The sequence below is a fragment of the Brevundimonas sp. genome, from assembly GCF_030704825.1.
Taxonomy (GTDB): domain Bacteria; phylum Pseudomonadota; class Alphaproteobacteria; order Caulobacterales; family Caulobacteraceae; genus Brevundimonas.
The window spans coordinates 1-53747 of the sequence record NZ_JAUYNX010000013.1; the positions used below are offsets into that span (position 1 = coordinate 1).

Genomic DNA, 53747 nt, shown 5'->3' on the forward strand with positions numbered 1-53747 from the left:
GGCCAGGCGCCCGGCGCCCCGTCCGGCGACGCGCGCTCCGGCTCCCGCCGCGACTGCCCCGGCGCCGGCCGAGGCCGCCGGCGAACGTCCGTATCAGGCCCCCGCCGCCGAGACCCCCGCGCCGCCGCGCCAGTCCGTCCAGTAACGGACGCCGGCTACTCGATGTCCTCGTTGAGCAGGCCGACCTGGTGGAAGCCGTTGGCCTGCAGCGCGTTCATGACCGTCATGAAGCGGTCGTAGGTCACGTCCGGCTGGGCCCGGACGAAGACCCGCTCGTCCCGGCAGTTGGTCACGGCCTGTGCCGCGCAGACGTCGGCGGCAAGGGTCTCCATCGTCGTCGGCCGGTCGGCGATGAACAGGGCGCCCGATGTCTGGACGGTGACGTAGACCGGCTCCTTCGGCTCGACGACGTCGAGTGGCGGCGGCGGCAGGTCCAGTTTGATCGAAACGGTGGCCAGCGGCGCGGCGACCATGAAGATGATCAGCAGCACCAGCATGATGTCGACGAACGGCGTGACGTTGATGTCCGCATTCTGCTCGATGGTCCCGCCGCCCTGGCCCGAGGGGCCGGAAAGTCGTGCGCCCATGACTGGTCACTCCCGTGGTTGATCCGGGCAGTTCCAACCTTGGCCGCGACTTTTTGAAGGCGGAGTTTTCGTCGGGCCGCAATCGGGTCGGGAGGTCCCGAAGGGCCGACAACCGCGACCAAGGAAAAAGGGCCGCGTCCCTGCGGACGCGGCCCTCGATCATTCAGCGCGGCGAGACGTCTATTCGATGTCTTCGTTCAGCAGGCCGACCTTGAAGTAGCCGTTCTCCTGCAGGGTGTTCATGACTTCCATGAACTGGTCATATTTCACTTCCGGCTGGGCGCGCACGAAGATGCGCTCTTCGCGGCAGTTGGTCGGAACGGCCAGGGCCACGCAGACGTCGGCGGCCAGGGTTTCGATCGTGGTCTGGCGATCGGCCAGGAAGATCGAGCCGGTGTCCTGGATGGTGATGTACACCGGTTCCTTCGGAACTTCGTTCGGATCCGGCGGCGTCGCCGGCGGCAGGTCGAGGCGGATCGAAACGGTGGCCAGCGGCGCGGCGACCATGAAGATGATCAGCAGCACCAGCATGATGTCGACGAACGGCGTGACGTTGATGTCCGCGTTCTGCTCGATGGTCTTGCCGCCCTGGCCGCCGGGACCTGAAAGTTTGGAGCCCATGTGCTTCAGTCTCTCCATCCGGCGCGCCGCGACGGCGGCGAGCCAAGCTATGACGTTCGGTTCGTCTCTTGGCGTCCCGGAACCGGCTTGTAAAGCGGGTTCGGGCGGCTTGGGGTTCCATACCCTCTGGATTGTCTCAAATACGCCTGTCAGGCGAGCCGATCAGCCCTTGGCCAGCTTCAGAAAGCGATCCTTCAGCGCGGCGTCGGACTTGAAGGCGCCAGTGAACCGGGTGGTGATGGTCGAAACGTGGCGGTGATGCACGCCGCGGGTGGTCATGCACTGGTGTTCCGCGTCGATCAGGACGGCGACGCCGGCCGGCTGAAGATTCGATTCGATGGCTTCGGCGATCAACTGGGTCAGGGTTTCCTGGGTCTGCAGCCGCCGGGCGAAGATTTCGACTACCCGGGCCAGCTTTGAGATGCCCACCACCTTCTCCGCCGGGATGTAGGCGACATAGGCCTTGCCCAGGAAGGGAGCCATGTGGTGTTCGCAATGGCTCTCGACCTCGATGTCGCGCAGCAACACCATGTCGTCGTAGCCCTGAACGTCCTCGAAGGTGCGCGACAGCTCCTTTTCGACATCGGCGTCATAGCCGTCGAACCATTCGCCGTACGCGTCCACGACCCGTTTCGGCGTATCGATCAGACCCGGACGGTCGGGATCGTCGCCGGCCCAGGCCAGCAGGGTGCGGACAGCCTTCAGGGCTTCCTCCCGCGACGGGCGGCGCTTGGGCAGGTCGTTCTCGCCGACCAGAACAGGCTTGGCGGGGGTAAGGCTCATGGGGATTCTCGAACGCGCGGCTTTGTAAGTCGCGGGGGACTCTTTATCAGCTTGGCGGCGTATATGGGACCGCCGGTCCGTGCCGCAAGAAAACTCTCCCGCAAAGACTCCCCATGCCGCTGACGATCTACGACACCCTTCACCGCGAAAAGCGCGTGTTCGAGCCGCGCGACCCGGAGCGGGTGACCCTCTATGTCTGCGGCCCGACGGTCTATGATTTCGCCCATATCGGCAATGCCCGCCCGCCGGTGGTGTTCGACGTCCTGGTGCGACTGCTGCGCCGGACTTACGGCGCGGACAAGGTCATCTATGCCCGCAACGTCACCGACGTGGACGACAAGATCAACCAGAAGGCCGCCCGTGAGGGCACGCCCATAGGTGAGGTCACCGCCCGTTACGAGGCGGCCTATCTGGAGGACATGAGCCGGCTGAACGTGTCGCCGCCGGACATCGCGCCCCATGTCACCGACCATATGGACGCCATCGTCGCCCAGATCGGCGCGATCATGGACCAGGGCTGCGCCTATGCGGCCGAGGGCCATGTGCTGTTCGACGTCTCGTCCTACGAGACCTATGGCCGGCTGTCCGGCCGGAACCTGGACGACATGATCGCGGGCGCCCGGGTCGAGGTGGCGCCCTACAAGAAGAATCCGCACGACTTCGTGCTGTGGAAGCCTTCGAAAGAGGGCGAGCCGGCGTGGCCGTCGCCATGGGGCGAGGGGCGGCCGGGCTGGCATATCGAATGCTCGGCCATGATCGAGGAGACGCTGGGCCTGCCGATCGACATCCACGGCGGCGGCATCGATTTGGTCTTTCCGCACCACGAGAACGAGATCGCCCAGGGCGTCTGCGCCCACGGCCATGCGCATGAGCCGGACCCGCACGCGGAATACAGCCGCTACTGGATGCACAACGGCTTCCTGACCGTCGACGCGGAGAAGATGTCCAAGTCGATCGGCAACGTCCTGCTGCTGCATGATCTGGTCCGGAACATCCCGGGCGAGGTGGTCCGCTGGGCCCTGCTGAGCGCCCACTATCGCCAGCCGCTGGACTGGAACCAGTCGCTGCTGGACCAGAGCCGCAAGGCGCTGGATCGGCTGTATGGGGCGCTGCACCGGGCTGCCGGGGTCGAGGCCAATGGCGACGAGCCGCCCGAGGACTTCCTCAAGGCCATCGAGGACGACATCAACACGCCGGGCGCCATGGCGACCCTGTTCGCCCTGTCCAGCGAGATCGAGCGCGCCATGACGGCCGGCGATCACGGCGTCGTGGCCCGCGCCAAGGGTGAGCTGATCGCCGCCGCAGCCATCCTGGGGGTGCTTCAGGCCGAGCCGGCGACCTGGTTCGACGCCGGGGTCGACGACGCCTTCAAGGCCGAGGTCGAGACCCTGCTGGAACAGCGCGCCGCCGCCCGCGCCGGCAAGGACTGGCCCGAGGCCGACCGTATTCGGGACCGGCTCAACGCGTTGAATGTCGTGGTGATGGACGGCCCGGCCGGAGCGACCTGGCGGGTCAGGGGTTGAGGCGGATCAGGTAATCCTCTTGGCCGACACCGGGTCGCTGGCCGGGAAGGTCTCCTCGAGGCCCTCGTCCAGCAACGCTTCCTGGCGGTCTTCCACGTTACGCTCCTCTTCGCAGAGCTGATCCGGCTTGCCCTGTTCCCGCTCCGCCTTGCGGGCGTGGGGGATATCGTCGGCAGGGGCCTGCTGATGATCGGATTTGTGCGTCTGGGTGGTCATGGCCGCCCTCCTTATTTCGCTGGATGGTCTTCGTCGCCGTCGGGCCCGTATCCCAGGCCGGCGATGTCGTCATCGGAAAGACGTTTGGCCTCCCAGTGGGCGGCGCTGGCCTGGGCGCCGCGGACGTTTCGCATGAGACCGGTGTAAACCAGTTCGACCTCGTCGGGGCCGCGCTGGCCGCCGCTCTCGCCGTCGATCTCGGTCAGCCGCTGCCCGTCCACGCCCAGCAGGGCGTCGGCCTCGGCCTCGATGCCCGAAGCCCCGAGCTCATCGTCCAGATCGGCTTCCTCGTCCTCGTCGAATTCTTCCTCGTCGGCGTCGCCGTCGGCCTGGGTGACGTCCAGCACCGGATCGGCCTCGTCCGGCAGGATGTCGCCGTCGCCCTCATCGTCGATGTGGGTTTCGTCATAGACTTCCGACTGTTCCTGATCGTCCGAATAACCGTCGATCTCGGGCATGCCGTCACCTCCCTGTTCGGAAGGTCAACGCTGCGCCGCTATCCGGCGTTCCCCGTCTTCACCGCGTCGTCGAGCGCGGCGCGGATGCGACCGATGGCGTCCTCCCAGCCATCGAAGCTGTCGCGGGGGAAATAGCGCAGGTGCGGATAGAACGGATATTTGTCCGTCGCCAGGAAATGCCAGTCGTCCGGAGCGGTTACCATCCAGGCCGTTCCGCCGACCGCCGCGGCCAGGTTGGTCCCCGCGATGCCCGGGCCGATGACCAGGTCCAGCGCGACGGACAGGGCGGCCACATCCTCCAGGTCGTCCTTCAGATCGATGGGCGGAGTCCAGATCGACACCCCGGCCGTTTCGGCCGCGGCCAGATCCTCGGCGACGTCGCCGCACTGCAGATTGACCATCACCGCGCCCGGTGTCTCCAGGACCGGTCGCCAGCGTTCGAAGCCCGAGAAATAGCGGGCTCTTGATCCGGTCAGCACCAGGCTCTTCCAGTGCAGGCCCACCTTGAGGCCCGGGCCCAGCTTCTCCAGTTCGGCCTTCCAGTGCGCGATCCTGCCAGGATCGGCGGCCAGATAGCCGCGCCGGTCCGGGAAGCGGTCGATGGACGGGCGGAACAGGGCCAGCATCGAGGCCATCGGGATCCAGGCGTCGACCGCGCCCTCGCCGTCTTCCATCGCCTCCAGGAAGGGGACATAGCGAGTGATCCGCCCCTCCAGTTTGACGGCCCTGTGCCCGCCGACCACCGCCGTCGGGAAGGCGCGCTGGAACAGGGCGACCAATCGCGGCTCCACCGCGATGAACACCTTGCCCTCCGGCCCGACCGCCTCGATGGCGTCGCCGACGCAGGTTCCGAACAGCATCTCATCGGCGATGCCCTGTTCGCCGAGGATCAGCAGCCGTCGCCCCGCCATCTCCCCGACCGCGCCGTCCCAGCGCGGGGCGTCGACGGCCACCCGCATGGCTTCCGGCAGATGCGGATCCAGACGCACATCATAGGCTTCGAAGCCTTCGGGAATGCGCCCCAGGGCCATCAGCTGCAGGGCCCGGGCCATGGTCATCATGGCCCGCTCATAGGGGCTCTCGGCGCCGGGCAGGGCGGCGTCCAGATCCTCCAGCGCGCCGAGGGCGTCGCCCAGCGGCTGGCGGGCGTTGGCGCGGTTGTAACGGGCCTTGGCGAAGCCGGGATCGTGCCGCAACGCCTCCTCGAAGAAGGTCAGGGCGGTTGTCATGTCGCCCTGGTCGCTCAGCACCGTACCCAGCGTGTTCCACAGCACCGGCGATTCGGGCTCTACCCCCAGCAGGGCCCTCAGGGTTTCGACCGCGTCGCCGTAGCGTTTCTGGTCCCGCTGCACGCAGGCCAGGTTGTTGGTCGCCTCGACGTGGCCGGGATCGGCCGCCAGGTATTTCAGAAGCAGCTTCTCGGCGATGTCGAGATAGCCCATCTGCTGCGCCAGCCGACCCAGGTCGTGGGCCACGTCGGTTTCGTTGGGCAGCAGCTTCAGCGCCGCCTCATAGGCCAGCAGGGCCTGGCCCAGGTCGCCCGACTTCTCGCGGCATATGGCCAGCACATGCCAGGCCAGGCCGTTGGTTTCGTCGATCCGCAGCGCGTCCAGCGCCCGCCGGGCGCCCAGGGCGAAGTCGCCGGCGCGGATCGCCATCAGGGCGGCCTTCAGCTTCTCCAGCGCCTTGCGCTGGGCCTTCACCGCCAGTTTCGGGCTGGCCAACTGGCGTGACAGCTTCCGAAGGGCTTCGGGCGAGGCGGAATCGCCGACGACGCCCTGGGCCGCGGGGGCCATCGCATGGACGAGTTCGGGAGCCAGTTCGGCTGCGGACATGGAACGATCCTGAGGTGATCCGCGACGATTGCCGGCCGGGTCACAAGACATGGTTAACCACGTCTGTTTAACCTGCGTTCGTTCCCGGCTTCCTAACGTCGTCGCGAGCCCGCCAGGAGACACTCCCGCAAATGCCGCTCAAGCTGTCCCTGAAGCCCGGCGAGAAATTCGTGCTCAACGGAGCCGTGGTCCAGAATGGCGATCGCCGCGGCGTTCTGATCCTTCAGAACAAGGCGTCGGTGCTGCGCGAGAAGGACATCCTCCAGCCCGGGGACGTCAACACCCCGGCGAAGCGGATCTATTTCCCGGTCATGATGATGTACCTGGACGAGGCCGGCGCGCCCAAGGTCTACGACGAGTTCGCCCGGCGCCTGACCGAATTCATGGGAGCGTCGCGCAATCCGCAGGTCCTGGCCGATTGCGTCGACGCCTCGCGGCACGTGATGGCGCGCGAATACTACAAGGCGCTGATGGCCGCGCGAAAACTGGTTGATTACGAGGAAGGTCTGGCGAATGTCGCTGCAGGCGTACAAGACCGCGGCCACGCGGACTGAAAACCCGCGTGAGATGGAGTATCGGCTGTTCGGGCAGGTGACCCGGGCGCTGATGCACGCCTCGACGGTCGATCCGTCCGACGTCGCCACCCGCATCGACGCCCTCGACTGGAATCGGCGCCTGTGGTCGGCGCTGGCCACCGACTGCGCCAATCCCGACAATGGCATGGACAAGGCGCTGCGGGCCCAGATCATCTCGATCAGCCTGTTCGTCAGCCGTCACTCCTCGACGATCATGCGCGGCGAGGACGACTTCGAGGCTCTCATCGACATCAACAAGATGGTCATGCAGGGCCTGGCGGGACCGGGCCCCGGCGCGCAACAGGCGGCCTGATCGTCCGACGGTAGGCAAGCGGCGACCGGCCGCCCGGTCAGACCTGCCGGGTTCCGGGTTCGTACCGAACAACTACTTGAAACTATTCATCTTTGTTTGCAGCCGGGCGCGGCCCGAACCTTGCGGGGCCGTGCGCGAACCAGAACTGGTTCGACGGCCAGAAGGCCGTTCTTCACCCGACCAGAATGGAAGGACAGCCGATGGTTATGTCGGTCAATACGAATACGGGTGCGCAAATCGCACTCCAGAACCTGAACGCGACCAACGCCTCCCTGGCGATCACGCAGAACCGGATCAACACCGGCAAGTCTGTGTCGAGCGCCAAGGACAATGGAGCCATCTGGGCCATCGCCCAGGGGCAACGGGCCGATATCGGGGCTTTGAGCGCGGTGAAACAGTCGCTCGACCGGGGCATCGCCGCGGTGGATGTGGCGCTGGCGGCGGGCGAGACGGTCTCCGACCTCTTGCTGCAGATGAAGGAGAAGGCCCTGGCGGCGACCGATTCGTCGCTGAAGACTTCGGCGCGGGCCGCGCTGAACGAGGATTTCAAGTCCCTGCGTGACCAGATCGCGTCGGTCACCGGCAATGCCGAATTCAACGGGGTCAACCTGCTGAACACCGGCGCCACCGGTTTCGCCGCCCTGGCCAATGTCGCCGGAACCTCTTCTCTCACCGTGGGGGCCGAGGTGCTCGCGTTGGGCGGATCCAACGTCACCGTGGCCACGACGCAGTCGATCGACACGCTGACAAAGGCGATCGCGTCCCTCACGGTCGTGACCGCTTCCATCGATCTGGTTTCGGCTTCGCTCGCGCGGCTGGGCACCAAGTCGAAGGCGCTTTCGACCCACAACACCTTCGTCAGCAAGCTGACGGATGCGCTGGAGGCGGGAGTGGGCAACCTTGTCGACGCCGATCTGGCGAAGGAAAGCGCCAAGCTCCAGGCCCTGCAGACGAAGCAGCAACTGGGGGTTCAGGCTCTGGGAATCGCCAACCAGACTCCGCAGCTCGTGCTGTCGCTGTTCCAGTAGTTTCAGGTTCTCGCAGGCGCCGGAGGGGGAGACCTCTCCGGCGTCTCGTGCTTTCAGCCCAGACCGGTCGTCTGATAGATCGCCAGGAAAGCGCGGCTGACGATCTCCCACGCAACCCAGACGAAGACGCAGACTCCCGCCACGCCGCCCCAGCCGACCAGCACCACCACCCCGTCCCGCTGCATGAGGCCGAAGCCGAAGGTGGAGATGATCAGGGCCGGCACCAGATTTCCGCCCCAGATGGGCAGGATCAGGATGAACGCCAATACCACCGTGGCGACGCCGATCAGAACCTCCGACACCTCGCTGGTCATGATCGAGAGGCGCGGCCTGGAAAGCCGTTCCACCATTCTGAGCCGGGGCAGCACCTTCTCCACACCATGCCGGTAGGTCTCGCGTTCGATCCAGCGGCGCAGGGCCCATTTGGGCAGCCATAACTGGTCTTGGCGCACCATCAGCTGCAGGCCCATCAGCAACAGGGGAGCGCCCAGGATCGTCGTCGTTCCCGGAATGATGCCGATGGCGATGTTCAGCAGGCCGAAGAACAGCATCAGGGCGCCGAAGCCGCGCTCGCCGAACGCGTTGATCAGTTCACCCAGATAGAGCTTCGGGTCTTCCTTGGCGCCGATGTCCTCGATCACCTGCGAGAAGGACCGGCTGTCGCTCTGATAGTCATAGTCGGGCATCGGCGACGGGTCCGGGCATTGATGACTCGATCTAGGCGCGACCGCGTCCCCGCGCCACTTAACAAACGTCAATCCTCAACGCGGGCGCAGCCTCAGACCAGTCCTGCGATCCATCCCAGTCCCTGTTGGAGCCCGGCCACGATGAGCTTCCACGCGAGGAACAGGATGGCCACGGCGAACGCGGTGGTCAGCCAGCCCAGCAGGACCGCCAGGCCGTCCCGTTGGATCACGCCCAGCGAGAAGAAGGCGATCGCGACGGCGGGAATCAGATTGCCGCCGAAGATCGGCAGCACCAGTACAGCCGACAGGAACAGGCAGGCCAGGCCGATCAGGCCCTGGCCGAAGCCGCCGGTCAGGAAATACAGGCGTGGCCGCGACAACCGCTCGCTCCAGCGAACGGGCCTGGCCAACCGGCCGCTGAGCTTGCGAAAGGCGCTTCGGTTGATCGAGACCCGCTCGGCCCATCGCGGAATCCAGAGGGTGTCGCGGCCCCAGGCCAGCTCCATCGACAGCAGCAGCAGCGGCGCTCCGGTCAGGGTGGTTCCCCCTGGCGGCCAGGGGAGCAGGTTGATCAGGGCGAAAAAGAACATCACCGGCCCGAAGGCCCGGTCCCCGAACGCTTCGACGACCTCGCCCAGGCAGAGCTTTTCGGCGCGGCGCGCCGCCAGAATGGCCAGCACCTCCGAAAACGCGCGCGGCCGGCCGGTCGAGGTCTCGATCAGGGTCATGCGCGGACGCTATCGGTGCGACCGGGATGCGTCATCCTTGCTCACGCTACGGGCGCGATCAGTGTTTCACGTGCTCGGGCTTGCCCTTGCGTTTGGTGTGGGCGAATTCCTCGAGTTGCTTCTCGGTCATCGACAGCATCGACTTCGACGCGCCCTTCAGCTCGGACTTGGGCGTGTCGCCGCGCTTGGCCGACAGGGCGGCGCCAGCGGCCTTCTGCTGGGCGGCGGATTTGGCTGGCATGGCGTAGCTCCTTTTTCGCGAACAGGAAAACCGGCGCGGATCGGCCGGGTTCCCTTTCCCGCGCCAAACGGTGGTATGTTGGGACATCGGACCGGTCCGACGGACACTTGGAGCGATCGACATGCGGACCCACATCCTGTTTGCGGGCGCGGCGGCCCTGATGCTGGCGGCCTGCGGCTCGGGCGGCGAGGCGGTCAACGGCGACAAGGCGGATGAAGCGGCGGCGCCGTCGGTCGCGGGCCTGCCGGACGGTCCCACGCCCGGATTGTGGCGCGTGACCATGCAGGTCGACGGCTTGCCCGAGGGGATGGCCGCGCCGGTGGTCGAAACCTGCATGACCGATGAAAAATTCGAATCCCCGCAGGATCCGGCCAGCCAGATGCCGGGCATGACCTGCAGCAACCAGTCATTCCGCCGCGAGGGCGACGCCATGGTGGGCCATTCGATCTGCACCTCGGACGCGGGCGTCCGCACCCAAACGGACATGCGCGTCTCGGGCGACTTCTCGCGCCGCTACACCATGGTGATTACCAGCACGACGACGCCGACGCCCGCGCCGGAGCCGGGGACGCGAACCATGACCATGATGGCGGAGCGGCTGGGCGACTGCCCGGTGGCGTCAGCCGCCCAGTAGTTCGCGCCCGATCAGGAAGCGCCGGATCTCGTTTGTCCCGGCGCCGATGTCGTAGAGCTTGGCGTCGCGGACCAGACGTTCGACGGGCCATTCCTTGGTGTAGCCGGCGCCGCCGAGGGCCTGGACGGCCTCGAGGCTGACCTTCACCGCATTCTCGGACGCCAGCAGGATGGCGCCGGCGGCGTCGTAGCGAGTGGTCTTGCCCTGGTCGCAGGCGCGGGCGACAGCATAGACATAGGCACGGGCGCTGTTCAGGGCGACGTACATGTCGGCGACCTTGGCCTGCATGAGCTGGAACGAGCCGATGGGCTTGCCGAACTGTTTGCGCTCGCGAACATAGGGCAGGACGACGTCCAGCGCCGCCTGCATGATGCCCAGCGGACCAGCGGACAGGACGGTGCGCTCATAGTCCAGGCCGCTCATCAGCACGCCTGCGCCGCCGCCGACCGGGCCCATGACGTTCTCCTCCGGAACCTCGCAGTCCTCGAACACCAGTTCGGCGGTGTCCGACCCGCGCATGCCCATCTTGTCCAGCTTCTTCGAGACGCTGAAGCCCTTCATGCCCTTCTCGATCAGGAAGGCGGTGACGCCGCCGCTGCCCTCGCCGGTGCGGGCGTAGACCACCAGAGTCTCGGCGTGGGGGGCGTTGGTGATCCAGAATTTCGTGCCGTTCAGGACGTAGCGGTCGCCGTCCTTGCGGGCCTGGGTGCGCATCGACATGACATCGGAGCCCGAGCCGGCTTCCGACATGGCCAGAGAGCCGACGTGCTCGCCCGAGATCAGCTTCGGCAGATATTTGCGTTTCTGCTCGTCAGTCCCCCAGCGCCGGATCTGGTTGACGCACAGATTGGAGTGGGCCCCGTAGGCCAGGCCGATCGAGGCCGAGGCGCGCGACACCTCCTCCATGGCCACGACGTGTTCGAGATAGCCGAGGCCGAGGCCGCCGTACTCTTCCTCGACCGTGATGCCGTGAAGGCCCAATTCGCCCATCTCGGGCCACAGCTCGCGGCGGAATTTGTTGGTTTCGTCGATCTCGGCGGCGTGCGGCGCCAGCCGGTCGGCGGCCCAGCGGGCGGTGGTGTCGCGGATGGCGTCGGCGTTCTCGCCGAGGCCGAATTCCATCGATTGGGGGGCGTTGGGAATGCTCATGGCGGCGGCGTAGCACCGCCCGCCGTCGAGGCAAAGTCAGCTCGGCCTGCCCCAGCGGACATACAGGTTCCACGATGACACCCCGACGCAGATCACGCCGATCACGGCCAGGGCCCAGGCGATGACCGTTGTCTCGCCCATGGGGGATGGCTGTTCGACCGACAACCGGAAGGCCGCCGCCGAGGCCGTGCAGGCGGCCAGGCCGACGCCGCCCATAATCAGGAAGGCGCCGGTCTCGCTCCAGTCGAAGCGACGCGGTCTGGTTGGTTCGACCTCGTGCCGCAGCACCGAAAGGGTCGGCTCGTCCTCGAACAGGACCGTTTCCTCGGCGGGGGGCGTCGCCTCCCTCTGGTCGGATGTCCAGGCCGGACGGGCCGCCTCGACGAAGTCGGCCTCGGTTGCAGGCGTCAGCACCAGGGCCTGATCCATGGGCGGAAAGGGCGAGTCGGCCGGCGAGGCCGAGGTCAGCGGGACGACCGGAGCCGACGGTTCGTCCGGAACCGGCGTAGGATTAGTCTCTGGCTCCGGATCGGGCTCCGCGACCGCCTGCGGGGCGGGCGCTTCAGGGGCCGTGGCCTCGAAGCCGGGCAATGGACCAATGATCGCGGCCGCATAGGGCGAATAGCGGTTCAGGTTGACCGTCGTCACCGCGTCGACGGGCTTGAAGGCCGGAGGCGAGAAGGCGGGCTCCTCGGGCGCCCACGACGGTTCCGGAAGGACGGGGATGGCCGGGGCTTCGCCGAGGAGGGCGGCGACCGCAGCGGCCCGTGCATCGGCGGAAGTCTCCGCCGTCGGTTCGACGGGGGATTCGATCGGGGGTGGGGGCAGGGGGGCGGCCAGCAGTTCGGCCAGGGTGACAGAGGCCGCGGGGTCGGCCACGAACAGCGCCCGCTCGGCCGCCCGGCGACGCAGCCGGTCGTCGGGCGCTATGGCTTCGGGCCAGCCGATCAGGGCGTCCGCGGCCTCTCCGGCCAGACCCTCATTGAGTCTCTGCAGCACATCCGAGGCCAGGAAGCGTTCGACACCGACCGAAATGGCGAAACTGGCCAAGGCGTCGAACTGGTGCTGGTTCAGGTCGGCGGGCGCCCGTTCGTTCAGCGCCCGTACCACGGGCAACAGGTCGTACTGCAACAGCAGTTCGGCGTCGGGCTCGCCGACCGTCAGACCCTCCCGGGCCGAGGCCGTATGGCCATAGCCGATGACCCAGCGACCATCCTCGCCGCGCACGGCGCGCGGACGGAAGCCTTCGAAGCTCTTGATGAGCACGATCCCCTCGCGGGAGACCTTAAGACGTGGCGTGGTCGCTGCGGACACGGATTGACCCAAATCGAGACGGGCGCGCTCGCCCGACGAGAGAGCCAGCAAGGGCCGCGCCGGGTTTACAGCAACACGATGGTTGCGAGACCCAGGAAGATCAGGAAACCGAAAAAGTCCGTCGTCGCCGTCACGAACACCGCTGAGGACACGGCCGGGTCGAACTTCAGCTTCGACAGGGTCAGGGGCGTGAGCACCCCGACCGTGGCGGCCACCAGGAGATTCAGCACCATCGAGACCGCGATCACCGCCCCGATACGCCAGTGGCCCGACCAGAGGGCGGCCGCGCTGCCGATCAGGGGAGCCAGCACCAGGCCGTTGGCCAGCCCCACCGCCAGCTCGCGCCGGAAGGTGCGCGGGGCGTTGGAGCTGTTCAGTTCGCGCGTCGCCAGGGCGCGGACCGTCACGGTCAGGGCCTGGGTGCCGGCGTTGCCGCCGATGGCCGAGACGATGGGCATCAGCACGGCCAGGGCCACGATCTCCTTGATGGTCGCGCCAAAGAAGGCGATGACGCTGGCGCCCAGAACCGCCGTCGCCAGATTGATCGCCAGCCAGGGCACGCGGCCGCGCACGATCTCGGACACGGACGAGCCCCGATCCTCGTCGGAGACGCCGGCCAGGCGCAGGATGTCCTCGCGGTTCTCTTCCTGGATGATGTTGACGATGTCGTCGACGGTGATCTGGCCCACCAGCCGGCCCGCCGCGTCGATGACCGGGGCCGAGATCAGGTGGTATTTCTCGAAGATGTAGGCGACCTCCTCCTGGTCCTGGTCGACGGCGATCTCGTTGATCGGCTCCATGATGTCGGACAGGGCGGCGGTGCGGGGGGCGCGCAGCAGGCTGCTGACGGCGATGCCGCCCACGGGCCGGTTGGTCGGATCGACCACATAGATGTCGAAGAACAGCTCGGGCAGATCCTCGCCCTGCTTGCGGATGTGGTCGATGGTGTCGCCGACGTTCCAGAACTGGGGCGCGGCCATCACCTCGCGCTGCATCAGGCGGCCGGCGGAGTCCTCGGCGTGGCCCAGCGAGCTTTCGATCGCGGCCCGGTCGACCTCGGGCATGGCGGCCAGGACGCGTTCGCGCTGGTCGTCCTCGAGGTCCTCGACCACCGCGGCGGCGTCGTCGGAATCCAGTTCCTGCAGGGCCTCGGCCAGGGTCAGGTGCGGAACGCGCTCCAGCACCTCCTCGCGGATGCCGTCGTCCAGCTCGGGCAGGGTGTCGGCCAGCAGGTCCGGCGGAAGCCACAGGACCACGACGGCGCGGTGCTCGGCGGTCAGGAAGCCCATCAGGTCGGCGACGTCGGCCGGGTGCAGGTCTTCCAGCAGGGAGCGGAGCTTGAGGCCGTCGCCGGCGTCGGAGGCGTCGACGACCTTCTCGACGAAGGCGGCCGTCAGGACGTAGTCCTCGTCCAGGGCTTCGTGTTCGATGTCGGCGGGGGAGGCAGGCGGCAGGGGGGCGGTTGGTGCGGTAGTCACGCGAGGCCTCCCTGCCTGATATCAGCGATAAGTCGTTGATCTACCCTGTAAAAAAACGATGGTGCGGTCGAGAAGACTCGAACTTCCACTCCGGTTAGGGAACAGCGACCTCAACGCTGCGCGTCTACCAATTCCGCCACGACCGCTCGCATCGGAGGGGGGCTGATAGCGGAGAGATGGGCGGCTGCCAAGCCGTATCAAGCGGCTCCGGCCATGAAGTCGTACACATCGGCCGGCCGCGTGACGGTGATGGCGATGCGGTCGTCGCGGATCTCGATCTCGCCGCGGGCCACCGGATGGTTGTTGGCGAGGATCCAGACCTCGTCGTGCTCGGAGGCGTCGAGCGGGATCACCGCCCCGCGGCCCATGCGCAGCAGCTGGCTCATCGGCAGCACGGAGCGGCCCAGCACGACCGAGATCTCGACTTCGACGGCTTCGATCTGGCTCACGGGGGACTCGAATACTGACTGTGACTGGGCGGTCTGGACTTGCATGGCGCTCCCGGCCCCCACATTGGAGGCGTCATGCTTTCCCAAGCCTTAAGCGAAACCGTATCGAAACTCGTCCGCGCCGACGGCCGGCCGGTCGAATGGACGGTCGCGCCCGGCCATGTCCCCTACGAAGAGGCCGTCGCGGCCATGGAGGCGCGGGCGGCGGCCATCGCGGAGGGGCGGGCGGGCGAGCAGGTCTGGCTGCTGGAGCATCCGCCGCTCTACACCGCCGGGGTGTCGTCGAAGGACGGCGACCTGCTGGACGCCGGCCGCTTCCCGGTCCACCGCAGCGGGCGGGGCGGGCAATTCACCTATCACGGCCCCGGCCAGCGGGTGGCCTATGTGATGCTGGACCTGAACCAGCGCGGCAAGGACGTGCGCGCCTTCGTGCGCGGCCTGGAGCAGTGGATCGTCGGGGCGCTGGGCGAATTCGGCGTCCCCGCCGGGGTGCGCGAGGGCCGGGTCGGCGTCTGGGTGGAGCGGAAAGGCCCCGGATGGTCGCGCGAGGACAAGATCGCCGCCATCGGCGTCAAGGTCCGCAAATGGGTCAGCTTCCACGGGATCAGCCTGAACGTGGAGCCGGAGCTGGACCACTTCAGCGGCATCGTCCCCTGCGGCATCGCCGAACACGGCGTCACCAGCCTGGTCGACCTGGGCGTGCCGGCGACCATGGACGAGGCCGACGCGGCCCTGAAGACCCATTTCCGCCGGTTGTTCGGCCCCGTCGCCTGAAAACGGGGCCGCCTGAAACCGGCTTTTCCGGGCGCCACATAAAAAATTCCAGACGCAGCGATTTTCGGACGCAAGTCCCTGATTTTCCGCGCCCGGAACCCCCTTGCAGCGTCATTTGCGCGCCCTGGTTCCGGCCCGGGCGATACTGGCGGGCATGGAGACGAAGCACGATCAGAAGACCCTCGAGGGCCCGCCGGCGGACGACCGGCCGCTGCGCCAGAGTCCGGTGGACATGAGCTGGGACGGCTGGCGGGCGCTGCTGGAGCGCTATCTGGCGGGGGAGCCGATCAAGGCCCTGGCCGGGGAAGCCGGCGTCTCGGTCAGTTCGATCCACCGCAATGCGAGGAAATTCAACATGCGCAAGAGGGACCGGAAGCGGGCCGTCTATCTGGCCAAGGGGCCGCCGCCGTTGACGGTGACGACCCGGGACGGGCGGCTCCTGACCATGGTCTGCGCCGAGGTGGCCTTCACCTTCGACCCCGAGGACCCGGCGGGGACCGAGCGGTCGCTGCTGCGACAGTTCGGCGACGCGGTCGTGACCGGGGCGGCGCGAAACGGATCGTACCTGGGGCGGATGGTCTTCACGGTCCGGCGCATCCTGGGCGGGGGGCCGCTGTTCGGGGCGCAGGCCGGGGCGGGGGCGGCGGCCGCCAACGACAACGAACCGCTCGCCGCGCCGCTGGTCCTGCGCCCGGCCCAGACCCCGCCGGTCCGGCTGGCCGACGGCTCGGACTGGTCGACCTGGCTGTTCCTCGGCGGGCGCGGGGCGGGCAAGACCCTGGCCGGGGCCAGCTGGCTGGCCGACCAGGCGGAGCGGCTCGGCCCCGGCGGCCGGCTGGCCTTGGTGGGGCCGACCCTGCACGACGTGCGCGAGGTGATGATCGAGGGCCCGTCGGGCCTGCGGAGCCTGCCGCGCTGGACCCGCGCCACGCGGCCCGTCTACGAGCCGTCGCGGCGCCGGCTGGTCTTCGCCAACGGCTGCGTCGCCCACGCCTTCTCGGCCGAGGACCCGGACAGTCTGCGCGGGCCGCAGTTCAGCGCCGCCTGGGCCGACGAGTTCTGCGCCTGGCCGGCCGTGGGCGCGCGCGGGGCGGGGGAGACGCTCGCCTTGCTGAGGATGGGGTTGAGGTTGCCGGGGCCGGACGGCGCGGCGCCGCGGCTGGTGGTGACGACCACGCCGCGCCCGACGCGAGCCCTGATCAGCCTGCGCGACGAACCGTCGTGCGCGTTCAGTCACGCGGGAACGGCCGACAATGAAGCGCATCTGGCGCCGGGTTTTCTGAAGGAGCTGCGCGCCCTCTACGGCGGGACGCGGCGCGAGGCGCAGGAGATCGAGGGCCAGATCGTGGACATGGCCGGGGCGCTGTTCACGGCGGAGATGATGGCGGGGGCGCGCGTTCCTGATCCCACATCCGCCGTTCCTTCTCCCCTCGGGGGAGAAGGTGGCCCCGAGGGCCGGATGAGGGGGCTTCCGGCCTCGGGTTCGCCGGTCGCCGGGTTGCCTGCTGAAACGGCCCCCTCATCCGAGCGGCTGCGCCGCCCACCTTCTCCCCCAAGGGGAGAAGGGAACGGAACGTCCGGAGAAGGGACGTTTGAGAGAATCATCGTCGCCCTCGACCCCACCGCCACGGCGGCCGGCGACGCCTGCGGCATCGTCGTCGCCGGGTCGCGCCGCCGCCCCGACGGGGTGCGCGAGGCGGTGGTGCTGGCGGACCGGTCGGCGACCGGGCTCAGCCCCGACCAGTGGGCGCGGCGGGCGGTCGAGGCGGCGCGGGAGTTCAACGCCGGGGCCGTGGTGGCCGAGGTCAACCAGGGCGGCGACATGGTCCGCGCCGTGCTCAAGGCCGCCGGCTGCACCCTGCGCATCCGCGAGGTCCGGGCCAGCAGGGGCAAGCGCGTCCGCGCCGAACCCGTCGCCGCCCTCTATGAACAGGGCCGCGTCAGGCACGCCCCGGCGGACGGGGTCCCGCTGTCGGCGCTGGAGGAGGAGCTGATGGCCTTCGCCGGCGAGATGGAGGGGGCGGGGTCGCTGGACCGGGCCGACGCCCTGGTCTGGGCGGTCACCGATCTGCTGATCGACGCGCCGGAGGGGGAGCGGGGGCCGAGGGTGCGGTGGTTGTGACGGTGTTGAAGGACGAAACGTCCGGAATGAATATGGACTATAATACAAAATAATTGACATTTATATGGATTATGATCCATAATTGCTTGGATTAAATTGGACTGCAAGTCATGATGTCGCTCGTTTCCGCCCGTCGAAGTCTGGACGACCGCCTCGCCTCCCTGAAGGGCGACGTCGCCGCGCGCCCGCACAGGGGGTGGGTGCGCGCGGTGCGCGAGGCCCTGGGCATGACCGGGACGCAACTGGCCGAACGACTGAAGGTCGATCCTTCCACCATCTCGGCGCTGGAAAAGGGCGAGGTTCAGGACACGGTGACCCTGGCCACGCTTCGGCGGGCCGCCGGGGCGATGAACTGTCGTCTGGTCTACGCCCTCGTTCCCGAGACCTCGCTGGAACAGACGGTGCGCGATCGGGCCGCGACGGTCGTCGATGTTCGTCTCGGCCGGCTGGGCCACACCATGGCGCTGGAAAATCAGGCCCTGAGCGATCCCGAGCTCGCGGACGAGCGCGGGCGGATGATTGAGGCCCTGATCCGCGAGGAACCCCGGCGGCTTTGGCAGGCGCCGTGACCGATCCGCTGTTCGACGGCGACGACGAGGGCAATACGCCCCTCACGCCGGAGGAGCGCGAGGGGCTGATCCCCGGCTGGATCACCACCCGCGCCGATCTGAACCGGGCGGAGTTCGACAACATCGCCAGGGCCCAGACATGGGCGGCGGCGCGGCGGCGGGACATTCTGGCGTTCGACCCCCTGATCGCCCTGCACAAACAGATGTACGGGCAGGTATGGCGGTGGGCCGGCAAGTTCCGGGAGACGGGCAAGAACATCGGCGTCGATCCGTGGCGGATCGGCATGGACCTGCACGCCCTGCTGGAGGCGGTGCGGTTCGAGGTCGACCATGACGCCTGGCCGCCGGACGAACTGATGGCGCGCTTCCATCATCGGCTGGTGCGGATTCATCCGTTCCCGAACGGCAACGGGCGTCACGCGCGGATGGCGGCTGACATGCTGGCGACGCGGCTGGGCGTGGCGCCGCTGAGCTGGGGGCGGAACAGTCTGGTGGAGCCGGGGGAGACGCGGCGGCGCTATATCGCCGCGCTGAAGGCGGCGGACCGGCATGATGTGGGGCCGCTGCTGGCGTTTGTGCGGGGGTGAGGTGCTTGTTTGGCGCGTACGGACTTGTGAATGAGCGCTAGCCCTACGTGTTCTACCGTTGTTCTTGTCTACGACCCTAGGTGCTGCGTATCGTGGGGCGATGGCAAAAGGCGATGTGAAAGCGAACAACCCGGTCGACACTTTGCTCCGGGCCGGTGCTGCGTCGTCCGCGTACACAACCAAAGTGTTTCTTGATGCGAATGTTGTGCTCGAGGGAAAGCCTCTAGCCGATCTGCCGTGGTCGGACGTTGATGCTCGGGGTCCGATCCTTGCTCTCTTCACGCCAACAGCCCTGAAGGAGATCGATTCCAAGAAGCGCGATGGTCGCCTCGGCAAGATCGCGCGTGCCTTTAACCGTCTAATCGGAACAGCGATTGGCGGCGTACCCGTTGTCGTCCGAGAAACAGGTCCACGGGTCGAAGTCACGTTGGCGATTTGTGACCGCATCCGTTGGTCAAGCTATGACGATCTCGACCCTGACGATGGAGACTCGCGCATCGTTGCGGAAATTCTCCATGCGCGCGGGATAGATGCCCATGAAAAGGTGCTCGTAAGCCAAGATATCAAACCCTTGGCTTTCGCGGCGCGCCACGGTGTGCGGACTCACCATATGTCCGAAGATTGGTTGAGGCCCGTTGAGCCGACTCCACAAGACAAAAAGATCCAACAGCTCAAGCACAGGGTGCAAGAACTGGAGGGGACAGAGCCTGTACTGGAAGTTCAAATCCGACTTGGCGGCTCAAGCCCTATTCCGACCTATCGCGTCAACGGTCTCACTCCCTACGAACGAGAGCTGATTGAAAATCGGATACTGACCCTCAATCCCCAGCCTTACCAACACCAAGGGATGTTCGGCGTCGGAGCCTACGAATATGACCGGAGCCTTGATGACCGGTATGCGGCTTACCGGGATCAGAAAGTGCCCGTTTTCGTCGGCGCCTACGAACGCAAGATCGAATTGCTCTTCAACCAAGTCCCATTCAGCGTTGAGGTTTCTAACGTAGGCCGCGTTCGCGCAGATCGATTCATCATCGAGATTGAGAGCTCAGAAGGCTGGCTTCACAGCAAGTTTGTGTTTGTCCCGTCGGGTGGTCCCACCGCTCCACGAGCTCGTTCCAGCATATTCGCGTTGCACCGGAATATGGTTCGAGACTTCGTCCCTTTGCGAGTTGGTCGCCATGAGGTCGAATTTGTGGAGGGGCCGGACCGCACTCGGCGGATCGTCGCCAACTGCGAGGATTTTCGGCACGGCCAAACTTGGGTGTTCGATGGTGTTCTCGGCCTCGACGCCCATCGCGATGAACCTGCGATCATCACGGTGCGGGCAACAGCCGCCAACCTTCATGGCGCATTAGAAGCCTCCACGACGGTTGAGAAGCAGATTCAGACCGTTCATGTCTCGCATCTTGTTGATCTTGAGGAACTGCTGCCGAATCTGGCGATCCCGATGCAAGGAGTGATCGAGGATGCAGTTAAGCGAGAGGATTATGATGACCTTGAGATTGATGAAGCAGACGACGACTAGCCAATGACCTCCTTCCACCATATCCTCGCCAACAACCTGATCGCCAACATCACCAACTACACCGTCTGGTTCGCCCTGACCTTCTGGGTGTTCCTTGAGACGCGGTCGGTGTTCGCCACCGGGATGATCGCGGGCCTCTATCTGGTGCTGACCGCGGGGCTGGCGATCTGGTTCGGGAGCCTGGTGGACCATCACCGCAAGAAGCGGGTCATGCTGGGGTCCAGCCTGGCGTCGCTGGCGCTGTACGCCGTCGCCTTCGCCGTGCATCAGGGGGCGCCCAAGGGAGCGCTGGCCGAGGTCGCGGGGCCGTGGCTGTGGGCGCTCGTGGGCGTGGCCATGCTGGGGGTCATCGCCGGCAATATCCGCTCGATCGCCCTGCCGACGCTGGTCACGGCCCTGGTCCCCGAGGACCGGCGCGACAAGGCCAACGGCCTGGTCGGCATGGTCAGCGGGATCGGCTTTCTGACCACCTCGGTGATCAGCGGCCTGCTGGTCGCCTGGGCCGGGATGGAGGGGGCGCTGGTCTTCGCCCTGGGCCTGACCGTGCCGGTGTTCCTGCATCTGCGGTTCCTGAGGGTGGACGAGCCCGATCCGGCGGCGCTGCGCAAGGCGGCGGGGCAGACCGGGCGCGGGCGGGTCGATCTGAGGGGGACGATGACGGTGGTCGGGGCCGTGCCGGGCCTGTTCGCCCTGATCCTGTTCGGCGCCTTCAACAACTTCCTCGGCGGGGTCTTCATGGCGCTGATGGACGCCTATGGGTTGTCGCTGATGCCGGTGCAGGCCTGGGGCTTCATGTGGGCCGGGGTGTCGACGGCGTTCATTCTCAGCGGGGTGATCATCGCGAGGACGGGGCTGGGGCGGAATCCGTTGCGGACCCTGATGATCGTCAATCTGATCTGCTGGGCGACGGCGGCGGTGTTCACCGTGCAGTCGTCGATCGTGCTGCTGGGCGTGGGCTGTTTCATCTGGATGCTGATGGGGCCCTATGCCGAGGCGGCCGAGCACACCACGCTGCAAAAGGTGGTGCCGTTCGAGCGGCAGGGGCGGGTGTTCGGCTTCGCCCAGTCGGTGGAGCAGGCGGCCTCGCCGCTGACGGCCTTCATGATCGCGCCGCTGGCGCAGTTCGTGTTCATTCCGTTCATGACGGACGGCTGGGGGGCGGAGGCGATCGGCGGCTGGTACGGGACGGGGCCCGAGCGGGGCATCGCCCTGGTGTTTACCGTGGCGGGGGCGGTCGGGCTGATCGCGACGGGGCTGGCGTGGAACTCGCGGTCGTACCGGCGGCTGTCGGCGGCGTATGCGAAGGCGCCGGCGGCGGCGGAGGGGCCGGCGCTCAGCTGAACACCTCGGCCGTGTCGCCGCCGACGCCCTTGGGCGAGGGGCCGAAACGGTTGGAGCCGGGCGTGCCGTCGAGGAAGCCGAGCACGACGAGCTGGTAGAGGGAGGCGATGATGAGGATCAGGCCCCAGGCCATCATGGGGGCGCCCGCGAGCCAGTCCCCGGCGTCGATGGCGCGGCCGGCCGCCTCATAGGCGTCGCTGGGGACCAGATAGCCGGTCGTGGCGGCGAGGTGGATGGCGACCAGCTCCCAACCGCGCCGGTCGCGATCGTGGGCCCGCTTCAGGATCAGGGCGAGGGCGGGCCAGAGGAAGACGAAGGCGAAGGCGAGCGCGGTCCACTGCGGTCCCGCGTCCTGCGCCCCGCCAAAGAACCAGGCGCCGTAGCGACCGGCTTGCAGATCGGCGTCAGCGCCAAACAACAGGGTGTCGGCGATGCGGGTCGTCAGGATCTGGGCCAGGAACAGGGCGATGGACCACAGCCACCAGTCGCGGCGGCGCAGGCGGCCGTCGAAGCTGAACAGGGCGTGTCTGAAATCCATCGCGTCCCCCCGGGGCCGGCTGACTATTCGAACTCGACCAGCACGTCGTCCGCGGCCACCGGGTCGCCCGCCGAGGCGCTGACGGTTTTGACGACGCCGTCGCGCTCGGCCTTGAGGATGTTCTGCATCTTCATGGCCTCGATGACGGCCACCGTCTCGCCGGTCTTGACCTCCTGGCCGACGGCGACCGGGATGGCGACGACGAGGCCGGGCATGGGGGAGACGACCAGCTTCGAGGTGTCGGCGGCGACCTTGTCGGGCAGGCGGGCGTAGAGGGCGGCGACGGCGGGGCTGAGCACGCGGACGCGGGCGCGGGCGGCGCGGGTGCGGATGCGCCAGCCGTCGGCGACGCGGGCCACCTCGGCGGTGAAGGGGACGCCGTCCAGCACGGCGCGGAACTGGGCCAGGCCGGGGCGCCAGTCGATGTCGCTGAGCCGCAGGGCGCGCTCCTCGCCGGCCAGGTCGAGGGTCAGGGCCTCGTCGTCGTCATAGGCCAGGGAGACGCCGTGGGCCTCGCCGGGGCCGGAATGGGGCGCCGGGCCCTCGGCGGAGACGAGGACGATCCAGTCGACGCGGCCCGAGGGGTCGCCCGAGGCCTCGGCGGCGATCTCGTTCATGGCGGCGGCGGCGGCGATCAGGATGTCGGTCTGGCGCCGGTCGGGCCGCAGGCCGTGGAAGCCCTCGGGGAATTCGTCCTTGATATAGCTGGTCGAGATGTGGCCCGAGCGGAAGCGGGGCTGGTCCATGACGGCGGCGAGGAAGGGGATGTTACACCCCACGCCCGCCACATGCGTGTCCTCCAGCGCCCGGGCCATGCCGTCGACGGCGGCGTCGCGGGTCGGACCCCAGGCGCACAGCTTGGCGATCATGGGGTCGTAGAACATGGAGATCTCGTCGCCCTCGCGGACGCCGGAGTCGTTGCGGACCGTGTAGCCGCCCTGATCGCCTTCTTCCGGCTGTTCGTAGCGGACCAGGCGGCCGATGGAGGGGAGGAAGCCGCGGTAGGGGTCCTCGGCGTAGATGCGGCTCTCGATGGCCCAGCCGTTGATGGCCAGGTCCTCCTGGGCGAAGGCGAGCTTCTCGCCCCAGGCGGAGCGGATCATCTGCTCGACCAGATCGACGCCGGTGATCAGTTCGGTGACCGGATGCTCGACCTGCAGCCGGGTGTTCATCTCGAGGAAGAAGAACGACTTGTCCTGACCGGCGACGAATTCGACCGTGCCGGCGGAGTCGTAGTTCACGGCCTTCGCCAGGGCCACGGCCTGGGCGCCCATGGCGGCGCGGGTCTCGGGGTCGAGCAGGGGGGAGGGGGCCTCCTCGATGACCTTCTGGTTGCGGCGCTGGATCGAGCATTCGCGCTCGAACAGGTGGACGACATTGCCGTGCTTGTCGCCCATCACCTGGATCTCGATGTGGCGCGGGTCGATGATGAATTTCTCGAGGAAGACGCGGTCGTCGCCGAAGGCGTTCAGGGCCTCGGCCTTCACGGCGGCGAAACCCTCGGCCATGTCGGCGTCCGAATGGGCCACGCGGATGCCCTTGCCGCCGCCGCCGGCCGAGGCCTTGATCATGATCGGGTAGCCGATCTGGTTGGCGATCCTGACCGCCTCTTCCGTCGTCTCGATCAGGCCCATGTGGCCGGGGACGGTGGAGACGCCGGCTTCCGCCGCGAGTTTCTTGGAGCTGATCTTGTCGCCCATGGCCTCGATGGCCTCGGGGTTGGGGCCGATGAAGGCGATGCCCTCGTCCCTGAGGCGGCGGGCGAAGCCGGCGTTCTCGCTGAGGAAGCCGAAGCCGGGGTGGACGGCCTCCGCGCCCGTTCGCCGCACCGCCTCGACGATGCGGTCGGCCAGGAGGTAGGACTGGTTGGCCGGGGCGGGACCGATCAGCACCGCCTCGTCGGCCATCTCGACCGCGAGCGAGCCGGCGTCGGCCTCGGAATAGACCTGGACGGTCGCGATGCCCATCCGGCGACAGGTCTTGATGATGCGGACGGCGATTTCGCCGCGGTTGGCGATCAGGATTTTGGAGAACATGCGTCTTTGAATCTGAAGCGAACGTGATCGCGGCGCGAGGGGACCGCCCCGATTAGGCCGCGATCCGGCGGGAGTAAACCTGAGGGGCGTTCACCTGAGCCGGGTATGGGCTTGGCAAGGGCCGTTCCGATGGGGTTTAACCCGTTCCAGTTCCGTTCATCCCCGCCCGATCATTGTGATCCCGTCCCTGTCCCGCTTACCGGCCCGGAGCCTGACCTGATGTCCCGCCTGCTCACCTTCGTCGCGACCGCCGCCCTGTCCCTCGCCATCGGGGCCGGCGCCGCCTCCGCCCAGGACTTCCGCGCCCTGGCCCGCCAGGATCTGCAGAGGGCGCACGACGAACTGGCCGCCAACCACCCCGCCCCGGCCATTCCGGGCGCCGCCAGCCAGGGCTTCCGCGCCTGGCTGGACGCCGGCCTGCAGGAATCGCTGGGCATGGCGAACCGGGTCAACAGCGGCGACAGCCACGCCTATCTGCTGCGCTACTACGCGCGCGGCTTCCGCGATTCGAACATCGCCGTGTCGCCGACCTTCGAGGGCATGGGCCCCTATTTCGGCATCAGCTGGCCGGGCTTCACCACGGGCTGGCGCGACGGCCGCTATGTGGTGACCTATGTGAAGCCGGGCACGCGCGGCGCGCCGCGGGTCGGCGACGTCGTCGTCGAGTGCAACGTCACCCCGATCGAGGAATTCGCCCGCGCCAAGCTGGACCGCTGGGAAGGCAACCTCGAGACCGAGGCCGGCCGCGTCACCTCGGCCCCCTATCTGATGTGGAACCGCAACAACCCGTTCGCCGCCGGCGTGCCGTCGCAGTGCAGCTTCCAGTCGGGCCGCGGCCGTCCGCGCGACATCCAGATCCGCCCGGTCCCGGTCGTGGCCGGCGACCTCGAGGCCGCCTATCGCGCCACCGTCTACATGCCGCCGGCCACGCCGCTGGCGATCGAGAGCGTCAACGGCCGGCCGTGGGTGCACGTGCATTCCTTCGCCGACAGCGCCGGCTGGCAGGCCTTCAACGCCGCGGTCGAGGCCCAGGTGGCGACCCTGCGCGGGCCGCAGGGCTTCGTGCTGGACCTGCGCGCCGCCTCGGGCTCGGGTCTGAACTCCTCGACCGCGCGCGGCTATGGCCTGGCCAACCGCATCTGGACGCCGGAGTTCACCGTCAGCCGCCAGCCGGCGGCGGGGGACCTGACCTATCGCGCCACCCAGGGCAACCGCGACTGGTACGCCGCGGCCCTGGGCCGGATGGAGGCCGACCCGCAGTTCGTGCAGGAGGCCATGCCGGTGATCGAACAGACCCGCGAGATCGTGGCCGCCTTCGACGCGGCCATCGCCGCGGGCCAGCCGACCTTCACCCTGGCCGGCCGCGCCGCCGTGCCGGACACCGGCGCGCCGAACCCGGTGCAGGGCCCGGTGATCGTGCTGGTCGACGCCGGCTGCTCGGGCGGCTGCCTGGACACCCTGGACCTGCTGACCAAGCTGCCCAACGTGCGTCTGGCCGGCTCGACCACGGCCACCGACTCGATCTTCGTCGAGCCGACCCAGCTGCGCCTGCCGTCGAACTATTCAGACCTCAGCTACGGCCACAAGGCCTGGACCTCGCGTCCGCGCCCGAACAACACGCCGTTCACCCCGGCCCAGGGCCTGGCCTGGACCGGCAACCCGACCGACGAGGCCGCGGTGCGGACCTGGGTGGGGACGCTGTTCGGCGGCTGAATCCGGCGTCGGGAGACAGTAAAGGCCGGCCGGGGATGTCCCGGCCGGCCTTTTCGATTCGGTGAACCGGTGGAGTGGTGGGCGCGCCTTGTCATCCCGGACGCCGCGAAGCGGCGAGCCGGGACGGGACGGTTGAATGCTCAGACTTCGCGCGCCCCCCGGAAGCGCCAGCTGTCCGGGGGACAGGTCAGACAGGGCGGGGCGGCCGCCTGTCTCCCGGATAACCGCTTCGCGATTTCCGGGAGGTCGCGAGCGGAACCTCCGTACGTCCCGGATCGCCGCCATGCGGCGTCCGGGATGACAAGGGCCTGCCCCTCGACGGCATGACCGGTACCGGCAGCGCCGCGCCCCGGCGCCGGGCAGCGTTGGGTGATCAGGACATGTGATCAGAGGCCGCTCCGAAGCAGCCCTTCGGAATGTCTGCTGCGGGTGGGAAGCGGACATTCGCTTAGCGAAAACCGCGCACGTCAAAGCCTAGCAAGTCGCCCGCGCTCAGCCGCGCCACACAATCGGGCGAAAGAGCGACTAGTTGGGTGGCGGGGCGATCATCCAGCACAATCCTGATCCGGGACTTCGAGTCAGCAGCGACGACGTGAACCGGGTTGGCGAAAAATCCCTGAGCGACCGAAGCCTCAGAAAGCACGAGGCTCCCCGGCTCTGCGTTAGTGGGGAACGGTTCTAGTAGCCGCTCCCCGGCCCACCGAGGGCTCGGCATCATGAGTTCGATACGGGAAAGAACGCGGCCCTCGGCACAGGGGAGCAGCAGCGTACCGTCGACATTCAGTTCGTGAGGATTAGTCGGCCAACCGGAGTCGATAATCAGGAACGGGCGCGTTCGGGAGTGGACCAAGGCTCCCGAGGGCGTCACGGGACCGGGAGCTGCGCGGATCGAGAGCATGACGGAGGATACAGTCGATGCGAGCGTCCGCAATGGGTCGGGAGCGGACCGTCGCCTGAAGGTGGAAAACGGACCTCGACCATGCACAATAGGGAATGGTTCGTCCGCGCCGAAATCGCAGTGGAGTGCCGTCCGAAGCAAGCCTTTCCGGGTTGTCGGATGTTGAGCTTGAGAAGGAAGCTGCGCGGGTGGCGAGTCGGTTGGCGACACCCCTCTCTCCGCTTCTCTCGAAGCTGTTCCTAAAGCGGCGACACGCCATCGAAGCCGAACAGGCGCGGCGCGTAGATTAATGTCCGCTTTGGGTCGTGAGCCGACTGCCGCCTGAGGGTGGTTAGCGGACGTTGGACATCAAGCGGCGTGATCTTCACGCCAGATGACCTGATCGCCCCAGTAACGGATCAGCGGCGGCGCATCGCTGAAGCGAAGCTCGAACCAATACTGGTCGCTCCACAGCGGCTCGCTTCCGCTGGTCATGCCTCCCAACACAACCGCCCCGGTGTCTTCCTGGTCGGCCTCCACCACGTGCCAGCGCATCGTCAGCCCGCCGATGGATACGTCAATCACGCCGTCCCACTCGTCAGTCGGCTCGAACTGGATCGTGTAAGGTCCCTCAGGTCCCGTGAAGGCAAGGCTGAAAGCCGCTGGAACGGTCGTCCTCATCAAACCAGTTTGAGGCTGGCGGCGAATGTCCGCAACGGATGGAAAGCGGATGTTGTGCGCTCTTGACCACTTGGGAGACGCAAGGGAAGAAAGCTCATGGGAGACCCAGCTAAGCGCAATGCCGTCATGGATTGGCTGTTCGGAGCACCCCTAACCGGCGATGATCTCGCGAAGCATCTGGCCGGGCGTCCTCCTCGAAGGGTGCGCTATGTTCAACTGGCCCTGATCCTTCTGGTCCTCGTTCTTTTGACGGCAGGGTTCGTCGGTCTGAAGGACCGGCTTCCACTTGTTGGTCCTTGGCTGACGCGAGATTGGTTGTCCCTCATCGCACTAGGCTGCCTTGCAACAAACTCCGCAGTGAATTGGTATTACAGGCGACGAGCCGACATAGCCCTCAAGCCTTAGCCAGACGTCCGCTATGGGTCGGAGCCGACGACAGACGTCTCCCTCCCCATGAAGGGGAGGCAGACGCCGGGGCTGGAACCCTCGTCCGGTCCTTCCTATTTCGGAAACATGACCGACCCCGACATCGCCCCGGCCCCGCGCTCCGCCTCCGGCTACGACCTGACGCCGCCCGACGCGGCCGAGCGCGCGGCGCTGGAGGCGGATCTGTCGCCCGAGGAGAGGCGGGTGCTGCTGGCGCACGGCACCGAGGCGCCGTTCTGCGGCACCCTGCTGGGCGAGAAACGGGCCGGGGTGTTCTGCTGCCGCGAATGCGGCCTGCCGCTGTTCCGCACCGGGACCAAGTTCGAGAGCGGCACCGGCTGGCCCAGTTTCACCGAGCCGGTCGATCCGGCGCATGTGAAGGCGATCACGGACCGCAGCCACGGCATGACCCGCACCGAGACCCGCTGCGCCCGCTGCGACAGCCATCAGGGCCATGTGTTCCCCGACGGCCCGGGGCCGGGCGGCCTGCGCTACTGCATCAACTCCGTCGCCCTGGCCTTCGTCCCCGCGGGCCAACCGCTGCCCGATCCATTACGGCGCGGAGACGGAAGCGCCTGACCTTGGCCGCATTCAGGGCTAGAGTGTCGTCACCGGTGGAGTTGGGCGCATGGCTGTTTTCGCATTGATACTGGCCGCCGCGCTGGCCGCGTCCGACCCCGATGGAATCGTCGCCACCGCGCCGGCCACCGCCGTCGATCTGAGCGCCACGGCCCAGCCGACGGCGCCGTCGGTCGAGGGGGCGGTCCAGGAGGCCGTGCCGCACGGCCTGTCGACCGACGAACAGATCGAGCGCTGGATGGCCGCGCGCTCGATCGCCGACAAGCCGTGGGCCGAAGCCGTCGAGGAAATCCCGGACGACCGCAAGGTGCACGGCGAGGTCAGTTTCGGCATCGGCACGGGCGGCTATCGCGACTACGGCGTCGCCATGTCCCTGCCGATCGGCGAGACCGCGCGGCTGGATATCCGCTATCGCCAGATCGAGAACGGCTATCCGTATGGCGGTTACGGTTACGGTTACGGCTACGGCTATGGCGACCCGTATTTCAGCGACGGCCGTTACGGTCCCGGCCGTTTGTCCGGCGCGGCGGTGGAGTTCGAAAGCCGCGGCCTGCGTCCGGACGATCGTCCCGACCCGTCGGAGCGCCGGGGCCGGGACTGATCCGGACCTCCGCCGCCGTCCGACCGGGCACGAAAAAGGGCCGCGCCCCGGGACGCGGCCCTTCCATATTCGGCGGCTGGTCGATCAGCCGGCGGTGTAGCGGTATTCGGTGATTTCGCAGACGTTGATGCGATAGCGCTCCAGCTCGTCGCCGTCCGAGAAGCGCGCCTTGAAGTCGTACAGGCAGGCGCCCGAGCCGTCGTCGATATTGATCACCACCGAGGCCCCGTTGCGCAGCACGTCCTGGCCGAGGATGTCTTCCTGCCAGTCGTCCTGCCCCGAGTTGGAGGCGTAGAAATGGGTCATGGTGACGCCGGTGGCGTTGATGATGCGAACCCGACGATCCTGCCCGTCGTTCGACTGGAAGGCCGAGGTTCCCAGGGCGACGGCCGCCACAGCCGCCGTCAGAAACGCACGGCGTGCGAAAGTGCTGAACATTTTGATTTCCTTGGAAGTCCGCGCCCCCTTGCGCGAGATTGACGATACCACCGTTGGCCGAACCCTGTCGAGGCGTCCGGCGCGGGGAAAAGCGGCGGGGCCGCTGGCGGCCGGAACGCGAACGGGGCCCGGCGAAAACGCCGGGCCCCGCAAGGGTTTCAGAGTGGTGCCGCCGGGGGGAATCGAACCCACGACCTCAGCCTTACCAAGGATGCGCTCTACCACTGAGCTACGGCGGCCTGATCTGAGGAAGCGGCCCTATAGCCAACCGGGGACAAAGGGGGAAGACCTGATTTCCCCTGCTTGCGGAAAAGTTCCGGCGCGGGTCTGATCGCGGCATGGACAAGTCCAAGACCGACTCGCCCCGCCCCGAGCTGCCGGCGACCCTGCCCGACCCCCTGGCGGCGCCGAAAACGCCGGCGACCGCCCGGGCCCAGCGTCTGGCCACGGCGCTGCGCGACAATCTGAAACGGCGCAAGGCCGCGGCGCGCGCCGGCAAGCCGGTAAAGCCGAGCAACTGAATGTCATCGACCGGACGGATGTCGGCCTTTCGCAAGGACGGCGGTCCGCGCTAGATAGCCGATCCCCCCTTGCGCCCTGCACGGGGTCGCAAGAGACGACATGGACAGCATCGCCATCACCGGCGGCGCCCGGCTGAACGGAAGCATTCCGATCAGCGGCGCCAAGAACTCCGCCCTCAAGCTGATGGCCGCCTCGATCCTGACCGATCAGCCGCTGCGGCTGACCAATATGCCGCGCCTGGCGGACACGAAATTCCTCGGCCGGCTGCTGCGCGAACTGGGCGTCGAGGTCACCGAGCGCGACGGGGCCGATGGGCAGGAGACGCTGTTTCACGCCGCGACCCTGACCTCGACCTTCGCCCCTTACGACCTGGTCCGGCAGATGCGGGCCTCGTTCAACGTGCTGGGGCCGCTGCTGGCGCGCACGGGCGAGGCCAAGGTGTCGCTGCCGGGCGGCTGCACCATCGGGGCGCGGCCGGTGGATCTGCACCTGCAGGCCCTGACCGCCTTGGGCGCCGAGATCGAGCTGGACGAGGGCTATGTCACCGCCCGGGCGCCGAACGGCCTGAAGGGGGCGGAGATCGAGTTTCCGTTCGTCTCGGTCGGGGCGACGGAACACGCCCTGCTGGCGGCGGTGCTGGCCGATGGCGTCACAGTGCTCCGGAAGGCCGCGCGGGAGCCCGAGATCGGCGATCTGGCCCGCTGCCTGACCGCCATGGGGGCCCGGGTCGAGGGCGTCGACACGGACGAACTGGTGATCACCGGCGTGCCCTCGCTGGGCGGGGCGACCTGGTCGGTGATTCCCGACCGGATCGAGATGGGTTCCTACGCCGTGGCCGCGGCCATGGCCGGGGGCGAGGTGCGGCTGACGAAGGCGCGGCCGGAACTGATGACGGCCCTGGGCGCGAAGATGGTCGAGGCCGGGGTCGAGGTGACGCCGACCGCGGACGGGGTGATCGTGAAGCGCGATCCGGCCGTGCGGTTGAAGGCGGTCAATGTGGCGACCGAGGTCTATCCGGGCTTCGCCACCGACCTGCAGGCCCAGTTCATGGCCCTGATGACCACGGCCGAGGGCGACAGCGTCATCCACGAGAACATCTTCGAGAACCGCTTCATGCACGCGCCCGAGCTGGCGCGGCTGGGGGCGGACATCCACGTCCACGCCGGCGAGGCGGTGGTGCACGGGGTGACGGCGCTGCACGGCGCCCAGGTCATGGCCACGGACCTGCGCGCCTCGGTCAGCCTGGTGATCGCCGGCCTGGCGGCGGAGGGTGAAACCACGGTCGGCCGCGTCTATCATCTGGACCGCGGCTTCGAACGCCTGGAGGAGAAGCTGGGCGCCTGCGGAGCCGATATCCGCCGGATCAAGGGCGACGAGCATGAGCACTGAGGCCCGGGGAGACGGAGCGGAGCAGGCGGCGCGGACGCCGCCGGAGCCCCTGCGCCTGCTGGCCGAGGACGCCGACGACCTGTCCATCATCTCGGCGGCCCTGCAGGACGCCATCCTGCGGCCGGTCGACATCGTCTGGGAGCCGACGGCGCGGCGGGTGACGCTGAAGCTGAGCCGGTTCTGCTGGGAGTGCGGCGGCACGCGGGTGATGGCGGCGATGCAGTTCGGCGACGTGATCGCGGTCAAGAGCCGGCGCCTGCCGCGCCTGCCGGAAAGCGCCCTGGAGCTGCTGGCCATGGATTTCGCGCCGGACGAGGCGCCGGGCGGGCGGGTCCTGCTGATGTTCGCGGGCGGCGGCGACCTGCGCATCGACGTGGAATGCCTGGACGCGGTGCTGACCGACCTGTCGGAACGCTGGCCGGCCAGGGTGGCCCCGACCCATCTGGACCAGCCGGCGGATCCGGCGTGAGCGAGCATCGGCTGGCCTCGGTCGAACTGGACGCCGCGACCCTGCCGGCCGCGACCGCCGAGATCGAGCACGAGCGGAGGGTGGCCATCTTCGACCTGGTCGAGAAGAACAGTTTCGAACCGGCGGGGGCGGCGGGCGGGCCTTACGGGCTGAAGCTGGCGCTGGTGGACGGGCGGCTGGCGTTCGAGATCACGGGGCCGGATTTCCACCGGGTCCATGGCCTGTCGCTGACGCCGCTGAACAAGGTGGTGAAGGACTATATCGCCATCTGCGACAGCTACTACGAAGCCCTGCGCGGCACGTCTCCGTCCCAGATCGAGGCCGTCGACATGGGCCGGCGCGGCCTGCACAACGAAGGCGCCGAGCTGCTGAAGGCCCGGCTGGACGGCAAGATCGCCGTCGACCACGAGACGGCGCGGCGGCTGTTTACCCTGGTGACGGCGTTGTACCGGCGCGGTTGATCTCGACTATCCCGGCGTTTTCGGGCATTAGGCCCGCTCTTTTCGACGCGCGCTTTCGCCCGGCGCGCGTCCTGACTCGTATTCACAGGGCGCGAGAGGCCGCATGGCTAAGGAAGAACTGCTCGAGTTTCCCGGCGTCGTCAGCGAACTGCTGCCGAATGCGACGTTCCGCGTGCTGCTCGAGGGCAACGACCACGAGATCATCGCCCACACGGCGGGCAAGATGCGCAAGAACCGCATCCGCGTGCTGGCCGGCGACAAGGTCCTGGTCGAGATGACGCCCTATGACCTGACCAAGGGCCGCATCACCTACCGCTTCAAGTAAGGGGGCGCGCTTGTCGCGTCCCGAACTCGTGCTGGCCTCGGCCAGCCCGCGCCGCATCGAACTGCTGGCGCTGGTCGGGATCACGCCCGACCGCGTCGATCCCGCCGACATCGACGAGACCCCGCTGAAGGACGAGACGCCGTCGCGCCTCGCCGCGCGGCTGGCCGTCGCCAAATCGCAGGTCGCCGCCGCCCGCTCGCCGGACGCGGTGGTTCTGGCCGCCGACACGGTGGTGGCCGTGGGCCGGCGCCTGCTGGAAAAGGCCGCCGACGAGGCCGAGGCGACACGGTTCCTGAATCTGCTGTCGGGCCGCAATCACCGGGTCTTCACCGGGGTGGCCGTGACCGCCGCCGGGCGCACGACGCGGCGGGTGGTCGACACCCGGGTGTCGTTCAAGGTTCTGTCCGACGCCGAGATCGCCGCCTATGTCGCCTCGGGGGAATGGCGGGGCAAGGCGGGCGGATACGGCATCCAGGGCCGGGCCGGGGCCTTCGTCACCCGTCTGGTCGGCAGCTATCCGGCCGTCATGGGCCTGCCGCTGTTCGAGACGGTCAATCTGCTGAACGGCGCGGGCTGGCGGCCGTGAGCGTCGAGGTCTTCCTCGACGACACGCCCGGCGAGGTCCGGGGCGTGATCGCGCGGGACGGCCGGTTCGAACATCTCCTGATCCAGCGCGACGACGACGTGGCCGAACACCGGCTCGGCGCGCGCTGCGTCGGGCGCATCGCCGAGGTCCATCCGGGGCTGAAGGGCGGCTTCGTCGATCTGGACGCGCTGCTGTTCGGCTTCCTGCCGTTCCGGGGCCAGGAGCGGCTGGCGGTCGGACAGAAGGTCGAGGTCGAGGTTTCGGCCGAGCCGCGCGAGGGCAAGGGGCCGACGCTGCGCCTGATCGGCCCGGGGCAGGGGGCTCCGCGCCTGGTCGCGCCCGGCCCGACGGTGGCCGAGACCCTGGCGCGGCTGGCCCCGGGCGTGGAGCCGGCGACCGGTCTGGCCGCCATTCAGGCCAGCTGGGACGCGGAGGAGGAGGCGGGCTGGCCCGGCGAAGTGTTCGCCGACACCGGGCTGGACGTGATGGTGCAGCGGACGCGGGCGCTGATCGCGGTCGACCTGGATCTGGCTCCCGCGCCCGGCGTGGCCTTCGGGGCGCCGGCGCGGACGCGGGCGAATCGGCAGGGGCTGTTCGCGGCGGCGCGCATGATCCGGTTGAAGCGCTGGGGCGGCCTCGTGGCGATCGACCTGCTCGGAACGGGCCAGGACGGCGACGTCGTCATGGCGGCGGCGAAACAGGCGTTCGGCGGCGATCCGGAGGTGGTGTTCGGGCCGGTCAACCGGTTCGGCGTGCTGCAACTGGCCCTGCCGTGGCGGCTGACCCCGCTGGAAGAGGTGCTGAGCGAGCCCGGGGGGCGGCGCCGGGCGGCGCAGCGGGCCCAGGATGCGGTGCGCAGCCTGAGGCACAGCCTGCTGTCGGACACCGCCACGGCGCGGGTCACCCTGCGTTGCGCGCCGGACGAGGCGGCGCTGGCGGCGCCGCTGGTGGCGAAACTGGGGCCGCGGGCCCATCTGATCGCCGATCCGGCGATCGGGCCGGGCGCCTTCACCTGGCGAGAGGGATGACCATGGCCGCCTGTCCCATCTGCCGCCGCCACCCGGCGGACCCGGTCTACAAACCCTTCTGTTCCAAGCGTTGCGCCGACGTCGATCTGCAGCGCTGGTTCACCGGCGGATACATCCTGCCGGACAGCGGCGGGGACGTCCCGAAGGGCGACCACGACGAAGAGTGACCGGACGGCTGGACACCCCCGAACCGCTCGCCTATAGACCCCCCCTCGCGCGAGCGGACGGCTTGCCTGGGTAGCTCAGTTGGTAGAGCAGCGGATTGAAAATCCGCGTGTCGGTGGTTCGAATCCGCCCCCAGGCACCATCGCCTTTTCCCGATCGGGGAAACCGGCGCCCGATCATCATCAAAATGTCGCCTTTGGCCGGAATCTTCGGCTTCGGACGCGTTGGCTCCCTTGCGAGGGGAAAAGCGCCGTCGCGCACTTGACGCTCTGGTATGCGTTCGCCAAAGGAGCTTGACCGCGTTCCTTTGCGGGCAGTTGATGGAGGCGGGGAAAACGGTTTCCCCCAGTCTGTCGGCGCCGCGCCGGAAGCCATTCGGCAACCGGAAGCGTCAGGAGGCGTTCCAGAGATCGGGGTTCCTTGACCCCGCATCCGCGGACAAGAATTTCATCGAGGACGGTCGTCGTCTGCGGCCGTTTCTTTTGGGTTCCACAAGTCAGACCAAACAGCAGGAACTGGCGAACTATGTTCGATATCAAGAAGACCAACATCCTCCTGGCCATGGCCGCCGCCGGCGTCCTCATGGCCGGCACGCCGGTTCTCGCGCAGGATGCTCCCGCCGCCGATCCGGCCGCCGCCGCCGCCGCTCCGGCTCCCGCCGCCGCGACCACGGCCGCTCCCGAAGCCGCTCCGGCGGCGGACCCGGCCGCTCCCGCCGTCGTCGGCGGCGAAAGCCACGGCAAGATGACCCCGGCCAGCATGTTCATGGACGCCGACCCGGTCGTTAAGACCGTGATGATCGGCCTGGTTCTGGCCTCGATCTTCACCTGGGTGCTGCTGCTCATCAAGATCTTCGAGTTCGGCTCGCTGAACCGCCGCACCGACCAGTTCCTGGAAACCTTCCGCCAGACCCGCACCATCGCGGACATGCGCCGGGTGGCCACCTCGGACGAGTTCGACGGCAACCCGCTGGCCGACATGGCCGCCGCGGCGACCGACGAAATCGAGCTTTCCCGTCAGGCGGGCCTCTCGGTCACCGGCGACCACGCCGACTCGGCCCTGATGCGCGCCCAGCAAGCCGTCGCCGCGGTTCAGGCCGGCCTGGCCAAGCGCCTGTCGGGCGGCCAGCAATTCATGGCCTCGGTGGGTTCGACCGGTCCGTTCATCGGCCTGTTCGGCACCGTGTACGGGATCATGAACTCCTTCATCGGCATCGCGAACACCAACACGACCAACCTGGCCGTCGTCGCCCCCGGCATCGCCGAGGCGCTGCTGGCCACCGGCATCGGTCTGTTCGCGGCCATCCCGGCGGTTATCTTCTACAACTACTTCAACACCCGCATCTCGGCGTACGGCACCCGTTCGGACGGCTTCTCGGCCGAACTGACCAACGCCATCTCGCGTAACCTCGACAAGGGAGCGTAAGCTCGATGGCCGCCAAACTTTCAGGCGGCGGCGGCGGCAAGTACCAAGTCGAGCAGAACAGCGAGATCAATGTCACGCCCTTCGTGGACATCATGCTGGTTCTGCTCATCATCTTCATGGTGGCGGCCCCTCTTGCCGCTCCATCCGTGGAAGTGAAACTGCCGCGCGCCGTTGCTCCGCTCCAGGCTAACCCGCCGACTCCGATCTACATCTCGATCCAGAGCAACGGGCAGGCCTATCTCGGTGACGGCGCCGTCGAACTGGACCAGATCGGTTCGGAGCTGACGGCCCAGATCGGACGTCGCAATCCCGCCGACGAACGCATCTTCATCCGTGCCGACCGCACGACCCGATACGGCGACTTCATGCAGGTCATGAACTCGCTCCAGGACAACGGCTTCTACAGCGTGGCCCTGGTCGGTGAAGATACGGCGCGTGAGTAGGAACCGGTGAGATCATGACAGACATCGAATATCACCGGTCCAGGTACGACGCGCCGAAGGTCAAGGGCTTCCTCGGAGTCCCTCCTGGCGTGCTGCTGATCAGCATTCTGATCGTCAGCATCCTGTTCGCCATCCTGGCCTTCTACTTCATCAACGCCCGGTTCAAGTTGCGCGAGGTCAACTATTCCGACGACGCCGTCGACGTGGAGATCATCGAGCCGATCCCGCCGCCGCCGCCGCCGCCGCCGCCTCCGCCGCCTGACACGCCCCCGCCGCCCAAGCTGCAGGTGCGTCCGCCGGTCCTCGTTCCCAACGCGCCGCCGCCTCCGGTGACGCTGCCGATCGAGCCGACCAAGAAGGAAGACCGGGTCGAATACACGGGTCCGCCCGTCATCGTCCCCGGCCCGCCGCCGCCCCCGGCTCCTCCGGCTCCGCCGCGTCCCTCGGTCGTGACGAACCCGGCCTGGGCCCGTCAAGCGCCGCCGGAATATCCGGAACGCGCCCTGTCGCGCGGCGTAGACGGCGGACGCGTCCGCGTCAGCTGCGCCCTGCAGCCGAACGGCAGCATGAGCGACTGCCGCGTGGTCTCGGAAGACCCCACGGGCATGGGCTTCGGCGCGGCCGCCCTGGCCGCCGCCCGCCGCTCGCGGGTGACGCCCGGCACGGTCGACGGCGCCGCCGTCGGGGCCCGGGTGGAGTACAATGTGCGGTTCCGGGCCCCCGAGTAAGCCTGATCCTCGCGTGTATCGTCAGCGCCCCGGAGGTTCCGCCTCCGGGGCGTTTTCGTCTGGCCGGGCGGGAGCGTTTGGGGGGACCGGCGCGTTGTCGCCCCGACCGTCCCCGGAGACACGACCCATGACCCGCGCCGCCATCGCCGCCATCGCCGCCGCCACACTGCTGGGAGGCTGCGCCTACAACGAGACCCTCGGACGAAACCAGTTGCTGATCGTCGACGACAGCGCCCTGACGCAGCAGGCCGACGCGGCCTGGGCCGAGGCGCTGCGGACCCAGAGAGTCTCGACCGACGCCGCCGCCAACGCCCGCATCCGCCGCGTCGGCGAGCGCATCGTCCAGGCCGCGGGCCTCGGCGACCGGCGCTGGGACTACGCCCTGTTCGTCAGCGACAGCCCCAACGCCTTCGTCCTTCCGTCGGGCAAGATCGGCGTCACCACCGGCCTGCTGGCCCTGACGCGCAACGACGACCAGCTGGCGACGGTGCTGGGCCACGAGGTCGGCCACGTCGTCGCCCGCCACGCCGCCGAGCGCTATTCGACCTCGGCCATCGCCAGCACGGTGATCCGGGCCGGCCAGGGCCTGGCCGGGGATCAGGCCCGCGCGGCCGGCGCCATCGGCGGGCTGGGCGCCCAGCTGGGCGTGTTGCTGCCGTTCTCGCGCAATCACGAATTGGAGGCCGACAGGCTCGGCGTCGACTATCTTCAGCGCGCGGGCTACCGGCCGTCGGAAGCCGTCGCCCTGTGGCGGCTGATGGCGGCGCAGCGGCAGGGATCGACGCCGGAGTTCGCCTCGACCCACCCGTCCGACGCCAGCCGCATCGCGGCGCTGGAAGCCTATATTGCGAGCAAGGGCTGGAGTTAGGGGCCGGAACCCAGAACCCGGCTTGATCGGCGACCGAGACCCCGCTAGACACGCCGCTCGCGACAGCGCGCCGCCTTAGCTCAGTTGGTTAGAGCGCCGGTTTGTGGAACCGGAGGTCCTCAGTTCAAGCCTGAGAGGCGGTACCATCTCCCACCTCGTGGAGCGTCCCGCGGCATGACCGACGCGCCCGTCTGGGATCCCGAACAATACCGCCGCTTCGAGGCCGAGCGCGACCGCGCCGCCCTGGACCTGCTGCTGCGCCTGCCCGGCGACCTGGAGCCGCGCGAGGTCTGGGACCTGGGCTGCGGCGCGGGCCAGCACGCGGCCCTGCTGAAGCGACGACACCCCGCGGCCGCAGTGCACGGGCTGGATTCCAGCGCGGACATGCTGGCGCGTGCGCGCGCCCTCGGCGCCGGGGTGGACTGGCGTCAGGGCGACATCGCGGGCTGGAGCCCGGACGCGCCGGCGGACCTGGTCCTGGCCAACGCCTCGCTGCACTGGCTGCCCGACCACCCGGGCCTGCTGCGGCGGCTGGTCGGGGCGCTGGCGCCGGGCGGCGTCCTGGCGGTGCAGATGCCGATGGCGCACGAGACGCGGCATCACGCCCTGATGCGGGCGGTCGCGGCCGAAGGCCCCTGGGCGGGAGCGCTGGAGACGGTCGCGACCATCGCCCCCCTGCTGACGCCCGAGGCCTATTACGCCGTGCTGGCCGAGGACTGCGAAGACATCGACATCTGGTCGACGACCTATCTGCACGCCCTGACCGGTCGCGATCCCGTGCTGGAGTGGATGCGGGGAACCGCCCTTCGCCCGTATCTGACGGCGCTCGAGGCGCCCGCTATGCGGACGGCTTTTCTTTCCGCCCTCGGCGCGCGGCTTTGCGAGGCGTTTCCGGCCCGTCCGGACGGCGTGACCCTGTTGCCTTTTCCGCGCCTGTTCCTGACGGCTCGGCGTCGCTGACCGGCCGACGGCGGCGCAGGCCGGTGACCGGCCCGTCCAGCTTGTCCAGTACTTCCCGGGCGGCGCGATAGCCGGCCGAGACGCCGGCGTCGAACCCCTTCCAGTCGCGGATGTCGAGCCCGTCCGGCCTGGGCTGGATCAGCACGTCGGTGGCCCCGCGCGAGGTCTCGATGTCGGCGTCCGTGGTCAGGGTGGCCGAGCGCATCAGGATGGAGACGATGGGCGGTCCGCGCCGCCAGGCCCCGGTGGCGATCAGCCGCCAGATCGAGGGGGGATGCTCGATCAGGTCCGGGTCCACCCCGCGGGCCTCGGACATGTCGACGCCGATGATCGGCCCGCTGTGCATCTGGCGCATGACATCGGTCGGCAGGTTCTTCAGCACCGCCCCGTCGACCAGCACCTGGCCGTCGATGACGATGGGCGGCAGGAGGCCCGGAATGGCGATGGAGGCCCGCATGGCGCGCCGCATCAGGCCGCGCCGGTGGACCTCGATCTTGCCGCTGGTGAGATTGGTGGAGACGGCGAAGAACGGCCGCGACAGGTCGGCCAGGTCGATGTCGCCATAGGCGTCCTCCAGCAGCCGGTCGACCTTCTTCGCCCGGGTCATGGCCAGCATGGGAAAGGCCAGGTCGGACAGGGGGTCGCTGTCGACGAAGGCCTTGCGGATGCGGGCCTCCAGCTCCTCCTGGGTCCAGCCGAGGGCCGGGCCGGCGGCGATGACCGCGCCCATGGACGAACCGCCGACGAAATCGATCGGCACGCCCGCCTCGTGCAGGGCCCGTAGCGCGCCGATGTGGGAATAGGCCCGGGCGCCGCCGCCGGACATGACCACGCCGACGGCGGAGCCGGTGATCACCCGCCCCATGCGGTCGGCGTCGGCCTGGTCGCCCTCGACCGCCTGGAACCAGCGGCCGGGCTGGACCGCGTCCAGCCAGACGGCCGTGTTGGCGGGCCGGACCATGCGCGGGTCGCGCAACAGGATCAGGTCGGTGCGGCGCTGGGCGTCCAGCACCCCGGCGTGCGGCATCGGGCGGTTGGGCGGCGCCATCAGGCCGGCCCCGACGACGAAGACCCGGTCGACCTGGCGCGCGCACAGGGCGGCCCAGGCGGGTTCGTCCATCTCGGCGACGTAGAGGACGAAGTCGTGGGTGTCCTCGACCCGGCTGAACCATTCGGCGGCCGAGGCCAGGGCCGAGTGGTCGATGACCTGGCAGGTGAAGCCGTCGGCCTCGATCGAGGCGGCGATCCGCTCGACGAAGGCGCGGATCGGACGGGGCCGGGCCGAGATGAAGCCGAACACGCTGGGCTCGCCGCCGCCCGAGCGCCGGTCGCGGGCGCGCTGGATCATCAGCCGCGACAGCTCGACCATCAGGTCGGGCTCGGTGCGGGCGGCCTCGAAGAAGGCGTCGCGGGGCAGGGCCAGCACCTCGGAGTCGCGAAGGGCGACGACGTCGGCGGTGTGGACCGTGCCGGCCAGCATGGCCATTTCGCCGGCCGGTTCGCCGGGGCGGATGACGCCGACGAACTGGGGCGGCCGGTCCTCGGCGGGATCGCGGCGGAACACGCCCAGACGGCCTGATCGCACCAGATAAAGGGTGTCCGCGACATCCCCCTCGGCGAACAGGGTCTCGCCGCCGGTCAGGGCGAACCAGCTGGCGCGCGTGTTCTTTCCGCCCTCGAAGATGCGGTGCAGGGCGTCCTCGAGGCGATCGGAGCGCGGGGCGGGCATGGCGGCAGCCTAGCGGGAGTCGATGGAGATTAGCGAGGGGAGGGCCATCACCACGCCCCCATGTCGCGCAACCGCTTCGCCAGGTCCTCCGGCACGTCGCCGGCGTCCAGCGAGGACAGGTCCGGCGGCGCGTCCTTCGCCTCCAGATAGCGCCAGCCCTGGAAGGGCCGACGGGCCTGGGGCGCGGTGCGGACGACGTCGGGCGACAGCTTGATGTGGCACATCGAGGCCTTGCCTTCGCCCTTTGTGGCGATGTCGAGGATCGGCATGCGGCAGACGACGGAGCCCTTCATCACCCAGTAGAGGGAGCCGCCGTCTTCCAGCTCCGCCGCCCGCTTGGGCGTCATCCGGGTGTGGACCGTCAGCCATTCGCCCCTGGCCGCGCGCCGCTCCAGCGTCTCCACCTTCGCCACGCCGACGCAGAGCTTGATCATGTGAAGCGGCAAGCGACCCTCTTTCCCGTTCCGGCGGCGCCCGCCCTGTTCCGCGTCCGAAATTTGCTCTCGGTCAATGCGCGCGACGCCAGCGGCGCCCAACATCGACGAACGCATCGCGGGAGATACATCATGTTCAAGGCCAATGTCGGCGGACTGGATCGAATTCTGAGGGTCATGGTCGGGCTCGGCCTGATCGGCATCGTCTTTGTCGGCCCCCAGACGCCTTGGGGCTGGGTCGGGCTCGTGCCGCTGCTGACCGGCCTGTTCGGGACGTGCCCGCTCTATACGATGCTGGGCATCCGGACCTGCCGACGGCGATAGTCCGTTCAGGCCCGGCCCCGGCGAGACAAGCTCCGGCGGGCGGGGTAAGGAGTCGGCATGCGACTCGGACGACGCAGGGTGATCGCGGGCGCCGCCGGACTGGCGACGCTCGGCTTCGCCCCCGGCGCGAGCGCGGGGACGAACGGGCGCGCCATGTACGGACTGATCGGCAGGATGACGGCGACGGCGGGCCAGCGCGACGCCCTGACCGCGATCCTGCTGGAGGGCCTGGGGCGGATGCCCGGCTGCCTCAGCTACATCGTCGCCCACGACCCGGCGGACGCGGACGCGATCTGGGTGACCGAGGTGTGGACCGACGAGGCCGCGCACCGGGCGTCGCTGCAGGTTCCCGAGGTCAAGGAGGCGATCCGCCGGGGCATGCCGCTGATCGCCACCTTCGACGACGCGCAGGTGACGACGCCTGTGGGTGGCGTGGGGCTGGGCTCGACAACAGCCTGATCCGTCCCCCTGTCCGTCATCCTCGGGCTTGACCCGAGGATCAGACGTGGGAGCGGACCATGCGTCCGTGACGGCCCAACGAGCTTGACCGCCTGTCTGTCCACCCCGCACCAGAGGGTCTGATCCTCGGGTCAAGCCCGAGGATGACGGTGGAGGAGGTGGCGGCGGCGGGGGGCGGGTAAGGTCAGCCGTCGGTCGTGACCACGGCCAGCACCGCGTCCGCCGGCACCTGATCCCCGACCGTGACGCTGATCTCGCCGACCACGCCGTCGAACGGGGCGACGAGGGCGTGCTCCATCTTCATGGCTTCCAGCACCACGACGGGCTGGCCTTTGGCGACCGTGTCGCCGGGCTTGACCGGAGTGGCGACGATCTTGCCGGGCATGGGCGCGCGAAGGGCGCCGTCGGCGGCGGGGCCGGAGGCTGAGCCCCGGGGAGAGAGCAACGACACCTGATGCGGCCCGCCATCCTCGAAGTAGATTGTCGTACCGCTGGAGGGCTCGAAATGACGATCGGCAGCAGCGACATCGTTGTCGATCGCGATCTCCTTGAGCTGGCCATCGACAAACACCGTCTGACGCAGAAAGGGTGAGCCATTCATCCTAAGTCCGGCAATTTCGCTCCAGTGCTCCCACGGGCTCTGGGTGTCGTAGCCGCGTACGCCATCGCCAAAGCGCAGAATGCGGGCGGCTCCCTGGAGGCCGGCGGGAGAGAGCGGGATGGGCATGAGATTCGCCTCCTCCGCCCCAATGAACCCTGTGTCCACGTCACCGGCGACGAATCGTCGATGCTCGAGACAGCGTTTCAGGAACGCCGCATTGGTACGGACCGGCCAGACCTCGACCTCGCCACAGGCCCCAGCAAGGTCGGCTGCGGCCTCTTCGCGCGTGTCCCGGTGCACGATCAACTTCGCGATCATCGGATCGTAGAACTGGCTGACTTCCCCGCCTTGCCGGACGCCCGTGTCGATCCGGACATCCTGAGATGTCGGATACCGGTATGAGGCTCCGGGCATCACGAAATGCTCCAGCCGCCCGATGCTCGGCAGGAACCCGTTGGCCGGGTCCTCGGCGTACAGCCGCGCCTCCATGGCCCAGCCGTTCAGGGGGATGTCGGCCTGCTTCAGCGGGATCGGCTCGCCCGCCGCGACGCGAAACTGCCATTCGACCAGGTCGACGCCGGTGACCTCTTCCGTGACCGGGTGTTCGACCTGCAGCCGGGTGTTCATCTCCATGAACCAGATGCGGTCGGCCCTGAGCCCGTCCGAGGCGTCGGCGATGAATTCGATGGTGCCGGCGCCCTCGTAGTTCACGGCTTTCGCGGCGCGGACGGCGGCGTCGGTGACGGCCTTGCGCGTCGCGGCGTCCATGCCGGGGGCCGGAGCCTCCTCGATCACCTTCTGGTGGCGGCGCTGGAGCGAGCAGTCGCGTTCATAGAGGTGGACCACGTTGCCGTGGCGATCGCCGAACACCTGCACCTCGATGTGGCGCGGCCGGGTGATGTATTTCTCGATCAGGACGCGCGGGTCGCCGAAGGAGGACTGGCCCTCGCGCTGGGCGCTGGCGAGGCCGTCGGCGAAGTCTTCGGCCCGATCAACCTTCTTCATGCCCTTGCCGCCGCCGCCGGCGACGGCCTTGATCAGCACCGGATAGCCGATGGCGTCGGCCTCCCTTTGCAGGCGTTCGAGCGACTGGTCCTCGCCGAGATAGCCGGGGGTGACCGGCACGCCGGCCTCGATCATCAGGGTCTTGGCGGCGTCCTTCAGGCCCATGGCCCGGATCGAGGCGGGCTTGGGGCCGATCCAGACGATGCCGGCGGCCGCCACGGCCTCGGCGAAGTCGGCGTTCTCGGACAGGAAGCCGTAGCCGGGGTGGATGGCCTCGGCGCCGGTCTGTTTCGCGGCGGCCAGCACCTTGGCCGCGTCCAGATAGGATTCGCGCGCCGGGGCCGGACCGATCAGGACGGCTTCGTCGGCCTCGCGGACGTGCAGGGCGTCGGCGTCGGCCTCGGAATAGACCGCGATGGTGCGAATGCCCATCGCTCGGGCGGTGCGGAAGACGCGGCAGGCGATCTCGCCGCGATTGGCGACCAGGACGGAGCTGAACATGTCGCCTCTCTAGCCGCAGACCGCCGCCGCCACCATCAGTGACCCGCCATCTCGTTGAAGCCGAGATACAGCCACAGCAGGGCCAGCAGGGTGAAGGTCACCGTCGTCAGGGTGAACAGGACGAACATCCGCGCCAGGGTGCCGATGACGCTGCGCTGATAGGCGCCCTTCATGTGCAGATACAGGTGCACGGGCGCGAGCCAGAGCAGCCACCAGGCCAGCGGCGTCAGAATGCCCAGGGCCATGATCAGCGTCAGCAGCAGGAGCTGGAACGACAGCGAATGCATCGAGAAGATGACGTGGTCGAAGACGTAGTAGCGCCGGTTGAAGGCAAACAGGATCGTCAGCATCAGGGCCGAGACGGGCAGGGCCAGGATGGCGACGCGGTGGCCCCAGATCTCGAGGATCAGGGCGAAGCGCGCCGGGTCGTCGCGCACGGCCTGCATGCGGGCGTCGAACCAGTGCTGCAGACTGCGAAGATTCTCGGCGTCGGCGCCGTCCGCCATCTTCGGCGCGTCGGCGGCGTTCTCGCGCGCCTTCTCCGTGACGTCGGCGGTCAGGCTGCGGCTGAAGCCGATCCAGTCGCCCCGCGCGGCGGCGAGCTGGGTCTGTTTTTCGGCCTCGGTCAGGTCCGGATCGGCCATGACCTCGCGCTCGAAATCGGCCAGGGCCTCGCTGCCGGGCGTGATAACCCGACCGTTGACGATCGTTTCGGGTCCGGTCGCGGCGGCGGGCGATTCAGCATGGTCTGCTTCGGCCTCGTGGCCGCCGCCGGCCTTGGTCGCGGCGTGGCCGACGAAGAAGGCGATCAGCAGGATGACCAGGAACATGCGGAAGGGCTGGACCTGGTAGGCCCGCTTGCCGTCCAGATAGTCGCGCGTCAGCTGGCCGGGCCGGCGCAGCAGGGCGGGCAGGGTCTTGAACAGCCGTCCGTCGAGGTGGAGCAGGGATTCGACCGCCTCGACCGTCAGCTTCCAGATCGACTTGTGGAAGTCCTCGGCCAGCTGTCCGCAGACATGGCAGTAGGTCCCCTCAAGGGGAGTCTCGCAGTTGGCGCAGGGCGTGCCGGGCGGAATGTCCGCGTGCTCGCGCTTCCACTTCAGCCAGCCGCCGCCCGAGGCCAGCGCCGCCGTCTCCAATTCCCCGGACATGCCGCCCCCCGTCGAATCCTACTGCGTCCAGCCCGGTTTACGTTTTTCGAGGAAGGCGCGCACCCCCTCCTGACCCTCGGCGGACACCCGGGCGCGGGCGATGCGCCGTGCCGTTTCCTCCATCAGGGCGTGGTCGATGCGGTGGCCGGCGACGTGGTTGACCAGCCGCTTGGCCTCGCCCACCGCGCCGGGGGCGCAGGCGCGCATGGAGTCGGCGAAGGCGGTGACAAAGCCGTCGATCTGGTCGGCGCTGTCCAGCACATGGCCGACGAGGCCGAACGATTTCGCGGCGTCCGCGTCGAACAGGTCGGCGGTCATGAACAGGGCCCGGGCCGTGCGGGCGCCGACGGCCTCGACCACATAGGGGGCGATGGTCGCCGGTATCAGGCCGAGCTTAACCTCGGAGAAGGCGAATTTCGTTCCCTTGACGGCCACGGCCATGTCGCAGGCGGCGACGATGCCGGCCCCGCCGCCCATGGCCGCGCCCTCGACGATGGCCACGGTCAGGGCCGGGACGTCATGCAGGGCCTTGAGCATCTTCGCCAGACCCATGGCGTCGTCGCGGTTGTCGCTCTCGCTCCATTCGGCGGCGTCCGCCATCCAGCCGAGATCGGCTCCGGCGCTGAAGGTTCCGCCGGCGCCCCGGATGAAGACCACCCGCACATGGTCGGCGCCCTGAAGGGTCTCGAACGCCTCGTAGAGGGCGGCGATGGTGGGAGCGTCGAAGGCGTTGCGCTTGTCCGGACGGTTGATGGTGACGAAGACCGTGCCGTCCGTGGTCGAGTCGATCCGAACCAGGTCGTCGTTGGCGTCCGGCGCCGGATCGGCCAGCAGCGGATGGGAGATGGCGTTGATCTCGGCGGCCTCGCCCGGGGTGATGTCCAGGGCGTTCAGGTCGGCTTCGGTCGGCTTGGTCATGATCGGTCCTTTGCGGCTGCCGCGTGTGTAATGCATCGCGCGGAAAATGGCAGCGCGCCGGCTCGAAGATCGGGGTTATCTTGACAGGCCGGCGCGGCTCGTCTTGATGACCGAAGGGTTAACGAGGACCGTCCCGGGGACGAGGTCACCGCATGTCGCAACCAGCCGCCCAACGCATCCGCAAGCAGGCCAGGTTGACGCCGGCCAAGGCCAGACTGGCCGCCGAGATCCGCGAACAGCTGAAGGCCCAGGGCGGCGCCGCCCATCGCGACGTGGTCATCGGCCGCATCCTGCAGCGCAAGGGCGTCCAGGGTCCCGCAGCCGAGCGCGCGCGCCGCGCCCTGCTGTCGGCCTTCGAACTGCACGCCCATCCGGAACCGGGCGGCGAGGCCCCGCACCTGTTCGACCTGCCGTTCGGTCCGGACTCCTACCGCTGGGCGCTGGACGAGCCGGTGCGGCCGATCACCTTCTGATCAGCCGCGAACGCCGCGAGCCCGAAAATCGGACCGGGCCGGGTCGCCGCGCGGATTTGGCGGTATAACGCCTGGCCGCCCCGCATGGAATTCGGAGCTGACCTGATGGCGAGTGCGACTGACCGGGTCCGCCGTATGAGCGTGGCCAGCGTCTACGTCCACTATGTCGCCAAGGCGGAGAGGAAGGGCCAGACGCGGGCGAAGGTCGATCAGGTCATCCGCTGGCTGACGGGCTATTCGCAGGACGAGCTCGAGGCGCTGCTGGAGGCGAAGACCGACTTCGAGACCTTCTTCGCCGAGGCGCCGGCGATGAACCCGAACCGCTTCCTGATCACCGGGATGATCTGCGGCCACCGGGTCGAGGAGATCGAGGACCCGTTCATGCGGGAGGTGCGCCACCTCGACAAACTGGTCGACGAGGTGGCGAACGGGAAGGCGATGGAGAAGGTGCTGCGGGAGCCCTGACTACATCCGGAACACGCCGAACGTCGTCTCCGGAATGGGCGCATTCAGCGAGGCCGAGATCGCCAGGCCCAGCACGTCCCGCGTCTGGACCGGGTCGATCACCCCGTCGTCCCAGAGGCGGGCGGTGGCGTGGTACGGATTGCCCTCGTCCTCGTATTTCCGGCGGATCGGGGCCTTGAAGGCCTCGGCCTGTTCCGGGGTCCAGCTGTCGGCGTCGCGGTGGACGGTGGCCAGCACCGCCGCGGCCTGTTCGCCGCCCATGACGCTGATCCGGCTGTTCGGCCAGGTGAACAGGAAGCGCGGGCCGAAGGCGCGGCCGCACATGCCGTAGTTGCCGGCCCCGAAGCTGCCGCCGATCAGGACGGTGAATTTGGGCACCTCGGCGGAAGAGACGGCGGTGACCAGTTTGGCGCCGTTCTTGGCGATGCCCTCGGCCTCGTATTTGCCGCCGACCATGAACCCCGAGATGTTCTGCAGGAAGACCAGCGGGATCTTCCGCTTGCAGGCCAGTTCGATGAAGTGGGCGCCCTTGAGCGCACTCTCGGAGAACAGCACGCCGTTGTTGGCCAGGATGGCGACCGGATAGCCCCAGATGCGGGCGAAGCCGCAGACCAGGGTCGTGCCGTACAGGGCCTTGAACTCGTCGAAGTCCGAGCCGTCGACGATCCGGGCGATGACCTCGCGCACGTCATAGGGGGCGCGGACGTCGTCGGGGATCAGGCCGTACAGCTCCTCGGCGTCGAAGGCGGGCGCTTTCGGCTCGCGCACGTCGAGATCGACGCGCTTCACCGTGTTCAGGCTGTCGACGATGGTGCGGACGATCTCGAGCGCGTGTTCGTCGTTTTCGGCGACATAGTCGACCACGCCGGAGCGGCGGCCGTGGGTCTCGGCGCCGCCCAGTTCCTCGGCCGAGATGACCTCGCCGGTGGCGGCCTTCACCAGCGGGGGGCCGGCGAGGAAGATGGTGCCCTGCTCGCGGACGATGACGCTCTCGTCCGACATGGCGGGGACATAGGCGCCGCCGGCGGTGCAGCTGCCCATGACGCAGGCGATCTGGGGGATGCCCCTGGCCGACATCCTCGCCTGGTTGAAGAAGATGCGGCCGAAATGGTCGCGGTCGGGGAAGACCTCGGCCTGGTGGGGCAGGTTGGCGCCGCCGGAATCGACCAGGTAGACGCAGGGCAGGCGGTTCTGTTCGGCGATCTCCTGGGCCCGCAGGTGCTTCTTCACCGTCATCGGGAAATAGGCGCCGCCCTTCACCGTCGGGTCGTTGGCGACGATCATGACCTCGCGGCCCGAGACCCGGCCGACGCCGCAGATCATGCCGGCCCCGGGCGCCTCGCCCTTGTACATGTCGCAGGCGGCCAGCTGGCCGATCTCGAGGAAGGGCGAGCCGGGGTCCAGCAGCCGCTCGACCCGGTCGCGGGGCAGGAGCTTGCCGCGGGCGACGTGGCGTTCGCGGGATTTTTCCGGGCCGCCGAGGGCCGCCTCGGCCACGCGGGCGTGCAGCTCGTCGCGCAGGGCGCGATTATGGGCCTCCAGCGCCTTGAAGGCCGGGCTGTTGCGATCGATGGCGGACGTCAGCTTGGGCATGGGGCCGGTTTAGGTCGGTTCCGGCGACGGGGGAAGGGCGCGCCCGCTTGACCCTTGCGGCGCCGACCCATAGGTCCCTGTGCAGGCCAGAAGCAGGAGGCGCGTCGCATGTCCGGGGAGCACGAGTACACGGCCGCCATCCGCTGGACCGGCGACCGCGGCGAGGGGACCAGGCATTACCGCGGATACGACCGGACCTGGGACATCGAGACCCCGGGCAAGGCGGTCGTCCACTGCTCCAACGATCCCCTGCTGGGCGGAGACCCGACGAAGGCGAACCCGGAAGACCTGCTGATCTCCGCCCTGTCGGCCTGTCACATGCTCTGGTACCTGCATCTGGCCAGCAAGGCGGGGATCGTGGTGCGCGGCTATGTGGACCAGCCGGTCGGGGTGGGCGAAACCGCCCCCAACGGCGCCGGCCGCTTCCTGCGGGCGACCCTGCGGCCGAGGATCACCGTGGAGAAGGGCGCCGACCTGGCCCGGGCGGACGCGATCCACGCGGAGGTCCACGCCTACTGTTTCATCTCGCGCTCGGTGAATTTCCCCGTGAGCTACGAGGCGACCTACGAGGAAATCTGAGGCCCGGCGCCGGGGTCAGGTCTCCTTATGGCAGGAGCGGACGAACCCGGCTTGACCCGCCGCCCGGCCCATGGCCTGTCGCGCCTCCCATGACCGGCTTCGACACCCAGACCCGGACGACCCTGCGCGAGCTGCTGCATCTGGCGTGGCCGGTGGTGCTGGCGCGCATCGGCATCATGACCATGGGGCTGACCGACGTGATCGTGGTCGGCAACTACTCGAGCCTGGAGCTGGCCTGGAGCTCGCTGGCGCTGGCCCCCACCGCCATCGTCGTCACCACCGCCGTCGGCCTGATGATGGGGGTGCAGGTCATGACCGCCCGCCTGATCGGCGAGGGCCGGCGCGGCGAGGTCGGCGGCGTGCTGCGCCGGGGCGTGACCTACTCACTCCAGCTGGGCGTGACTGCGATGATCGGCCTGATCCTGATCGGTCCGTGGGCGCTGAAGCACATGGGACTGGCGCCGGGGCTGGGCGAGGGGGCCTCGCCGGTGCTGGTGGTCTTCGCCCTCTCCATGCCCGGCTATCTGGTCAGCGTGGCGGCGCAATTCTTCCTCGAGGCCCTGCACCGGCCGCGTGCCGGCATGTGGGCCATGTGGATCGCCAACGGAGTCAATCTGGCGCTGAACCTGCTGCTGGTGCCGGACATACTTGGCCTCGGGATCGACGGCGCCGTGGCCTCGGCCTGGGCCACCTTCTTCGCCCGGACCTCGCTGGCGGTCTTCCTGCTGGTCTATATCGCCCGTCTGCCCGAGGCGCGGGCGCTGGGCGTGTTCCGCCGTCCGGCCCGCAACCGCGCCGACGAGCGCGAGCAGCGCAAGATCGGCTACGGCGCCGGCAGTTCGTATTTCATCGAGGTCGGCGCCTTCGCGGCCATGACCTTCATCGCCGGCCAGCTGGGGGCGATCGAGACCTCGGCCTGGGCCATCGTGCTGAACGTCTCGGCCATCGTCTTCATGGTTCCGATGGGGTTGTCGTCGGCGACGGCGGTGCTCGTCGGCCGCGCCTACGGGGCCCGGGATGGGCGGGGCGTGCTGCGCGCCGGCCTGGTCGGGATCGGCGTGGTCATCGCCCTGACCCTGGCGGTGGCGCTGGCCGTCTGGCCGGGCGCGCCCCTGATCGCCAGCGCCTACAACCGCGATCCCGAGCTGCTGGCCGTGGTGATCCCGGCGCTGGTGCTGACGACCCTGTTCTTCGTCGCCGACGGCATCCAGGTGGTCTCGGCCTCGGCCAACCGCGCCGCGGGCGACGTCTGGTGGCCGACGATCATGCATTTCGCCGCCTACAGCCTGATCATGATGCCGCTGGGCTGGTGGTTCGCGCACGAGATCGGCGTCAACGGCCTGGTCTGGGCGGTGATCATCGCCAGCCTGGTGTCGTCGGCGCTGCTGACGGGGCGGTTCGTGCGGGTGGCCAGACGCCTTCCTTCTCCCCCTGCGGGAGAAGGTGTCAGGCCGCAGGCCTGACGGATGAGGGGTCACGCCGGCCTTACCAACTAGCGGTCCCATGTGTCCGGTGAGGAGACCGCCTGCGCAACCCCTCATCCGACCCGCTGCGCGGGCCACCTTCTTCCGCAGGGGGAGAAGGAACGCAGCCTTTGCCGCCCGGCGTTTGGCCCTCTATATCCGTCGCCTCCCCAAGACACGGATTCCCATGGCCCGCATCCTCATCACCTCGGCGCTGCCGTACATCAACGGCATCAAGCATCTGGGGAATCTGGCAGGTTCCATGCTGCCGGCGGATGTCTGGGCCCGGTTCAAGCGGGCGCAGGGCCATGAGGTGCTCTACATCTGCGCCACCGACGAGCACGGCACCCCGGCCGAGCTGGCCGCCGCGGCCGCCGGCCAGGACGTGCGGACCTATTGCGACGAGCAGCACGAGATCCAGAAGGCGGCGGGTCAGGCCTTCGGCCTCAGCTACGACTGGTTCGGCCGCTCATCGAACGCGCCGAACCACCGGCTGACCCAGCATTTCGCCGAGGTGCTGGAGAAGAATGGCCTGATCGAGGAACGGGTCGACCGGATGATCTATTCGGTCGACGACGCCCGCTTCCTGCCCGACCGCTATGTCGAGGGCACCTGTCCGCACTGCGGCCACGTCGGCGCACGCGGCGACCAGTGCGACAACTGCGGGCGGCTGCTGGACCCGACCGATCTGATTGATCCCTATTCGGCGGTGTCGGGCTCCAGGAACCTCGAGGTGCGCGATACGCGGCACCTGTATCTGCTGCAGACCAAGCTGGCCGAGCGCATCCGGGCCTGGATTGAATCGAAGGCCGACTGGCAGACCCTGGCCCGCTCGATCGCCCTCAAACATCTCGACGAGGGGTTGATCGACCGCGGCATCACCCGCGACCTGAAATGGGGCGTGCCGGTGGTGGGGCCGGACGGCGGGCCCCGCCCGGGCATGGAGGGCAAGGTCTTCTACGTCTGGTTCGACGCCCCGATCGAATACATCGGCGCCACCGAGGAGTGGGCCGAGGCGACGGGCCGGACGTGGCGCGACTGGTGGCGGACGGACGAGGGGGCGGACGACGTCCGCTATGTCCAGTTCATGGGCAAGGACAATGTCGCCTTCCACACCGTCAGCTTCCCGGCGACCATCCTCGGCTCGGGCGAACCGTGGAAGACGGTCGACACGCTGAAGGCCTTCAACTGGCTGAACTGGTACGGCGGGAAATTTTCGACCAGCCAGAAGCGCGGCGTCTTCATGGACCAGGCGCTGGAGCTGCTGCCGGCCGACGTCTGGCGCTGGCGCCTGACCGCCTATGGGCCCGAGCATTCGGATTCGGCCTTCACCTGGGAGGATTTCCAGGCCTCGACCAACAAGGACCTGGCCGATGTGCTGGGCAATTTCGTCAACCGCATCGTCAAGTTCGCGGAGTCGAAATTCGGCGGCGCGGTCCCCGAGGGGGGCGAGCCCGGGCCGCTGGAAGCGAAGCTGGAGGCCGACGTCGCCGCCGGGATCGCCGAGGCCACGGCCGCCTTCGAGGCGATGGAGTTCCGCAAGGCCTGCCAGGCCCTGCGCGCCGTCTGGGTGCTGGGCAATGAATATCTGCAGGAGGCCGCGCCCTGGACCGCCTTCAAGACCGATGTGGACCGCGCGGCGGTCGGGGTGCGCACCGGGCTGAACCTGGTCGCCCTGTTCGCCCGGCTGGCGGCGCCGGTGATGCCGTTCTCGGCGGAGAAGATCGCCGCGACCGTGGGAGCGACGGACCTGTCGTGGCCGGCGGCGGACGAGGCGCTGCTGGACGTCCTGCCCCGCGGTCAGACGGTGGCGGCCGCCAGCGTGCTGTTCGTCAAGATCGAGGACAGCCAGGTGGCGGAGTGGAGCGAGCGGTTCGGCGGGGCCGACGCCTGAGGGCCGGGCAATCGCCGGAAAAGGAAAAGGCCCGGATCGCTCCGGGCCTTTTTGCTTACGGGGCCGGCGTCGCCGGGGCGGGCCGGACCGCCGCCGCCGGCGGGGCGGCTGACGACGTGGCCGCGGTCGGAGCCGGAGGCGTCGTCCCGCGCTGGAACTCCTCGACCTCCTTCGGCGAGATCTCGAGGAAGGCCGGGGCCGAGGCGTTGAATGGCTCGGTGTTTCCGGTGCGCACCACGACCGAGCGCGCGCCGTCCCAGATCATGTGCAGGGCGACGTAGAGCACGATGGCCAGGCCGACGTAGCCGATCCAGCGGTGTTTGGTCAGCAGCTTGGCGATGAAGGTCGCGGCCACGCCCATCAGGGCGATGGACAGGATCAGGCCGAAGACCATGATCACCGGATGCTCGTGCGCCGCGCCGGCCACCGCGAGAACGTTGTCCAGCGACATGGTGACGTCGGCGATCATGATCTGGAGCAGGGCCGCGCCGAAGCTCTTGCGCTTGATGCCCAGGGCTTCCGGAGGCGGGCCGCCGCCATGGTGGGCGGACAGGGCGGTTTCCAGCTCGGCCTCGGCCTCGGCCTGATCGTGGGTGCGCTGCTCCTGCAGTTCGCGCCACATCTTCCAGCAGACCCACAGCAGCAGGACGCCGCCCGCCAGAAGCAGGCCGATGATGGCCAGCAGCTGCACGGTGATCAGGGCGAAGCCGATGCGCAGGACGACGGCGGCGGCGAGACCGATCAGGATCGCCTTCTTGCGCTGCTCGGGCGCGAGGGCGGCGGCGGCCAGGCCCACGGCGACGGCGTTGTCGCCGGCCAGCACCAGGTCGATCATCAGCACCTGGCCGAGGGCCGAGGCCTGGCTGGCGAGTTCGGGAGACGAGAGGAATTCCATGGCGCGCGTCTAGGGCAGGGAACGGGGCGGGATCAAGCGGTGATCGGGCAAGCGGTCACGACGTCTGTTTGCGGCTGGCCTCATACAGGGCCACGGCCGCCGCGTTTGAAACGTTCAGGCTCTCGAAACCGCCGGGCATGGGGATGCGGGCCATGGTGTCGCAGTGTTCGGCCACCAGCCGGCGGATGCCGTCGCCTTCCGAACCCATGACCAGCACGGTGGGTCGCGCGTCCAAGGCCTGCTCCAGCGTCAGCCCGGCCGAGCCGTCCAGCCCCACGGCGCGCCAGCCGAGGTCGGCCAGACGCTCCAGCGCGCGGCTCAGATTGGTCACCCGGGCGCAGGGCAGGCGTTCGGTGGCGCCGGCGGAGGCCTTGGCCAGGGCTCCGGCGAGGGCGGGCGAATGGCGGTCCTGGACCACGATGCCCTTGGCGCCGAAGGCGAGGGCCGAACGGAAGACGGCGCCGACGTT

The 53747-nt window shown here is 68.5% G+C and carries 58 protein-coding genes, 4 tRNA genes and 1 pseudogene (1 of these 63 running past the window's edge); 36 read left to right on the top strand and 27 right to left on the bottom strand.

The window, feature by feature from the left end:
* Window positions 1–155 precede the first annotated feature (155 nt).
* From Q8Q71_RS05145 to folE, 3 genes are all read right to left on the bottom strand, one after another.
* Window positions 156–587, bottom strand: coding sequence for a biopolymer transporter ExbD (locus Q8Q71_RS05145; RefSeq protein WP_305758573.1), 432 nt, complete (start codon window positions 585–587; stop codon window positions 156–158).
* A gap of 180 nt (window positions 588–767) precedes the next feature.
* Window positions 768–1208: a biopolymer transporter ExbD gene (locus tag Q8Q71_RS05150; RefSeq protein ID WP_305758574.1), complete on the bottom strand. Its 441-nt coding sequence runs from the start codon at window positions 1206–1208 to the stop codon at window positions 768–770.
* A gap of 162 nt (window positions 1209–1370) precedes the next feature.
* The gene (folE, locus tag Q8Q71_RS05155; RefSeq protein ID WP_305758575.1) at window positions 1371–1991 is read right to left on the bottom strand and encodes a GTP cyclohydrolase I FolE; all 621 of its coding nucleotides are present in this window, start codon (window positions 1989–1991) and stop codon (window positions 1371–1373) included.
* A gap of 113 nt (window positions 1992–2104) precedes the next feature.
* Here folE and cysS point away from each other — a divergent pair, with 113 nt between their 5' ends.
* Complete coding sequence (cysS, locus tag Q8Q71_RS05160) at window positions 2105–3514, top strand: cysteine--tRNA ligase (protein ID WP_305758576.1); 1410 nt, start codon at window positions 2105–2107, stop codon at window positions 3512–3514.
* Window positions 3515–3520: 6 nt separating this feature from the next.
* Here the strand turns inward: cysS and Q8Q71_RS05165 are convergent, their stop codons facing one another.
* From Q8Q71_RS05165 to Q8Q71_RS05175, 3 genes are read right to left on the bottom strand one after another with little or no spacing between them, the layout of a single operon-like run.
* Complete coding sequence (locus Q8Q71_RS05165) at window positions 3521–3730, bottom strand: hypothetical protein (protein WP_305758577.1); 210 nt, start codon at window positions 3728–3730, stop codon at window positions 3521–3523.
* Window positions 3731–3741: 11 nt separating this feature from the next.
* Window positions 3742–4188 (bottom strand): hypothetical protein, encoded by a 447-nt coding sequence (locus Q8Q71_RS05170; protein WP_305758578.1) that lies wholly within the window; start codon window positions 4186–4188, stop codon window positions 3742–3744.
* A 38-nt stretch (window positions 4189–4226) separates the two neighbouring features.
* Window positions 4227–6023, bottom strand: coding sequence for a tetratricopeptide repeat protein (locus Q8Q71_RS05175; protein ID WP_305758579.1), 1797 nt, complete (start codon window positions 6021–6023; stop codon window positions 4227–4229).
* A gap of 131 nt (window positions 6024–6154) precedes the next feature.
* Here Q8Q71_RS05175 and flbT point away from each other — a divergent pair, with 131 nt between their 5' ends.
* From flbT to Q8Q71_RS05190, 3 genes are all read left to right on the top strand, one after another.
* Entirely contained in the window at window positions 6155–6577 is a 423-nt protein-coding gene (gene flbT, locus Q8Q71_RS05180; RefSeq protein WP_305758580.1) for a flagellar biosynthesis repressor FlbT, read from the top strand.
* Complete coding sequence (flaF, locus tag Q8Q71_RS05185) at window positions 6537–6911, top strand: flagellar biosynthesis regulator FlaF (RefSeq protein ID WP_305758581.1); 375 nt, start codon at window positions 6537–6539, stop codon at window positions 6909–6911. The genes flbT and flaF overlap by 41 nt, the downstream gene beginning before the upstream one ends.
* A gap of 200 nt (window positions 6912–7111) precedes the next feature.
* Window positions 7112–7939 carry a flagellin gene (locus Q8Q71_RS05190; protein ID WP_305758582.1) on the top strand — a complete coding sequence of 276 codons (828 nt, stop codon included), beginning with the start codon at window positions 7112–7114 and terminating at the stop codon, window positions 7937–7939.
* Window positions 7940–7992: 53 nt separating this feature from the next.
* On the opposite strand, the gene Q8Q71_RS05195 is transcribed toward Q8Q71_RS05190, so the two are convergent.
* The 3 genes from Q8Q71_RS05195 to Q8Q71_RS05205 form a co-directional block, all read right to left on the bottom strand.
* Window positions 7993–8625: an exopolysaccharide biosynthesis protein gene (locus Q8Q71_RS05195; RefSeq protein WP_305758583.1), complete on the bottom strand. Its 633-nt coding sequence runs from the start codon at window positions 8623–8625 to the stop codon at window positions 7993–7995.
* Window positions 8626–8717: 92 nt separating this feature from the next.
* Window positions 8718–9353 (bottom strand): exopolysaccharide biosynthesis protein, encoded by a 636-nt coding sequence (locus tag Q8Q71_RS05200; protein ID WP_305758584.1) that lies wholly within the window; start codon window positions 9351–9353, stop codon window positions 8718–8720.
* 58 nt (window positions 9354–9411) lie between these two features.
* The gene (locus Q8Q71_RS05205; protein WP_305758585.1) at window positions 9412–9594 is read right to left on the bottom strand and encodes a DUF3008 family protein; all 183 of its coding nucleotides are present in this window, start codon (window positions 9592–9594) and stop codon (window positions 9412–9414) included.
* Between the two features lie 121 nt (window positions 9595–9715).
* Between Q8Q71_RS05205 and Q8Q71_RS05210 the strand changes: the two genes are divergently transcribed.
* Window positions 9716–10228, top strand: coding sequence for a DUF3617 family protein (locus tag Q8Q71_RS05210; RefSeq protein ID WP_305758586.1), 513 nt, complete (start codon window positions 9716–9718; stop codon window positions 10226–10228).
* Here Q8Q71_RS05210 and Q8Q71_RS05215 read toward each other — a convergent pair.
* The 5 genes from Q8Q71_RS05215 to Q8Q71_RS05235 form a co-directional block, all read right to left on the bottom strand.
* On the bottom strand, window positions 10214–11377 hold the full coding sequence (locus tag Q8Q71_RS05215) for an isovaleryl-CoA dehydrogenase (RefSeq protein ID WP_305758587.1): 1164 nt from the start codon (window positions 11375–11377) through the stop codon (window positions 10214–10216). The two genes, Q8Q71_RS05210 and Q8Q71_RS05215, sit on opposite strands and share 15 nt — an antisense overlap.
* Before the next feature lie 36 nt (window positions 11378–11413).
* Complete coding sequence (locus Q8Q71_RS05220) at window positions 11414–12643, bottom strand: lysozyme (protein ID WP_305758588.1); 1230 nt, start codon at window positions 12641–12643, stop codon at window positions 11414–11416.
* 113 nt (window positions 12644–12756) lie between these two features.
* Window positions 12757–14169 carry a magnesium transporter gene (gene mgtE / locus Q8Q71_RS05225; RefSeq protein ID WP_305758589.1) on the bottom strand — a complete coding sequence of 471 codons (1413 nt, stop codon included), beginning with the start codon at window positions 14167–14169 and terminating at the stop codon, window positions 12757–12759.
* Window positions 14170–14228: 59 nt separating this feature from the next.
* Window positions 14229–14315, bottom strand: a tRNA-Leu gene (locus tag Q8Q71_RS05230).
* Between the two features lie 51 nt (window positions 14316–14366).
* Window positions 14367–14618: a FliM/FliN family flagellar motor switch protein gene (locus Q8Q71_RS05235; protein WP_305758590.1), complete on the bottom strand. Its 252-nt coding sequence runs from the start codon at window positions 14616–14618 to the stop codon at window positions 14367–14369.
* Window positions 14619–14693: 75 nt separating this feature from the next.
* Here Q8Q71_RS05235 and lipB point away from each other — a divergent pair, with 75 nt between their 5' ends.
* From lipB to Q8Q71_RS05265, 6 genes are all read left to right on the top strand, one after another.
* Window positions 14694–15392: a lipoyl(octanoyl) transferase LipB gene (gene lipB, locus Q8Q71_RS05240; protein WP_305758591.1), complete on the top strand. Its 699-nt coding sequence runs from the start codon at window positions 14694–14696 to the stop codon at window positions 15390–15392.
* A gap of 103 nt (window positions 15393–15495) precedes the next feature.
* Entirely contained in the window at window positions 15496–17514 is a 2019-nt protein-coding gene (locus tag Q8Q71_RS05245; RefSeq protein ID WP_305758592.1) for a terminase large subunit domain-containing protein, read from the top strand.
* 110 nt (window positions 17515–17624) lie between these two features.
* Window positions 17625–18083, top strand: coding sequence for a mobile mystery protein A (locus Q8Q71_RS05250; RefSeq protein WP_305758593.1), 459 nt, complete (start codon window positions 17625–17627; stop codon window positions 18081–18083).
* Window positions 18080–18670, top strand: coding sequence for a mobile mystery protein B (locus Q8Q71_RS05255; protein WP_305758594.1), 591 nt, complete (start codon window positions 18080–18082; stop codon window positions 18668–18670). The genes Q8Q71_RS05250 and Q8Q71_RS05255 overlap by 4 nt, the downstream gene beginning before the upstream one ends.
* 115 nt (window positions 18671–18785) lie before the next feature.
* Window positions 18786–20195 carry a hypothetical protein gene (locus Q8Q71_RS05260; RefSeq protein WP_305758595.1) on the top strand — a complete coding sequence of 470 codons (1410 nt, stop codon included), beginning with the start codon at window positions 18786–18788 and terminating at the stop codon, window positions 20193–20195.
* A 3-nt stretch (window positions 20196–20198) separates the two neighbouring features.
* The gene (locus Q8Q71_RS05265; protein WP_305758596.1) at window positions 20199–21536 is read left to right on the top strand and encodes an MFS transporter; all 1338 of its coding nucleotides are present in this window, start codon (window positions 20199–20201) and stop codon (window positions 21534–21536) included.
* Here the strand turns inward: Q8Q71_RS05265 and Q8Q71_RS05270 are convergent.
* Window positions 21529–22074, bottom strand: a complete 546-nt coding sequence (locus Q8Q71_RS05270) for a DUF805 domain-containing protein (RefSeq protein WP_305758597.1) — start codon at window positions 22072–22074, stop codon at window positions 21529–21531. The genes Q8Q71_RS05265 and Q8Q71_RS05270 overlap by 8 nt on opposite strands.
* Window positions 22075–22097: 23 nt before the next feature.
* Window positions 22098–24110, bottom strand: a complete 2013-nt coding sequence (locus Q8Q71_RS05275) for an acetyl/propionyl/methylcrotonyl-CoA carboxylase subunit alpha (protein ID WP_305758598.1) — start codon at window positions 24108–24110, stop codon at window positions 22098–22100.
* Window positions 24111–24329: 219 nt separating this feature from the next.
* Here Q8Q71_RS05275 and Q8Q71_RS05280 point away from each other — a divergent pair, with 219 nt between their 5' ends.
* Complete coding sequence (locus Q8Q71_RS05280) at window positions 24330–25823, top strand: hypothetical protein (protein ID WP_305758599.1); 1494 nt, start codon at window positions 24330–24332, stop codon at window positions 25821–25823.
* A gap of 1246 nt (window positions 25824–27069) precedes the next feature.
* On the opposite strand, the gene Q8Q71_RS05285 is transcribed toward Q8Q71_RS05280, so the two are convergent.
* Window positions 27070–27381 carry a hypothetical protein gene (locus tag Q8Q71_RS05285; protein ID WP_305758600.1) on the bottom strand — a complete coding sequence of 104 codons (312 nt, stop codon included), beginning with the start codon at window positions 27379–27381 and terminating at the stop codon, window positions 27070–27072.
* Between the two features lie 513 nt (window positions 27382–27894).
* Between Q8Q71_RS05285 and msrB the strand changes: the two genes are divergently transcribed.
* Both msrB and Q8Q71_RS05295 read left to right on the top strand, forming a co-directional pair.
* Window positions 27895–28386, top strand: a complete 492-nt coding sequence (gene msrB / locus Q8Q71_RS05290) for a peptide-methionine (R)-S-oxide reductase MsrB (protein WP_305758601.1) — start codon at window positions 27895–27897, stop codon at window positions 28384–28386.
* Between the two features lie 49 nt (window positions 28387–28435).
* Window positions 28436–28987, top strand: coding sequence for a hypothetical protein (locus Q8Q71_RS05295; RefSeq protein WP_305758602.1), 552 nt, complete (start codon window positions 28436–28438; stop codon window positions 28985–28987).
* Between the two features lie 84 nt (window positions 28988–29071).
* Here Q8Q71_RS05295 and Q8Q71_RS05300 read toward each other — a convergent pair whose 3' ends face one another.
* Window positions 29072–29425 carry a hypothetical protein gene (locus Q8Q71_RS05300; protein WP_305758603.1) on the bottom strand — a complete coding sequence of 118 codons (354 nt, stop codon included), beginning with the start codon at window positions 29423–29425 and terminating at the stop codon, window positions 29072–29074.
* Between the two features lie 164 nt (window positions 29426–29589).
* Window positions 29590–29664: transfer RNA gene (locus tag Q8Q71_RS05305), tRNA-Thr, on the bottom strand.
* A gap of 99 nt (window positions 29665–29763) precedes the next feature.
* On the opposite strand from Q8Q71_RS05305, the gene Q8Q71_RS05310 reads away from it, so the two are divergent.
* The 15 genes and pseudogenes from Q8Q71_RS05310 to Q8Q71_RS05380 form a co-directional block, all read left to right on the top strand.
* Window positions 29764–29946, top strand: coding sequence for a hypothetical protein (locus tag Q8Q71_RS05310; RefSeq protein WP_305758604.1), 183 nt, complete (start codon window positions 29764–29766; stop codon window positions 29944–29946).
* A 100-nt stretch (window positions 29947–30046) separates the two neighbouring features.
* Window positions 30047–31336, top strand: a complete 1290-nt coding sequence (gene murA / locus Q8Q71_RS05315) for a UDP-N-acetylglucosamine 1-carboxyvinyltransferase (RefSeq protein WP_305758605.1) — start codon at window positions 30047–30049, stop codon at window positions 31334–31336.
* Window positions 31326–31805 (top strand): DUF2948 family protein, encoded by a 480-nt coding sequence (locus tag Q8Q71_RS05320; protein ID WP_305758606.1) that lies wholly within the window; start codon window positions 31326–31328, stop codon window positions 31803–31805. Before murA ends, Q8Q71_RS05320 begins: the two co-directional genes overlap by 11 nt.
* Window positions 31802–32266: a UPF0262 family protein gene (locus Q8Q71_RS05325; protein WP_305758607.1), complete on the top strand. Its 465-nt coding sequence runs from the start codon at window positions 31802–31804 to the stop codon at window positions 32264–32266. The genes Q8Q71_RS05320 and Q8Q71_RS05325 overlap by 4 nt, the downstream gene beginning before the upstream one ends.
* Before the next feature lie 103 nt (window positions 32267–32369).
* On the top strand, window positions 32370–32591 hold the full coding sequence (infA, locus tag Q8Q71_RS05330; RefSeq protein ID WP_013269122.1) for a translation initiation factor IF-1: 222 nt from the start codon (window positions 32370–32372) through the stop codon (window positions 32589–32591).
* A 10-nt stretch (window positions 32592–32601) separates the two neighbouring features.
* The gene (locus Q8Q71_RS05335) at window positions 32602–33177 is read left to right on the top strand and encodes a nucleoside triphosphate pyrophosphatase (RefSeq protein ID WP_305758608.1); all 576 of its coding nucleotides are present in this window, start codon (window positions 32602–32604) and stop codon (window positions 33175–33177) included.
* On the top strand, window positions 33174–34205 hold the full coding sequence (locus Q8Q71_RS05340) for an RNA-binding protein (protein WP_305758609.1): 1032 nt from the start codon (window positions 33174–33176) through the stop codon (window positions 34203–34205). The genes Q8Q71_RS05335 and Q8Q71_RS05340 overlap by 4 nt, the downstream gene beginning before the upstream one ends.
* Window positions 34206–34207: 2 nt before the next feature.
* Window positions 34208–34372, top strand: a complete 165-nt coding sequence (locus tag Q8Q71_RS05345; RefSeq protein WP_305758610.1) for a DNA gyrase inhibitor YacG — start codon at window positions 34208–34210, stop codon at window positions 34370–34372.
* A gap of 64 nt (window positions 34373–34436) precedes the next feature.
* Window positions 34437–34512: transfer RNA gene (locus Q8Q71_RS05350), tRNA-Phe, on the top strand.
* A 383-nt stretch (window positions 34513–34895) separates the two neighbouring features.
* Complete coding sequence (gene exbB / locus Q8Q71_RS05355) at window positions 34896–35795, top strand: tonB-system energizer ExbB (RefSeq protein WP_305758611.1); 900 nt, start codon at window positions 34896–34898, stop codon at window positions 35793–35795.
* Window positions 35796–35800: 5 nt separating this feature from the next.
* Complete coding sequence (locus tag Q8Q71_RS05360) at window positions 35801–36238, top strand: biopolymer transporter ExbD (RefSeq protein WP_305758612.1); 438 nt, start codon at window positions 35801–35803, stop codon at window positions 36236–36238.
* Between the two features lie 14 nt (window positions 36239–36252).
* The gene (locus Q8Q71_RS05365) at window positions 36253–36966 is read left to right on the top strand and encodes an energy transducer TonB (protein WP_305758613.1); all 714 of its coding nucleotides are present in this window, start codon (window positions 36253–36255) and stop codon (window positions 36964–36966) included.
* A gap of 127 nt (window positions 36967–37093) precedes the next feature.
* Window positions 37094–37834: a M48 family metallopeptidase gene (locus Q8Q71_RS05370; protein WP_305758614.1), complete on the top strand. Its 741-nt coding sequence runs from the start codon at window positions 37094–37096 to the stop codon at window positions 37832–37834.
* Between the two features lie 69 nt (window positions 37835–37903).
* Window positions 37904–37980 (top strand) — tRNA-His (locus Q8Q71_RS05375).
* 28 nt (window positions 37981–38008) lie between these two features.
* Window positions 38009–38428: pseudogene (locus Q8Q71_RS05380) on the top strand (methyltransferase domain-containing protein); the annotation flags it as partial.
* 244 nt (window positions 38429–38672) lie between these two features.
* On the opposite strand, the gene Q8Q71_RS05385 reads toward Q8Q71_RS05380, so the two are convergent.
* Together Q8Q71_RS05385 and Q8Q71_RS05390 are read right to left on the bottom strand one after the other, a co-directional pair.
* On the bottom strand, window positions 38673–40523 hold the full coding sequence (locus Q8Q71_RS05385) for a patatin-like phospholipase family protein (RefSeq protein ID WP_305758615.1): 1851 nt from the start codon (window positions 40521–40523) through the stop codon (window positions 38673–38675).
* Window positions 40524–40570: 47 nt separating this feature from the next.
* Window positions 40571–40957, bottom strand: coding sequence for a DUF1489 domain-containing protein (locus Q8Q71_RS05390; RefSeq protein ID WP_305758616.1), 387 nt, complete (start codon window positions 40955–40957; stop codon window positions 40571–40573).
* Window positions 40958–41089: 132 nt separating this feature from the next.
* Here Q8Q71_RS05390 and Q8Q71_RS05395 point away from each other — a divergent pair, with 132 nt between their 5' ends.
* Window positions 41090–41281 carry a DUF2892 domain-containing protein gene (locus Q8Q71_RS05395; RefSeq protein ID WP_305758617.1) on the top strand — a complete coding sequence of 64 codons (192 nt, stop codon included), beginning with the start codon at window positions 41090–41092 and terminating at the stop codon, window positions 41279–41281.
* A gap of 57 nt (window positions 41282–41338) precedes the next feature.
* Window positions 41339–41740, top strand: coding sequence for a putative quinol monooxygenase (locus Q8Q71_RS05400; RefSeq protein WP_305758618.1), 402 nt, complete (start codon window positions 41339–41341; stop codon window positions 41738–41740).
* Between the two features lie 184 nt (window positions 41741–41924).
* On the opposite strand, the gene Q8Q71_RS05405 is transcribed toward Q8Q71_RS05400, so the two are convergent.
* From Q8Q71_RS05405 to Q8Q71_RS05415, 3 genes are read right to left on the bottom strand one after another with little or no spacing between them, the layout of a single operon-like run.
* Window positions 41925–43847: an acetyl/propionyl/methylcrotonyl-CoA carboxylase subunit alpha gene (locus Q8Q71_RS05405; RefSeq protein ID WP_305758619.1), complete on the bottom strand. Its 1923-nt coding sequence runs from the start codon at window positions 43845–43847 to the stop codon at window positions 41925–41927.
* Window positions 43848–43882: 35 nt separating this feature from the next.
* Window positions 43883–44998 (bottom strand): DUF3667 domain-containing protein, encoded by a 1116-nt coding sequence (locus Q8Q71_RS05410; protein WP_305758620.1) that lies wholly within the window; start codon window positions 44996–44998, stop codon window positions 43883–43885.
* 18 nt (window positions 44999–45016) lie between these two features.
* The gene (locus tag Q8Q71_RS05415) at window positions 45017–45916 is read right to left on the bottom strand and encodes an enoyl-CoA hydratase-related protein (RefSeq protein ID WP_305758621.1); all 900 of its coding nucleotides are present in this window, start codon (window positions 45914–45916) and stop codon (window positions 45017–45019) included.
* 152 nt (window positions 45917–46068) lie between these two features.
* Between Q8Q71_RS05415 and Q8Q71_RS05420 the strand changes: the two genes are divergently transcribed.
* Window positions 46069–46389, top strand: a complete 321-nt coding sequence (locus Q8Q71_RS05420) for a hypothetical protein (RefSeq protein WP_305758622.1) — start codon at window positions 46069–46071, stop codon at window positions 46387–46389.
* A 105-nt stretch (window positions 46390–46494) separates the two neighbouring features.
* Entirely contained in the window at window positions 46495–46854 is a 360-nt protein-coding gene (locus tag Q8Q71_RS05425) for a DUF2200 domain-containing protein (RefSeq protein ID WP_305758623.1), read from the top strand.
* Here Q8Q71_RS05425 and Q8Q71_RS05430 read toward each other — a convergent pair whose 3' ends face one another.
* Window positions 46855–48447 carry a carboxyl transferase domain-containing protein gene (locus tag Q8Q71_RS05430; protein WP_305758624.1) on the bottom strand — a complete coding sequence of 531 codons (1593 nt, stop codon included), beginning with the start codon at window positions 48445–48447 and terminating at the stop codon, window positions 46855–46857.
* Window positions 48448–48555: 108 nt separating this feature from the next.
* Here Q8Q71_RS05430 and Q8Q71_RS05435 point away from each other — a divergent pair, with 108 nt between their 5' ends.
* The 3 genes from Q8Q71_RS05435 (at window position 48556) to metG (ending at window position 52383) form a co-directional block, all read left to right on the top strand.
* Window positions 48556–49026, top strand: a complete 471-nt coding sequence (locus Q8Q71_RS05435) for an OsmC family protein (protein WP_305758625.1) — start codon at window positions 48556–48558, stop codon at window positions 49024–49026.
* 89 nt (window positions 49027–49115) lie between these two features.
* Window positions 49116–50489, top strand: a complete 1374-nt coding sequence (locus Q8Q71_RS05440; RefSeq protein WP_305758626.1) for an MATE family efflux transporter — start codon at window positions 49116–49118, stop codon at window positions 50487–50489.
* A gap of 187 nt (window positions 50490–50676) precedes the next feature.
* Entirely contained in the window at window positions 50677–52383 is a 1707-nt protein-coding gene (gene metG / locus Q8Q71_RS05445) for a methionine--tRNA ligase (protein WP_305758627.1), read from the top strand.
* A gap of 55 nt (window positions 52384–52438) precedes the next feature.
* Here metG and Q8Q71_RS05450 read toward each other — a convergent pair whose 3' ends face one another.
* Both Q8Q71_RS05450 and rlmB read right to left on the bottom strand, forming a co-directional pair.
* Window positions 52439–53278 (bottom strand): TerC family protein, encoded by an 840-nt coding sequence (locus tag Q8Q71_RS05450; protein ID WP_305758628.1) that lies wholly within the window; start codon window positions 53276–53278, stop codon window positions 52439–52441.
* A gap of 55 nt (window positions 53279–53333) precedes the next feature.
* Window positions 53334–53747: the final stretch of a 23S rRNA (guanosine(2251)-2'-O)-methyltransferase RlmB gene (gene rlmB / locus Q8Q71_RS05455; protein WP_305758629.1), read on the bottom strand. Its footprint extends 507 nt past the window's final position; the window shows 414 of its 921 coding nt (coding positions 508–921); the start codon falls outside the window, past its right edge — the gene reads right to left on this strand; its stop codon occupies window positions 53334–53336.

Excerpts from the sequence above, each read along its gene's own strand:
- Q8Q71_RS05420 (WP_305758622.1), top strand. The coding sequence starts at position 46,069 with ATGTCGCAACCAGCCGCCCAACGCATCCGCAAGCAGGCCAGGTTGACG.
- exbB (WP_305758611.1), top strand. The coding sequence starts at position 34,896 with ATGTTCGATATCAAGAAGACCAACATCCTCCTGGCCATGGCCGCCGCC.
- Q8Q71_RS05170 (WP_305758578.1), bottom strand. The coding sequence starts at position 4,188 with ATGCCCGAGATCGACGGTTATTCGGACGATCAGGAACAGTCGGAAGTC.
- Q8Q71_RS05390 (WP_305758616.1), bottom strand. The coding sequence starts at position 40,957 with ATGATCAAGCTCTGCGTCGGCGTGGCGAAGGTGGAGACGCTGGAGCGG.
- Q8Q71_RS05300 (WP_305758603.1), bottom strand. The coding sequence starts at position 29,425 with ATGTTCAGCACTTTCGCACGCCGTGCGTTTCTGACGGCGGCTGTGGCG.
- Q8Q71_RS05280 (WP_305758599.1), top strand. The coding sequence starts at position 24,330 with ATGTCCCGCCTGCTCACCTTCGTCGCGACCGCCGCCCTGTCCCTCGCC.
- Q8Q71_RS05410 (WP_305758620.1), bottom strand. The coding sequence starts at position 44,998 with ATGTCCGGGGAATTGGAGACGGCGGCGCTGGCCTCGGGCGGCGGCTGG.
- cysS (WP_305758576.1), top strand. The coding sequence starts at position 2,105 with ATGCCGCTGACGATCTACGACACCCTTCACCGCGAAAAGCGCGTGTTC.
- Q8Q71_RS05195 (WP_305758583.1), bottom strand. The coding sequence starts at position 8,625 with ATGCCCGACTATGACTATCAGAGCGACAGCCGGTCCTTCTCGCAGGTG.
- Q8Q71_RS05250 (WP_305758593.1), top strand. The coding sequence starts at position 17,625 with ATGATGTCGCTCGTTTCCGCCCGTCGAAGTCTGGACGACCGCCTCGCC.
- flaF (WP_305758581.1), top strand. The coding sequence starts at position 6,537 with ATGTCGCTGCAGGCGTACAAGACCGCGGCCACGCGGACTGAAAACCCG.
- Q8Q71_RS05190 (WP_305758582.1), top strand. The coding sequence starts at position 7,112 with ATGGTTATGTCGGTCAATACGAATACGGGTGCGCAAATCGCACTCCAG.
- Q8Q71_RS05320 (WP_305758606.1), top strand. The coding sequence starts at position 31,326 with ATGAGCACTGAGGCCCGGGGAGACGGAGCGGAGCAGGCGGCGCGGACG.
- Q8Q71_RS05345 (WP_305758610.1), top strand. The coding sequence starts at position 34,208 with ATGGCCGCCTGTCCCATCTGCCGCCGCCACCCGGCGGACCCGGTCTAC.
- Q8Q71_RS05450 (WP_305758628.1), bottom strand. The coding sequence starts at position 53,278 with ATGGAATTCCTCTCGTCTCCCGAACTCGCCAGCCAGGCCTCGGCCCTC.
- Q8Q71_RS05400 (WP_305758618.1), top strand. The coding sequence starts at position 41,339 with ATGCGACTCGGACGACGCAGGGTGATCGCGGGCGCCGCCGGACTGGCG.
- Q8Q71_RS05370 (WP_305758614.1), top strand. The coding sequence starts at position 37,094 with ATGACCCGCGCCGCCATCGCCGCCATCGCCGCCGCCACACTGCTGGGA.
- Q8Q71_RS05395 (WP_305758617.1), top strand. The coding sequence starts at position 41,090 with ATGTTCAAGGCCAATGTCGGCGGACTGGATCGAATTCTGAGGGTCATG.
- Q8Q71_RS05270 (WP_305758597.1), bottom strand. The coding sequence starts at position 22,074 with ATGGATTTCAGACACGCCCTGTTCAGCTTCGACGGCCGCCTGCGCCGC.
- Q8Q71_RS05440 (WP_305758626.1), top strand. The coding sequence starts at position 49,116 with ATGACCGGCTTCGACACCCAGACCCGGACGACCCTGCGCGAGCTGCTG.
- Q8Q71_RS05275 (WP_305758598.1), bottom strand. The coding sequence starts at position 24,110 with ATGTTCTCCAAAATCCTGATCGCCAACCGCGGCGAAATCGCCGTCCGC.
- murA (WP_305758605.1), top strand. The coding sequence starts at position 30,047 with ATGGACAGCATCGCCATCACCGGCGGCGCCCGGCTGAACGGAAGCATT.
- Q8Q71_RS05385 (WP_305758615.1), bottom strand. The coding sequence starts at position 40,523 with ATGCCCGCCCCGCGCTCCGATCGCCTCGAGGACGCCCTGCACCGCATC.
- msrB (WP_305758601.1), top strand. The coding sequence starts at position 27,895 with ATGACCGACCCCGACATCGCCCCGGCCCCGCGCTCCGCCTCCGGCTAC.
- Q8Q71_RS05205 (WP_305758585.1), bottom strand. The coding sequence starts at position 9,594 with ATGCCAGCCAAATCCGCCGCCCAGCAGAAGGCCGCTGGCGCCGCCCTG.
- flbT (WP_305758580.1), top strand. The coding sequence starts at position 6,155 with ATGCCGCTCAAGCTGTCCCTGAAGCCCGGCGAGAAATTCGTGCTCAAC.
- Q8Q71_RS05215 (WP_305758587.1), bottom strand. The coding sequence starts at position 11,377 with ATGAGCATTCCCAACGCCCCCCAATCGATGGAATTCGGCCTCGGCGAG.
- Q8Q71_RS05295 (WP_305758602.1), top strand. The coding sequence starts at position 28,436 with ATGGCTGTTTTCGCATTGATACTGGCCGCCGCGCTGGCCGCGTCCGAC.
- Q8Q71_RS05145 (WP_305758573.1), bottom strand. The coding sequence starts at position 587 with ATGGGCGCACGACTTTCCGGCCCCTCGGGCCAGGGCGGCGGGACCATC.
- Q8Q71_RS05175 (WP_305758579.1), bottom strand. The coding sequence starts at position 6,023 with ATGTCCGCAGCCGAACTGGCTCCCGAACTCGTCCATGCGATGGCCCCC.
- infA (WP_013269122.1), top strand. The coding sequence starts at position 32,370 with ATGGCTAAGGAAGAACTGCTCGAGTTTCCCGGCGTCGTCAGCGAACTG.
- Q8Q71_RS05365 (WP_305758613.1), top strand. The coding sequence starts at position 36,253 with ATGACAGACATCGAATATCACCGGTCCAGGTACGACGCGCCGAAGGTC.
- Q8Q71_RS05150 (WP_305758574.1), bottom strand. The coding sequence starts at position 1,208 with ATGGGCTCCAAACTTTCAGGTCCCGGCGGCCAGGGCGGCAAGACCATC.
- Q8Q71_RS05285 (WP_305758600.1), bottom strand. The coding sequence starts at position 27,381 with ATGAGGACGACCGTTCCAGCGGCTTTCAGCCTTGCCTTCACGGGACCT.
- metG (WP_305758627.1), top strand. The coding sequence starts at position 50,677 with ATGGCCCGCATCCTCATCACCTCGGCGCTGCCGTACATCAACGGCATC.
- Q8Q71_RS05430 (WP_305758624.1), bottom strand. The coding sequence starts at position 48,447 with ATGCCCAAGCTGACGTCCGCCATCGATCGCAACAGCCCGGCCTTCAAG.
- Q8Q71_RS05310 (WP_305758604.1), top strand. The coding sequence starts at position 29,764 with ATGGACAAGTCCAAGACCGACTCGCCCCGCCCCGAGCTGCCGGCGACC.
- Q8Q71_RS05435 (WP_305758625.1), top strand. The coding sequence starts at position 48,556 with ATGTCCGGGGAGCACGAGTACACGGCCGCCATCCGCTGGACCGGCGAC.
- Q8Q71_RS05425 (WP_305758623.1), top strand. The coding sequence starts at position 46,495 with ATGGCGAGTGCGACTGACCGGGTCCGCCGTATGAGCGTGGCCAGCGTC.
- Q8Q71_RS05210 (WP_305758586.1), top strand. The coding sequence starts at position 9,716 with ATGCGGACCCACATCCTGTTTGCGGGCGCGGCGGCCCTGATGCTGGCG.
- lipB (WP_305758591.1), top strand. The coding sequence starts at position 14,694 with ATGCTTTCCCAAGCCTTAAGCGAAACCGTATCGAAACTCGTCCGCGCC.
- Q8Q71_RS05415 (WP_305758621.1), bottom strand. The coding sequence starts at position 45,916 with ATGACCAAGCCGACCGAAGCCGACCTGAACGCCCTGGACATCACCCCG.
- Q8Q71_RS05165 (WP_305758577.1), bottom strand. The coding sequence starts at position 3,730 with ATGACCACCCAGACGCACAAATCCGATCATCAGCAGGCCCCTGCCGAC.
- Q8Q71_RS05360 (WP_305758612.1), top strand. The coding sequence starts at position 35,801 with ATGGCCGCCAAACTTTCAGGCGGCGGCGGCGGCAAGTACCAAGTCGAG.
- Q8Q71_RS05265 (WP_305758596.1), top strand. The coding sequence starts at position 20,199 with ATGACCTCCTTCCACCATATCCTCGCCAACAACCTGATCGCCAACATC.
- folE (WP_305758575.1), bottom strand. The coding sequence starts at position 1,991 with ATGAGCCTTACCCCCGCCAAGCCTGTTCTGGTCGGCGAGAACGACCTG.
- Q8Q71_RS05405 (WP_305758619.1), bottom strand. The coding sequence starts at position 43,847 with ATGTTCAGCTCCGTCCTGGTCGCCAATCGCGGCGAGATCGCCTGCCGC.
- Q8Q71_RS05200 (WP_305758584.1), bottom strand. The coding sequence starts at position 9,353 with ATGACCCTGATCGAGACCTCGACCGGCCGGCCGCGCGCGTTTTCGGAG.